Origin of the sequence: Streptomyces sp. (genome assembly GCF_035644915.1) — a bacterium.
Lineage (GTDB): Bacteria > Actinomycetota > Actinomycetes > Streptomycetales > Streptomycetaceae > Streptomyces.
Genome location: NZ_DASQNP010000206.1, coordinates 1 through 57671, shown reverse-complemented (window position 1 = coordinate 57671; position 57671 = coordinate 1). Strand labels below are relative to the sequence as shown.

Here is a 57671-nt window from a genome sequence, read left to right as displayed (position 1 = left end):
CACCGCGGCCACCGGGTGCACCGCGTGGGCGCGGCGCAGTTGGTCGGCGGTGACGTTGGACAGGCCCAGGTGCCCGACCAGTCCGGCCCCGACGAGTTCGGCGACGGCGCCGACGGTGTCCTCGATGGGCACCTGCGGGTCGGGGAAGTGCGGGTAGTACAGGTCGATGTGGTCGGTGCCGAGGTTGCGCAGGGACTGCTCGGCGTAGCCGCGCACGTGCTTCGGCTCGGCGTTCACGGCGAGCTCGCCGAAGGTGTAGGAGACGGGGAAGGTGTGCGCCTCGGCCCCTTCGGGGATCCGGAAGCCGAACTTGGTGGCGATGACCACCTGGTCGCGGCGGCCGCGCACGGCCCGCCCGATGAGGCGCTCGTTGTGGCCGTCCGAGCCGTAGCCGTCGGAGGTGTCGATCAGGGTGGCGCCCTCGTCGAGGGCGGTGCGCAGGGCGGTGACCGCGCGGTCGTCGTCGATCTCCCCGTACATGCCCGGGGAGAGGACCATGGCGCCGAAGCCGATGGCGGAGGAGGTCAGGGAGCCCAGGGTGCGGGCGGGAAGGACGGTTGCGGTCATGCGGGCAGCCTCCCACCGGGCGCCCGGCCGCGTCCAAGAGTTATTGCTATAACCGGTGGTTATGGACGTCCATCTGCGGGACCTGCGCTACTTCGTGGCGGTGGCGGAGGAGCTGCACTTCACGCGCGCGGCCGAGCGGCTGTACGTGTCCCAGCCCGCCCTGTCCAAGCAGGTCCGGGTGCTGGAGCGGCAACTGGGCTGCACGCTCTTCGAGCGGCGGGCCCGGACGGTGGCCCTCACCGCGCACGGCGAGGCGCTGCTGCCCAGGGCGCGGCAACTGGTCGCGGACTGGGACCGGGCGCTGCGGGCCGTCCGCGCCGCGGGACCGGTGGTGGCCCTCACCGTCGGGATGCAGACGGCCGTCGGCCGCGACCTGCAGCGCGTGGCGCTGCGCGGCTTCCGCGAGCGCGGCTGGCGGATCTCGCTGCGGCTGGTCAGCTGGGAGGACCCCACGGCCGGGCTGGCGGACGGCAGCTCGGACGCGGCGTTCCTGTGGCTGCCCGTGCGCAACGGCGGACTGCGGTGGCGGACGCTGGTGCGCGAGCCCCGCTGGGTGGTGCTGCCCGTCGGCCACCGGCTCGCGGCGGGGGCCGGGGAGGGCGGCGGGCCGGTGGACTTCGCCGAACTGCTCGGCGAGCCGTTCGTGGCCCTGCCCCGCTCGGCCGGCCCGCTGCGCGACTTCTGGCTGGCGGCGGACGAGCGGGGCGGGCGGGAGCCGGTGGTGGCCATGGAGGCCGCCGGCCCGGACGAGGTCTTCGAGGCGGTGGCGGCCGGTCTGGGCGTCGCGCTGGTCGCCGAGGGCAACGCGCGCCTGTACCCGCGGCCGGACGTGGTCTGCCGTCCCGTGCGCGGGCTGCGCCCGGCCCAGTTGGCGATCGTCTGGCGCGCGGACGACCCCCGCCCGGAGGTGGCGGAGTTCGTGCGGGCGTTCCCCGCGTCGCCCGCTCCGGGAGGGGGTTGAGGAGGAGTACCGGCGGGGACGGATGTCCGCCGGCCGCGGCTCAGCCCGCGGTGACCGTGGAGCGCACCGTCCCGTCGGGCCCGGCGAGCAGCACCGGGGTGGCCGGGCCGCCCAGGTCGTGGACGACGGCGAGGTCGGCGGAGGGCACGGCGGGCGCCTCGGAGACCACGGCCGCGGCCTCCAGGGAGGTGGCGCCGGAGGCCACCGCCATCGCGACCGCCGTCTGCAGGGCGCTCAGTTTGAGCGACTTCAGCGCCACGGTCCCGGCCACATAGGTGCGCCCGGTCTCGTCCCGTACGGCCGCCCCCTCGGGCACGGCGTTGCGGGCCCGCGCGCTGCGCGCGAGGGTGATGATCTTGCGGTCTTCGGGGTCCAGGTCGGCGGCTTCGCTCATACGGGTGAGCATATGCGGTCGCCGCGCGGGGGGTGGCCGGATCGCCGCGATCACGGCCGCCCGGCCGTCAGCCGCCGGCCCCCGCGGCGGGCTCGCCCTCCGGGGCCGGGGCGGGGGCGCGGACCGGTTCGACCAGGACCGTGACGATGCGGTTGCGGCGCCCCGCCGGGGACTCGGCGGTCAGCCGCAGGCCCTCCAGCGCGGGATCGGCGGGCCCCCCGGAGACGTCCACGACGGCCGTGGCGCCCGCGATGGGGACCCGGCCCAGCAGCTTGGCCAGCAGGCCGCCGACCGTCTCCACGTCCTCGTCCTCCAGGTCCAGGCCGTACAGCTCGCCCAGGTCGCCGAGGTCGAGCCGGGCCGTGACCCGGTAGCGGCCGTCGCCCAGTTCCTCCACCGGCGGCAGCTCCCGGTCGTACTCGTCGGTGATCTCGCCGACGATCTCCTCCAGGATGTCCTCGATGGTGACGATCCCGGCCGTGCCGCCGTACTCGTCGATGACGACCGCGACGTGGTTGCGGTCCCGCTGCATCTCGCGCAGCAGGTCGCCCGCGTTCTTGGTGTCGGGGACGAAGGCGGCGGGCCGCATGGCCGTGGTGACCAGCTCGTTCTCGGCCTCGCGGTTGATGTGGACCCGCCGGGCGAGGTCCTTGAGGTAGACGATGCCGACGACGTCGTCGTCGCTGTCCCCGGTCACCGGGATGCGGGAGAAGCCCGAGCGCAGCGCCAGGGTGAGCGCCTGCCGGATGGTCTTGAAGCGCTCGATGGAGACCAGCTCGGTGCGCGGCACCATCACCTCGCGCACCAGGGTGTCGCCCAGTTCGAAGACGGAGTGCACCATCCGGCGCTCCTCGTCCTCGATCAGCGCCTCGCGCCCGGCCAGGTCCACCATCGCCCGCAGTTCGGCCTCGGTGGCGAACGGGCCCTTGCGGAAGCCCTTGCCCGGGGTCAGCGCGTTGCCCAGGAGGATCAGCAGTTGCGGCAGCGGGCCCAGCACCCGGGCGAGCGGCAGCAGGACGTACGCGGCGGCCGTGGCGGTGTTCAGCGGGTGCTGGCGGCCGATGGTGCGCGGCGAGACGCCGACCGCGACGTAGGAGACGAGCACCATCACGCCGATGGCGGCGGCCAGCGCCTGCCAGGTCTCCTCGAAGGTGTGCAGGAAGCCGTAGGTGACCAGGACCCCGGCCGCCATCTCGCAGGCGACGCGCAGCAGCAGTGCCAGGTTGAGGTAGCGGGTGGGGTCGGCGGCGACGGCGGCCAGTCTGGCGCTGCCGCGCCGCCCGGACCGCACCGCCTCCTCGGCCCGGTAGCTGGTGGTGCTGGCCAGGCCCGCCTCGGCACAGGCCGCCAGCCAGGCGACGCCGACCAGCAGGACCGCCGCGACGACCAGTTGGGTGCTCACGTCGTGGTGGGGGCCGGTGAGGGCCCGGTCAGGCCGCGCTCGGCGCGCCAGCCGTCGACGATCGCCGCCTGGAGGCCGAACATCTCGGCCCGCTCGCTGGGCGTCTCGTGGTCGTAGCCGAGCAGGTGCAGCACCCCGTGGACGGTGAGGAGCTGCAGCTCCTCGTCCATCGAGTGCTTCGTCGGGGCCGCGGCGCCCTGCTGCTCGGCGACGTCCGGGCAGAGCACGATGTCGCCGAGCAGCCCCTGCGGCGGCTCGTCGTCGTCCTTGCCGGGCGGCCGCAGCTCGTCCATGGGGAAGGACATGACATCGGTCGGGCCGGGGAGGTCCATCCACTGCCGGTGGAGCTGTTCCATGGCGTCGGTGTCGACGGCGATCACCGACAGCTCCGAGAGGGGATGGATGCGCATCCGGGCGAGGGCGTAGCGGGCGATGTCGAGGATCGCGCGCTCGTCGATCTCCCGCCCGGACTCGTTGTTGACGTCGATCGACATGGAGGTGGGGGACGCTTTCCGTTTACTTCCGGTCGCTGCCGTTGGTCGTGCCGTTGCGGTCGTCGTAGCGGTCGTAGGCGTCGACGATACGGCCCACGAGCTTGTGGCGGACGACGTCGGTGCTGGTGAGGCGGGCGAAGTGGACGTCCTCGACGCCTTCGAGGATCTCCTGCACCTGGCGCAGACCGCTCTGCGTGCCGCCCGGCAGGTCCACCTGGGTGATGTCGCCGGTGATCACGATCTTGGAGTCGAACCCGAGCCGGGTGAGGAACATCTTCATCTGCTCGGGGTTCGTGTTCTGCGCCTCGTCCAGGATGATGAACGCGTCGTTGAGCGTCCGGCCGCGCATGTAGGCCAGCGGCGCGACCTCTATCGTCCCGGCGGCCATCAGGCGTGGGATCGAGTCCGGGTCGAGCATGTCGTGCAGCGCGTCGTACAGCGGCCGCAGGTACGGATCGATCTTCTCGTAGAGCGTCCCGGGCAGGAAGCCGAGCCGCTCCCCCGCCTCGACCGCGGGCCGGGTCAGGATGATGCGGTTGACCTGCTTGGACTGCAGGGCCTGCACCGCCTTGGCCATGGCCAGGTAGGTCTTGCCGGTGCCCGCCGGGCCGATGCCGAACACGATCGTGTGCTTGTCGATCGCGTCCACGTAGCGCTTCTGGTTGAGCGTCTTGGGGCGGATCGTGCGGCCGCGGTTGGACAGGATGTTCTGGGTGAGGACCTGGGCGGGCGTCTCGGCGTTCGCGCCGGTGCCCCCCTCGGCCTCGCGGAGCATGGCGATCGAGCGCTCCACCGCGTCCTCCGTCATCGGCTGGCCGGTGCGCAGCACCAGCATCATCTCGTCGAACAGGCGCTGGACGAGAGCGACCTCCGCGGGATCCCCGGTCGCGCTGATCTCGTTCCCGCGGACGTGGATGTCCGTCGCCGGGAAAGCCTTCTCGATCACGCGGAGGAGGGAGTCGCCGGAGCCGAGCACCGTCACCATCGGGTGCTTGGCCGGGACGGTGAAGCGGGCACTCGCGTGGTTGGACCGTGCCTGGTCTGTCTGTGTCTGAGTCATGGGCCGGCTCTGTGGCCTGCGCGTCCCTCTCTGTCACTGCCGTGCGCTTGGACATCCAGGGTACGACGTGACCGTGACAGGTCAGTAGGGATTTGTCGCCCCGGTCGCTCTCCCGGCCCTCCCGCCTCACCCCGGTGCGGGGCGGCCCCGTGCCGCGGACCGCGCCGGCGGCCGTCCCACCGGCCGCCCCACCAGTCGTTCCCGGCCCCTCACGAGCGCCGGAAACCGATGGTCGGCACCGCCCGGCGCAGCGGCCAGGGCCGGGAGATGCCGGGCAGCAGGGCGTCCAGGAAGGCGTAGCGGCGCAGGGCCGCCCGGTCCTGGTCGTCGAAGGAGCGGATGTGCTGCCACCAGGCGGCGATCTCGGCCCAGCCGGGCGCCGACAGCGACCCGCCGAACTCCTGCACCGACAGGGCGGCGGTCAGGCCCGCGAAGGCGAGCCGGTCGGCGAGCGGCCAGCCCGCCAGGGTCCCGGTGACGAAGCCCGCCATGAACACGTCCCCGGCGCCGGTGGGGTCCAGCGCCTCCACGGCGATGGCGGGCACCTCGGCGGTCTCGCCGCTGCCGCCGTCCACCGCGTAGGCGCCCTCCGGGCCGAGGGTGACCACCGCCAGCGGCACCAGCTCGGCGAGCTTGCGGGCGGCGGCGCGGGGGCAGTCGGTGCGGGTGTAGCGCATCGCCTCCTCCGCGTTGGGGAGGAACGCCTCGCAGTGCCGCAGATCGGCGAGGTCGGCCGGGTCCCAGCGGCCGCTCTCGTCCCAGCCGACGTCGGCGAAGATCCGGCTGCCGCGGCGGGCCGCCGCCGCGATCCACTCCTGGGGGGCGCCCGTCTGCAGGGAGGCGACGCAGGCGCGTGCCGGGGGCGGCACGTCGGGCGCGGGCTCCTCCGGCGGCGGGGCCTCGTGCCCGTGGGAGACCATCGTCCGCTCGCCCTCGTAGGCCATCGAGACGGTGACCGGCGAGTGCCAGCCGGGCACGGTGCGCGACAGCGACAGGTCGATGCCCTCGCCGTGCTCCAGCGCCTCCCAGCAGTACTCGCCGTACATGTCGTCCCCGAAGGCGGCGGCGAGGGACGTGCGCAGGCCGAGCCGGGCCAGGGCGGTGGCCATGTTGGCCACCCCGCCCGGACTCGATCCCATGCCCCGGGCCCAGGACTCGGTGCCGCGCACCGGCGCGGAGTCCAGGCCCGTGAAGATGATGTCCAGGAAGACGCTCCCGGTCAGGTACACGTCGCAGGGCGGGTCGTCGGGGGTGCGGAGCGCGGCGAGCGGGTCGAGCATGCGGCCAGTGTGCCCGAACGGGACGGGGCGCCGGGGGCGCTTCACCAGCGCGGCCCGGCGGGGACGGTCCAGGCGGGGTCGGCGCGGCGCATGGCGGCGGCGTCGTCCCGCTCGCGCAGGGAGCCGTCGTCGTCCAGCCAGCGGCGGTGGAGGGCGGCGAGCCGGCCGCGGTCGAGGGTGACGCCCAGGCCGGGGGCGTCGGGGACGGTGACGCACCCGCCGGAGAGGGGGACGCGCTCGGTGAGCACGTCCTCGGTCTGCCAGGGGTAGTGGGTGTCGCAGGCGTAGGTGAGGTTCGGGGTGGCGGCCGCGACATGGGTCATGGCCGCCAGGCTGATGCCCAGGTGGGTGTTGGAGTGCATGGACACCCCGACGCCGAAGGCGCGGCAGAGCGCGGCGAGCTGCTGGGTGGCGCGCAGCCCGCCCCAGTAGTGGTGGTCGCCGAGCAGCACCTGGACCGCGCCGGCGCCGAACGCCCCGGGGATCTCGGCGAGGGTGGTCACGCACATGTTGGTGGCCAGCGGCAGTCCGGCCCCGGCGGCGACCTCGGCCATCGCGGGCGTGCCGGTGGTCGGGTCCTCCAGGTACTCCAGGAGGCCGCGGAGCTCGGCCGCGACCCGCAGGGAGGTCTCCACCGACCAGGCGCCGTTGGGGTCCAGGCGCAGCGGCCGGCCGGGGAACGCCTCGGCGAGCGCCCGGATCGCGGCGATCTCCTCGTCGGGCGGGAAGACGCCGCCCTTGAGCTTGAAGGAGCCGAAGCCGTACGCGCGGACGAGGCGGCGGGCCTGGGCGACGATCCCGTCCGGGGTCAGGGCGGCGCCCCAGTCGTCCCGCTCGCCTCCCGCGCCGTCCGGGTGCTCGGCCCACCGGTAGAACAGGTAGGCGCTGTACTCCACCCGGTCGCGCACCTTCCCGCCGAGCAGGGCGTGCACCGGCAGTCCGAGCGCCTTGCCCAGGGCGTCCAGGCAGGCCACCTCGAAGCCGGAGACGACGGACAGCCGCAGCTTGTCGGCGGTCCGCACGCCCCGCAGTCCGCCCGCGTCCAGCGAGTCGTCCGTCCGGGAGCCGTCCACGGGGATCTGCTCGGCGAGGGCGGGCAGCCCGTTCAGATCGCTGACCCGGTGCCCCGGCAGGAGTTCGGCGAGGGACCGCGCCGGCTCCAGGTAGGAGGTGTCGCCGTAGGTCTCCCCGACCCCGGTGACGCCGTCCGCCGTGACCACCTCGACGATCAGCCGGGGGGTGTACGGCTGGTGGACGCCCTGGGTGTTGAGCAGCGGCGGATCGGCCACGAGGACCGGGGTCAGGCGCACCTCGGTGATGGTCAGGTCCTTCATCGGGCGGCTCCTGTCGGGTCGGGACCGGTGGCCGGCAGCGCCCGGGGACCGGCGGACCCCCGCCACCGCCTCGTTCTCCTACGTGAACGCCATCCACATCAGGAAACGGAGCGTAGGGAAGCGACCCGGAGGCGTCAAGGAGCGGCGAAAGGTTCCGGACGCCCGGAGGAAGGGCGGTGGGCGGGGACGGGAGGGGCCCGGCGGGCGGTCAGCGCCGCCGGGGCACCGGCACCCGCATCAGGTCCTCGGCCACCGTCAGCTCCCCGGCGTACCCCGCCGCCCGCGCCTGGCGGGCGAACTCCCCCGGATCGTCGTAGCGCTGCGAGAAGTGCGTGAGCACCAGGTGCCGTACGCCCGCCCGCGCCGCGACGGAGGCGGCCTGACCGGCGGTGAGGTGGCCGTACTCCTCGGCCAGCCCCGCGTCCTGGTCCAGGAAGGTGGACTCGATGACCAGCAGGTCGCACCCCTCGGCCAGCTCGTACACCCCCTCGCACAGCCGGGTGTCCATCACGAAGGCGAAGCGCTGCCCGGGCCTGGGCTCGCTCACCTGGTCCAGGGTGACGCCGCGCAGCTCCCCCTCCCGTTGCAGGCGGCCGATGTCCGCGCCGGTGATGCCGTGGGCGGCGAGCCTCTCGGGCAGCATCCGGCGCCCGTCGGGCTCGACCAGGCGGTAGCCGTAGGACTCCACCGGATGCGACAGCCGGCGGGCCTGGAGGGTGAACGCGGCGGTGGCGGCCAGCGTGCCGTCCCCGGTGATCGGCTCCTCGCGCAGCTCGGCCGTCTCGCGGTAGGCGGTGGCGTACCGCAGCCGGTCGAAGAAGCGCTGCCCGCTCGCCGGGTAGTGCGCCGTGACCGGGTGCGGCACCCGGTCGAGGTTGATGCGCTGGATGACCCCGGCCAGACCGAGGGAGTGGTCGCCGTGGAAGTGGGTGACGCACAGCCGGGTGAGGTCGTGGGCGGCCACGCCCGCGCGCAGCATCTGGCGCTGGGTGCCCTCGCCGGGGTCGAAGAGGAGGGCCTCGCCGTCCCAGCGCAGGACGTAGCCGTTGTGGTTGCGGTGCCGGGTGGGCACCTGGCTGGCGGTGCCCAGCACGACCAGTTCGCGTACGGACAACGGCTCCGGTCCTCCTCGTCCCTCCCCTTACGGATTCTCCGGACGGGCCTTATCCGGGCGGCCAGTTCAGGCCGCGACCGCCGAGCACGTGGGCGTGCGCGTGCCAGACCGTCTGCCCGGCGCCCGCCCCGGTGTTGAACACGATGCGGTAGCCGCTGCTCGGCACGCCCTCCACGGCGGCGATCTTCTCCTGGGCGGCGACCTCGCCCGCCTCGCGCAGCACGTCGGCGGCCAGCTCCGGGGCGGCGGCGGCCAGCGCCGCGGCGTCGGGGTAGTGCGCCTTGGGGATCACCAGGACGTGGGTGGGGGCCTGCGGATTGATGTCCCGGAAGGCGAGGGTCGTCTCCGACTCGCGGACGACGGTCGCCGGGACCTCCCCCGCGACGATCTTGCAGAACAGGCAGTCGGCCTGCGGTTCTCCCGCCACGGTGGCGCCTCCCGCTGTGGATGGGCTGGATCCGTCGGTACGCAGCGGATCGTACCCCGGGCCGGGAGCGGCGGTCCGGACCGGTCACCGTGCCCGGCCGCGGGGGCCGGGCGGACCGCCCGTACCGGCGGGTCGTACCGGCGGGCGTCAGGACCAGCGGCCGGTGCGCCCCAGCAGCAGCGCCGCCGCGGCCGTCCCGGCCGTGGAGGTGCGCAGCACGCTCGGGCCCAGCCGGTACGGCCGCGCGCCGGCCTCGGCGAAGGCGGCCAGCTCCTCCGGGGCGATCCCGCCCTCCGGGCCCACCACCAGCACCAGTTCGCCGTCCGCGGGCAGCTCGGCGCGGGCCAGCGGCTCGGCGCCCTCCTCGTGCAGGACGGCGGCGAAGTCGGCGGAGGCCAGCAGCGGGACGAGCTGCCGGGTGGTGACCGGCTCGGTCACCTCGGGGAAGCGCAGCCTGCGGGACTGCTTGCCCGCCTCGCGCGCCGTCGTGCGCCACTTGCGCAGCGCCTTCGCCCCGCGCTCGCCCCGCCACTGCGTGACGCAGCGCGCCGCCGACCAGGGCACGACGGCGTCCACCCCCGTCTCGGTCATCGTCTCCACGGCCAGCTCGCCGCGGTCGCCCTTGGGCAGGGCCTGGACGACGGTGATCCGCGGGCGCGGCTCCGGCTCGACGCGCACCTCCTCGACGGCCACCTCCAGCCGCTCCTTGCCCTCGACGGCCGCGACGGTGCCGAAGACCCCGGTGCCCTCGCCGTCGGTGAGGACGATCGCCTCGCCCACGCGCAGCCGCCGCACCGTGACGGCGTGCCGGCCCTCGGGCCCCTCCAGCGCCCAGGTGGCGCCGGGGGCCGCCCCGGCCAGGGAGTCGGTGACGAAGACGGGGGCGGTCACGCGGCCCTCCCCCGGACGAGCGCACGCCCGGCGGCCCGCGCCCCGGCGACCGAGGCAACGGTGACGGTGGCGGCGATGGTGGCGGCGGTGGTGGGGGTGCCCGCCGCGGCCGGGTCCGCCGGGACCCGGCGGTCCGGGCAGCCGGAGGTGCACGGCACCGGCGGCACGGGATCGTCCGGCAGGGCCGTCGGCTCGGCGTCGTACGCGTCGTCGCCGCCCTGCCCGGCGTCGCCCGCCTCGCCGGCGGCGGCGGTCGGCTCGGGCCGGGAGGCGCCCCCGGCCAGGGGGGCCTGGACGACGGGGTGCTCCAACCAGGACGTCGGGGTGGTCAGCGCGGAAGGCATGGCCGCATCCTGCCACGCCCCGCCGGGGCGGTCCGCACCGGTGCGGACCGGCCGCTCACCGCCCGTTGAAGGCGTCCTTCAGCCGCGAGAACAACCCCTGCTGCCCCGGCTGGAACTGGCCCATGGGCCGCTCCTCGCCCCGCAGCTTGGCCAGGCGGCGCAGCAGCTCCTCCTGCTCCGGGTCGAGCTTGGTCGGGGTCTGGACCTCGACGTGGACGATCAGGTCGCCGCGGCCGCCGCCGCGCAGGTGCGTCACGCCGCGCTGGTGGAGCGGGATCGACTGGCCGGACTGGGTGCCGGGCCGGATGTCGACCTCCTCCAGGCCGTCCAGCGTCTCCAGCGGGACCTTGGTGCCCAGCGCCGCCGCGGTCATGGGGATGGTGACCGTGCAGTGCAGGTCGTCGCCGCGGCGCTGGAAGACCGGGTGCGGGACCTCGTGGATCTCGACGTACAGGTCGCCCGCCGGGCCGCCGCCCGGGCCGACCTCGCCCTCGCCCGCGAGCTGGATGCGGGTGCCGTTGTCCACACCGGCCGGGATCTTCACCGTCAGGCTGCGCCGCGACCGCACGCGGCCGTCGCCGGCGCACTCCGGGCACGGGTTGGGCACGATGGTGCCGAAGCCCTGGCACTGCGGGCAGGGGCGCGAGGTCATGACCTGGCCCAGGAAGGACCGGGTGACCTGCGAGACCTCACCGCGGCCGCGGCACATGTCGCAGGTCTGCACCGACGTGCCCGGGGCCGCGCCCTCGCCGTTGCACGTGGTGCAGACGACGGCCGTGTCGACCTGGATGTCCTTCGTGGTGCCGAAGGCGGCCTCGTCCAGCTCGATGTCGAGCCGGATCATGGCGTCCTGGCCGCGCCGGGTGCGGGACCTCGGCCCGCGCTGGGAGGCGGTGCCGAAGAAGGCGTCCATGATGTCGGAGAAGTTCCCGAACCCCGCGCCGAAGCCGCTCGCCCGGCCGGCGCCGCCCATCGGGTCGCCGCCGAGGTCGTACATCTGCTTCTTCTGCGGGTCGGAGAGCACCTCGTAGGCGGTGTTGATCTCCTTGAACCGCTCCTGCGTCTTCGGGTCCGGGTTGACGTCCGGGTGCAGCTCGCGCGCGAGCCGCCGGAATGCCTTCTTGATCTCGTCCTGCGAGGCATCGCGCTGCACGCCCAGGATCGCGTAGTAGTCCGTCGCCACTTACGACTCCGCGAGGATCTGTCCGACGTAACGTGCCACTGCGCGTACCGCTCCCATCGTTCCGGGGTAGTCCATGCGGGTCGGTCCGACCACACCGAGCTTGGCGACCGCCTCGTCGCCCGAACCGTAACCGACCGAGACGACCGACGTGGAGGTCAGCCCCTCGTGAGCGTTCTCGTGGCCGATGCGCACCGTGACGCTCGAGTCCTTGGCCTCCCCCAGCAGCTTGAGCAGCACGACCTGCTCCTCCAGCGCCTCCAGCACCGGTCGGATGGTCAGGGGGAAGTCGTGCACGAAGCGGGTGAGATTGGCGGTGCCGCCGATCATCAGCCGCTCCTCGGGTTCCTCGACCAGGGTCTCCAGCAGGGTCGCGAGCACGGTCGAGACCGTGTTGCGGTCGTCCTGCTCGAAGGACTCCGGAAGGTCCTGCACCAGCTTGGGCACCTCGGAGAAGCGCTCGCCGACCACCCGGCTGTTGAGCCGGGCGCGCAGGTCCGCCAGCGATGCCTCGGTGATGGGCGCCGGGCACTCCACCACGCGCTGCTCCACCCGCCCGGTGTCCGTGATGAGCACCAGCATCAGGCGCGAGGGCGCGAGCAGCAGCAGCTCCACGTGCCGCACGGTCGAACGGGTCAGCGAGGGGTACTGCACGATGGCGACCTGGCGCGTGAGCTGGGCGAGCAGCCGCACCGTGCGGCTGATGACGTCGTCGAGGTCGACGGCGCCCTCCAGGAAGTTCTGGATCGCCCGCCGCTCGGGCTTGGACAGCGGCTTGACGCCCGCCAGCTTGTCGACGAACAGGCGGTACCCCTTGTCGGTCGGGATGCGGCCCGCACTGGTGTGCGGCTGCGCGATGTATCCCTCTTCCTCCAGGGCTGCCATGTCGTTGCGCACAGTGGCCGGGGAGACCTTGAGGTTGTGCCGCTCGGTCAGGGCCTTGGAGCCCACCGGCTCCTGCGTGCCGACGTAGTCCTGGACGATGGCGCGCAAGACCTCGAGTCTGCGTTCACTGAGCACTTCGGCGCACCTCCCGTCCGGCCGTGCTGTCCGGTTCTCTTCCCTGGCACTCTCGGCGAACGAGTGCCAGCTCTCCCTGAGCCAGTGTACGGCCGGTGACCACGGCCAGGGCAAGGGCGGCCGTGGACCGACGGTAACCCGCTCCCGCCGCCCGGCGGGCATCACCCGCGTGTTGGCGATAGCGTCGCCGTATGGAGGCCGGTTGGGAAGAGCTCGCGCCGGGAGTCGTACGTCACCGCATGCCCGGCTGGGACGAGACGGTGGGGGCCGTGGCGGGCAGCGCGGGAGTGCTGGTGGTCGACACGGGGGCGTCGCTGCGGGAGGGCGCGTGGCTCAGGCGGCAACTGGAGGGGATCTTCGGCCGTCCCGTCACCCACATGGCCCTCACCCATCCGCACTTCGACCACGTCCTGGGCGCGGCCGCCTTCGCCGGGGTGGAGGTCTACGGCGCGGTGGGGATCGACACGTGCCTGGCGCGCTCGCGGGACGAGCTGCGGGAGGACGCCGTGCGGCACGGCGCGGACCGCGAGGAGACGGCCCAGGCCGTCGACGTGCTCGTCCGCCCGCACCACCGGGTGGTCGGCGAGCTGACCGTCTCGCTGGGCGACCGGGAGGTGCTCCTGGCCAACGTCGGCCCCGCCCACACCGCCCACGACCTGGCCGTCCTGGTCCCCGCCGGCTCCGGCGGGCGGGACGTCGTCTTCTGCGGCGACCTGGTGGAGGAGTCCGGCGAGCCGCAGGCGGGCCCGGACGCCCACCCCCTCCACTGGCCCGCCGCCCTGGACCGCCTCCTCGCCCTGGGCGGCGAGGACGCGGTGTACGTCCCGGGCCACGGCGCGGTGGTGGACGCCGCCTTCGTCCGCGCCCAGCGCGACGCCCTGGCACGGCGCTTCGGCGTTTCACCGCGGGAGCCGCGTACAGAATGAGCGCATGCGCAGCAGACGGTACGACCCCGACCTGACCCCGCCGTGGAAGAGGAGCAGGCCCGCGCCCGAGGTGCCGGCCGAGCCGGGCCTGGTGGTGGAGGAGGTCGCGACCGGCTTCTGCGGGGCCGTGGTGCGCTGTGAGAAGACGGCGCAGGGGCCGACCGTCACCCTGGAGGACCGGTTCGGCCGGCACCGCGTCTTCCCCCTGGAGCCGCGGGGCTTCCTGCTGGAGGGGAAGGCGGTCACCCTGGTGCGCCCGCGGGCGGTCGCGCCGCCCGCGCCGGCGGCGCCCCGGCGCACCGCCTCGGGGTCGATCGCCCTGCCGGGCGCCCGGGCGCGGGTGGCGCGGGCGGGGCGGATCTACGTCGAGGGGCGCCACGACGCGGAGCTGGTGGAGCGGGTCTGGGGCGACGACCTGCGGATCGAGGGCGTCGTCGTGGAGTACCTGGAGGGCATCGACGACCTCCCGGCGGTCGTGGAGGCCTTCGGCCCCGCCCCGGACGCCCGGCTGGGGGTGCTGGTGGACCACCTGGTGCCCGGCTCGAAGGAGTACCGGATCGCCGAGCGGGTCACCGACGAGAACGTGCTGGTGGTCGGGCACCCGTACGTCGACGTCTGGGAGGCGGTGAAGCCGTCCGCGGTGGGCATCGACGCCTGGCCCCGCGTCCCGCGCGGCCAGGACTGGAAGACGGGGGTGTGCCGGGCGCTGGGCTGGCCGGAGGACACCGGAGCGGCGTGGCGGCGGATCCTGGCGAGCGTGCGGAGCTACACGGACCTGGAGCCGGACCTGCTCGGGCCGGTCGAGCGGCTGATCGACCACGTCACGGTGGGCGGCCCCACCGGTCCCTGAGCGGTTCCCGGGCGGTTCCCGGGCGGGCCGCGCGCCCGGCCCGCCCGGCACCGGCGGCCGATGCCGGACAATGGACCCCATGCCTTCCGCACTGCCCGACGGCGAGCCCGTCCCCGCCGACGGCGCGCTGCCCGCGCACGCCCTGGCGGGCGCCGCACAGCGCCCGCTCGGCTTCTACCTGCACGTGCCGTACTGCGCGACGCGCTGCGGCTACTGCGACTTCAACACCTACACCGCGAGCGAGCTGCGCGGTTCGGGCGGTGTGCTCGCCTCGCGGGAGAACTACGCGGGGACCCTGGTCGAGGAGGTGCGGCTGGCCCGCAAGGTGCTCGGCGACGATCCGCGGCCGGTGGAGACGGTCTTCGTCGGCGGCGGCACCCCGACCCTACTGCCCGCCGACGACCTGGGGCGGATGCTCACCGCGATCCGCGAGGAGTTCGGGCTGGCGGACGGCGCGGAGGTCACCACGGAGGCCAACCCGGAGTCCGTCGACCCGGCGTACCTGGCCCGCCTGCGCGAGGCGGGCTTCAACCGGATCTCCTTCGGCATGCAGAGCGCCCGGCGGCACGTGCTGGCCGTCCTGGACCGCACCCACACCCCCGGCCGCCCGGAGGCGTGCGTGGCCGAGGCCCGCGCGGCGGGCTTCGAGCACGTCAACCTGGACCTGATCTACGGCACCCCGGGCGAGAGCGACGACGACTGGCGGGCCTCGCTGGACGCCGCGATCGGTGCCGGGCCCGACCACGTCTCGGCGTACGCGCTGATCGTCGAGGAGGGCACGCGGCTGGCCCGCCGCATCCGGCGCGGCGAGATCCCGATGACCGACGACGACGTGCACGCCGACCGCTACCTGATCGCCGAGGAGAAGCTGTCCGCGGCGGGCTTCGGCTGGTACGAGGTGTCCAACTGGGCGGCCTCCCCGGCCGCCCGCTGCCGCCACAACGAGCTGTACTGGACCGGCGCCGACTGGTGGGGCGCGGGCCCGGGGGCGCACAGCCACATCGGCGGGGTGCGCTGGTGGAACGTCAAGCACCCCGGCGCGTACGCCCAGGCCCTCGCCGAGGGGCGTTCGCCGGGGGCCGGCCGTGAGGTGCTGGACGACGAGGACCGCCGCGTGGAGCGCGTCCTGCTGGAGCTACGGCTGGTGGACGGGGTGCCGCTGGACGTGCTCGCCCCGGCGGGGGCGCGGGCCGCGAAGCGGGCGCTGGCGGACGGGCTGCTGCGCCCGGAGGCGTACGACCGCGGGCGCGCGGCACTCACCCTGCGCGGCCGGCTGCTGGCCGACGCGGTCGTCCGCGACCTGGTGGACTAGGCCGGACGGACCGGGACGCGGCGGGCCGGGAGTCCTCCGGGCACGGACGCCCGGGACGGCGCCGGGCCTCAACCCGCCTGCCCGGCGGGGCGGTTGGACTACGGTGGCCACGACCGCCGGACCGCCGGCCCGACGCGCCGCAGGAGGCCTTCCGTGAGTGACGCACCGCCCCCTCCCGGGCGGCAGGAACCGCCCGCGATCGACACCACGGTGTCGCACGTGGCCCGGATCTGGAACTACTGGCTGGGCGGGAAGGACAACTACGAGGTCGACCGCGAGGTGGGCGACCGGATCACGGCGATCCTCCCGGACGTGCCCCGCCTGGCCCGCGCCTCCCGCGCCCTCCTCGGCCGCGCCGTGCGGTACCTGGTGGCCGAGGCGGGCATCCGGCAGTTCCTGGACGTCGGCACCGGGCTGCCCACCGTGGACAACACCCACGAGATCGCCCAGCGGCTGGCCCCCGAGTCGCGCATCGTCTACGTCGACCACGACCCCCTGGTCCTGGCGCACGCCCGCGCCCTGCTCACCTCCACCCCCGAGGGCGCCACCGCCTACGTCCACGCCGACCTGCGCGAGCCCGAGGCGATCCTGCGGGGCGCCGCCGGGACCCTGGACCTCGACCGGCCCGTCGCCCTGCTGCTGATGGGGATCATGGAGTTCATCACCGACGACGAGGAGGCGTACGGCATCGTGCGCCGGCTGATGGACGCCCTGCCCTCCGGCAGCCACCTGGTGCTGTACGACGGCACCAACGTCATCCACGGCGAGCGGTCGGACAGGATCGCGGAGGTGTGGAACGCCTCCGGCAACGCCCCGCTCGTCCTGCGCAGCCCCGAGCGGATCGCCGCCTTCTTCGACGGTCTGGAGCTGGTGGAGCCCGGCGTGGTGGCGTGCAACCGGTGGCGGCCCGACCCCGCTCCGCCCGGCGGGACCGGGAGGGAGACCGGGGAAGCCGGAGAAGCCGGAGAAGCCGGAGAGGAAGAGGAAGTGGACGCCTTCTGCGGCGTGGGGCGCAAGCCCTGAGGCCCGGCGGGCCCGGCTCCGGCGGAAGCGGAAGCGGAGGCAAAAGCAGAAGCAGAAGCAGAGGGGGCAGGCGCCGGCACCCGCCCCCTCCGCCTCCGCCGGGCCTCCGCCTCACTCCTCGCGGGTGCCCGCGTACATCTCCTCGATGAGGTGGCCGAACTCCTTCTCCACCACGGGCCGCTTGAGCTTCAGGCTCGGGGTGAGGTCGCCGTGCTCGACGTCCAGGTCGCGCGGCAGGATGCGGAACTTCTTGATCGTCTGCCAGCGCTGGAGGCCGGCGTTGAGCCGCTGGACGTAGCCGTCGATCAGCTCGCGCACCTCGTCGGAGGCGACGACCTCCGCGTAGCTCCTCCCGCCGAGTCCGTGCTCCTCGGCCCAGCCCATGATGGCCGCCTCGTCGAGCGCGACGAGCGCGGTGCAGTAGTTGCGGGCGGCGCCGTGCACCAGGACGTTGGAGACGTAGGGGCAGACGGCCTTGAACTGGCCCTCCACCTCCGCCGGGGCGACGTACTTGCCGCCGGAGGTCTTGATCAGGTCCTTCTTGCGGTCGGTGATCCGCAGGTAGCCGTCGTCGGACAGCTCGCCGATGTCGCCGGTGTGCAGCCAGCCGTCGGGCTCCAGCACCTCCGCGGTCTTCTCCGGCAGCCCGTGGTAGCCCTGCATGATGCCGGGGCCGCGCAGCAGGACCTCGCCGTCGTCGGCGATCCGCACCTCGGTGCCCGGCAGCGGCTTGCCGACCGTGCCGGTGCGGTAGGCCTCGCCGGGGTTGACGAAGCTGGCGGCGCTGGACTCGGTGAGGCCGTAGCCCTCCAGGATGTGGACGCCCGCGCCGGAGAAGAAGTAGCCGATGTCCGGGGCGAGCGCCGCCGAGCCGGAGACGCAGGCGCGCAGCCTGCCGCCGAAGGCCTCGCGCAGCTTGGCGTAGACGAGCTTGTCGGCGATCGCGTGCTTGACCCTCAGCCCGGCGGGCGCGGAGGCGGTGCCGGTGCGGCGGAAGTTGTCCTGGGTGGTCCTGGCGTACTCGCGGGCCACCTCGGCCGCCCACTTGAAGATCCGGTACTTGGCGGCGCCACCCGCCCGCGCCTTGGCTGCGACCCCGTTGTAGACCTTCTCGAAGATCCGGGGCACGGCGGCCATGTAGGTGGGCTTCACGACCGGCAAGTTCTCGATGATCTTGTCGACCCGGCCGTCCACGGCGCTGACGTGGCCGACCTCGATCTGGCCCGCGGTGAGCACCTTGCCGAAGACGTGCGCCAGCGGCAGCCACAGGTACTGCACGTCGTCGGTCCGGACCAGCCCGGTCGCGGCGATGGCCTTGGCCATGTACGACCAGGCGTCATGCGGCAGTCGGACGCCCTTGGGCCGGCCGGTGGTGCCGGAGGTGTAGATCAGCGTGGCGAGCTGGTCGGAGCGCAGGGAGGCGACGGCCTCCTTGACGGCCTCGGGATGCCGCTGGAGGTACGCCTCGCCGCGCCGCACCAGCTCGTCCAGCGAGAGCACCCAGCCCTCCGGCTCGTCCTCGGCGGCCACCGCGTCGGCGGACTCGATGACGACCACGTGGGCGAGGTCCGGCAGGTCGGCGCGGCGCTCGCGCGCCTTGGCGAGCTGTGCGGCGTCCTCGGCGATCAGCACCCGGCTGCCGGAGTCGCCCAGGATGTAGGCGGTCTCCTCGGCGTTGGTGCTGGGGTAGACGGTGGTGGTGGCCGCTCCGGCGCACAGGACGCCGAGGTCGCACAGGATCCAGTCGACCCGGGTGCCGGAGGCGATGGCGACCCGCTCCTCGGGCCGTACCCCCAGGTCCATCAGCCCCGCGGCGATCGAGAAGACCCGCCGCGCCGCCTCGCCCCAGGTGTAGGAGCGCCACTCGTCGGGCCCCCGGCCGGAGGCGGGGGGCACGGGATAGCGGTACGCCTCGCCGTCCGGCGTGGCCTCGACGCGCTCCAGGAAGAGGTTCGCCACCGAGGGCGGACGGTTCTCGAACAGGGTCTGGGGGTCGCTCACAACATCTCCTCCGGGGCCCGCGACGGTGCAGGGATGGCTCCAGGACGTCGGTGTACCGGGAGCAGTGGGGGTGAGGGGGTGTTCGGGTCCGTTTCGTGTGTACCGGTCTGTGCGTGCTGGGTGACTCGCGGGTAACAATCAGGCGGGGGTCAGACTAGGCCGGAAGCCCCGGCCGTGAAAGGGCTTGCGCGTCGCCTCCTCGAAGCCGTGACCACTGCGATACATACCCGGCGTACCCAGCGGTCCGCCCGGTCTCCCGCCCTCCGGGGCACAAGGGTGAGGGCGCCCACCGGTCGGTGGGCGCCCTCACCGGCGCGACGGGCGCGCCGACCGCCGGCCGGGAGCGGGGGCGGACATCCCCGCTCCCGGCCGGCCCCGTCTCACTTCTTGCCCTTGGCTTCGCCGCCGCCGTCGGAGTCGGAGGACAGCGCGGCGATGAACGCCTCCTGGGGGACCTCCACCCGGCCCACCATCTTCATGCGCTTCTTGCCCTCCTTCTGCTTCTCCAGCAGCTTCCGCTTGCGGGAGATGTCACCGCCGTAGCACTTGGCGAGCACGTCCTTGCGGATGGCCCGCACGGTCTCGCGGGCGATGACGCGCGAGCCGATGGCGGCCTGGATGGGCACCTCGAACTGCTGCCGCGGGATCAGCTCGCGCAGCTTGGAGGCCATCCGGACGCCGTAGCTGTACGCCTTGTCCTTGTGGACGATGGCGGAGAAGGCGTCCACCTTGTCGCCGTGCAGCAGGATGTCGACCTTGACCAGGTCGGCGCTCTGCTCGCCGGTGGGCTCGTAGTCCAGCGAGGCGTAGCCGCGGGTCTTGGACTTCAGGGCGTCGAAGAAGTCGAAGACGATCTCCGCGAGCGGCAGGGTGTAGCGCAGCTCGACGCGGTCCTCGGACAGGTAGTCCATGCCCTGGAGGTTGCCGCGCCGGGACTGGCACAGCTCCATGACCGCGCCGACGAACTCGTTGGGGGTCAGGACGGTGGCGCGCACCACCGGCTCGTACACCCGGGCCACCTTGCCGGTCGGGTACTCGCTGGGGTTGGTGACGACGTGCTCGCTGCCGTCCTCCATCTCCACGCGGTAGACCACGTTGGGCGCGGTGGCGATCAGGTCGAGCCCGAACTCGCGCTCCAGGCGCTCGCGGATCACCTCCAGGTGCAGCAGGCCGAGGAAGCCGACGCGGAAGCCGAAGCCCAGGGCGGCGGAGGTCTCCGGCTCGTAGACCAGCGCGGCGTCGTTGAGCTGGAGCTTGTCCAGGGCGTCGCGCAGCTCGGGGTAGTCCGAGCCGTCCAGCGGGTACAGCCCGGAGAACACCATGGGCTTGGGGTCCTTGTAGCCGCCCAGCGGCTCGGTGGCGCCCTTGGTGAACTGGGTGATGGTGTCGCCGACCTTGGACTGGCGGACGTCCTTCACCCCGGTGATCAGGTAGCCGACCTCGCCGACGCCCAGGCCGTCGGAGGGCAGCATCTCCGGGCTGTTGGTGCCGATCTCCAGCAGCTCGTGGGCGGCGCCGGTGGACATCATCTTGATGCGCTCGCGCTTGGAGAGCTTGCCGTCGACGACCTTCACGTACGTCACCACGCCGCGGTACGGGTCGTAGACCGAGTCGAAGATCATCGCGCGGGCGGGGGCGTCGGCCTCTCCGACCGGGGCCGGAACCTGCCGTACGACCTCGTTCAGCAGCGCCTCGACGCCCTCGCCGGTCTTGGCGGAGACCTTCAGGACCTCCGAGGGGTCGCAGCCGATGAGGTGGGCCAGTTCGGAGGCGAACTTCTCCGGCTGGGCGGCCGGCAGGTCGATCTTGTTGAGGACCGGGATGATCGTGAGGTCGTGCTCCATCGCCAGGTAGAGGTTGGCGAGGGTCTGGGCCTCGATGCCCTGGGCGGCGTCGACCAGGAGGATGCACCCCTCACAGGCGGCGAGGGAGCGCGAGACCTCGTAGGTGAAGTCGACGTGACCCGGGGTGTCGATCATGTTGAGGATGTGGGTCGTCCCCTTGGCCTCGCCCTCGGTGGGCGCCCACGGGAGGCGCACCGCCTGGGACTTGATCGTGATGCCGCGCTCGCGCTCGATGTCCATGCGGTCGAGGTACTGCGCGCGCATCTGGCGCTGCTCGACGACGCCGGTGAGCTGGAGCATCCGGTCGGCGAGGGTCGACTTGCCGTGGTCGATGTGCGCGATGATGCAGAAGTTGCGGATCAGCGCCGGGTCGGTACGGCTCGGCTCCGGCACGTTCGAAGGGGTCGCGGGCACGCAGGGTCCTGTCAGGTCATGGCTCGGGTTCGATACGTCACCCCCCATCGTCCCATGAGTGGCGCTCCTGGTCCGGTTTGGGAGGCCATCGGGCCTGCTGGTAACCTGACCGACTGTGTCTCATGCCCTCACGCGCATGCCCTGACGCGAAGGAAAGCGGAAGGGGGCCGGGGCTCATGGAGGCACCCGAACACACCTCATCACACCTGAGAAGGCTCTTTCGTGGCGAACATCAAGTCCCAGATCAAGCGGATCAAGACCAACGAGAAGGCCCGCCTGCGCAACAAGGCGGTCAAGTCCGAGCTGAAGACCGCGATCCGCCGCACCCGCGAGGCGATCGCCGCCGGTGACGTGGAGAAGGCCGCCGAGGCCGCGCGCCTGGCGAGCAAGAAGCTCGACAAGGCCGTCAGCAAGGGCGTCATCCACAAGAACCAGGCCGCCAACAAGAAGTCGGCGCTCGCTCAGAAGGTCGCCGCTCTCAAGGGCTGATCCCCCTCGGGTCGTCCTGGCGGCGACCCGCCCCGGTGCCGAAGCGGACCACAGCGGACCCTCTCACCGCTCCGTACCGGCACCACGGCGCCGCACGCGGCCTGCGTTCGCCACGCGGGTGCGGCGCACCGAGAAGCACCCGGGCCGAAGAGCCTGAACGACTGCCCGCCGTGATCCCCCACGGCGGGCAGTACGCGTTTCACGGGCCCCGTCCGCGGACGCCGTTCCCGGGTGCCGCTTCCGGGCCCGGGAGATCTTCCGCGCCCGCCGGTCACACTCCCGCGTCCCGCTCCGTCAGTGAGATGGCGGAGGACATCCGCGCCGACGCGCCTCGCGACGGCACGCAGGAACCCACCCGAGGAGAACACCGGTGCAGGCAGGCAGGGAGAACCCGGCCGTGATCGCTCCCGAGGCCGGGGAGGCCGCCGGCGCCGGCGTGGAGGGCGACGCCGGCGTGGAGGGAGGCGTGCGCGGCGCCGGGGAGGCGGGCGTGGGCGGCGGTCGTCCCGATGACCGGCACGACCGGCCTCTCCGGCCGCCTCGACGTCGTCATCCGGCAGGTGGCCGGCCGGCGGCCCCGGGAGCGGAAGTGACCCCGGACGCCGCGCGGCACGGACGGAACACCGGCCGCAGGACGGAATCCCCGGTGGACGAGGACGAGTTCCTGGCGCGGCGCTTCGAGGCCCACCGCGCCCACCTGCGGGCGGTGGCCTACCGGATGCTCGGGTCGCTGGGCGAGGCGGACGACGCCGTCCAGGAGGCCTGGCTCCGGCTCGGCCGCGCCGAGCCGGACGGCATCGAGAACCTGGGCGGCTGGCTGACGACGGTGGTCGGCCGGGTGTGCCTGGACATGCTGCGTTCGCGCACCGCGCGGCGCGAGGAGCCGATGGGCGTGCGCATGCCCGACCCCGTCGTCAGCGGCGTGGACGGCACCGGCCCCGAACACGAGGCGCTGCTGGCCGACTCGGTCGGTCTCGCGCTGCTCGTGGTGCTCGAAACGCTGTCCCCCGCCGAGCGGCTCGCCTTCGTCCTGCACGACCTGTTCGCCGTGCCCTTCGACGAGGTCGCCCCCATCGTCGGACGCACGCCGGCCGCGGCCCGGCAGCTCGCCAGCCGCGCCCGGCGCCGCGTGCGCCAGGAGGCCCCGGCGCCCGACACCGACCTCGTCCGCCAGCGCGAGGTCGTCGACGCCTTCCTCGCCGCCGCGCGCGGCGGCGACCTGGAGGCGCTGCTCGCGGTCCTCGATCCGGACGTCGTGGTGCGCTCCGACAGGGGCGCCCCGCACGCCGGAGGGGCGGTGCGCGGCGCGGCGGCCGTGGCCCGCCAGGCGCTCGCCTTCGCCGGAATCGCCCAGATCGCGCGGCCGGCGCTGGTCAACGGGGTCGCGGGGGTCGTCTCCGCCTCCGGGGGACGGCCGTTCTCGGTCATGGCGTTCACGGTCACGCGCGGGAGGATCGCCGCGATCGACATCCTCACCGATCCCGAACGCCTCCGCCGCCTCGACCTGGAGGTGCCCGGCGAGTGACGGCCTCCCGCCGGGCGGACCGCCCGGCGGGGGCCGGGGCCCCGGGCGGCCCCTCAGCGGGAGCGGGCCGCGCGGGCCACGGCCATGACCGCCTTCTCCAGGGCGTACTCCGGGTCGTCGCCACCGCCCTTGACCGCCGCGTCGGCCTCCGCCACCGCACGCAGCGCCGCCGCCACCCCGTCCGCCGACCAGCCGCGCATCTGCTGGCGGACCCGGTCGATCTTCCACGGCGGCATGCCGAGTTCACGGGCCAGGTCGCCGGGGCGCATGCCGCGCGGGGCCGACATGAGTTTGCCGATGCCCCGCACCCCCTGCGCCAGGGCACTGGTGACCAGCACCGGGGCGACCCCCGTGGACAGGGACCAGCGCAGCGCCTCCAGCGCCTCGGGCAGCCGGCCCTCCACGGCCCGGTCGGCGATGGTGAAGCTGGAGGCCTCGGCGCGGCCGCTGTAGTAGCGGGCGACGACGGCCTCGTCGATGGTGCCCTCGACGTCGGCCATGAGCTGCGAGCAGGCACTCGCCAACTCCCGCAGGTCGCTGCCGAGGATCTCGACCAGGGCCTGGCACGCCTCGGGGGTGGCGGAGCGTCCCGCGGCGCGGAACTCGCCCCGGACGAACGCCTGCCGGTCGGCGGGCTTGGTCATCTTCGGGCAGGCCACCTCGCGGGCGCCCGCCTTGCGGGCGGCGTCCAGCAGCCCCTTGCCCTTGGCCCCGCCCGCGTGCACCAGTACCAGGGTGATCTCCTCGGCCGGGGCCTTCAGGTACTCCTTGACGTCCTTGACCGTGTCCGCGGACAGGTCCTGCGCGTCCCGGACGACCACGACCTTCCGCTCGGCGAACAGGGACGGGCTGGTCAACTCGGCGAGCGTGCCGGGCCGCAGCGCGTCGGGGCCCAGCTCGCGCACGTCGGTGTCCGCGTCGGCGGCCCGGGCGGCGTCGATCACCTGGCGCACCGCGCGGTCGAGCAGCAGCTCCTCCTGGCCCACCGCGAGCGTGACGGGGGCGAGCGGATCGTCGGTCGGGGACTTCCTGGTTCTACCTGCCATCGTGGAACAGCATCCCACGAGTCGCCGACACCGGCCGGTCCCGGACCGGCCCGGGGCCTGTCGCAGAATGGCCCGGTGACCGACGTACGCATACGACACATCCTGGTGCTCCCCGACCGTGACGCCGCCGAGGAGGTGGCCGAGGAGGTCGCCGAACGCCTCGACCTGCCGGAGGAACCGCGGCCGATCCGCGAGGCGCTGGCGGGCGAGGACGACGCGGAGGACGCCCAGTGGCTGGTCGTGGTCGACGACCCGGAGGGCGCGTACGACCCGGCCGTGCTGGACGCACTCGCCGCGGAGTACGACGGCTGGCTGGAGACAGAGTAGGGAGCACGCCCCGAACGGGCCGGCACGCCGCGGCGGCGACCGGACTCCCCGGCTCGGGAGTCGCCGGACGCGTCGCCGTCCGCCCAGGACCCGCTCCCGCGTCGGCGTGCCGCGCTCGGCCGGCCACGCGGGAGGTTCACTCGGCCCCCGGTGCTCGCCGGATGTGGTGACGGGATGCGCCTGGCCTCCTTCCTGTCCGCCGCACCAGCCGGTTCCGGCGGGCGGGGGACGGGAAGCGGGGACCGCCACGGAGCAGCACCACGGAGACGGCGCGGAGACGGGCACGGAGACGGGAGCGGCCCCGGCGACGGGGCCGCCGGCCGCCCCTCGCCGGCCGGGCGACCGTTTACTCCGAACCGACCACCGTGCCGTCCGGGGTGACCGCCAGCGAGCCGTGGAGGTCGGTGCGCAGGACAGTCGCACCGGTGGCGCGCAGGGCCTCGACGGTGCGCGGCGAGGGGTGTCCGTAGGGGTTGTCCCCGGATGAGATGAGGGCGACGCGGGGACGCAACCGCTCCAGCAGCACCGGATCCTGGTAGGCCGAGCCGTGGTGGGCGACCTTGAGGACGTCCACCGGCGGCAGGCCGGGGTAGGTGTCCAGCAGCCGCCGCTGGGCCGGGGGTTCGAGGTCGCCGGGGAGGAAGACCGTCAGGCCGCCGGCGCGGGCGAGCAGGGTGACGCTGGCGTCGTTCGCCTCCTCCCCCGACGGGGAGGGCGGCCCGGGCGGCGGAGGTGCGTGGGGCCACAGCACCTCCCAGGACAGATCGCCCACCCGGCGCCGCTCCCCCGGCCCCGCCGGGACCACCGGCACGCCCGCCCGGGCCGCGGCACGCCGTACGGCCGCCGCCTGTCCGGACGGCTCGGCCAGGGTGGTGGTCTGGATCGCCCCGACGCCCCGGCCGCGCAGGACTCCGGCCAGCCCGGCCACGTGGTCGGCGTGGAAGTGGGTGAGCACCAGCAGCGGGACGGCGGTGACGCCGAGGGCGCGCAGACAGCGGTCCACCGCCTCCGGCTCGGGACCGGTGTCGATGACGACGGCCCTGCCCTCTCCGGCCGCCAGTGCCAGCGCGTCCCCCTGACCCACGTCGCAGACCGCCAGCCGCCAGCCCGGCGGCGGCCAGCCGGTGAACGGGCGGACCAGCGGGACGGGCCGCAGGACCGCCAGCACCAGCAACACGGCGCAGGCGGCGCAGAGCCAGGGGTGCCGCAACAGCCGCCGGGCGCACAGGACCACCACCGCGGTGAGCACGGCCAGCGCCAGGGCGCCGGTCCAGGTGCCGGGCCAGTCGATCTCCGCGCCGGGCAGGGCCGCGCCCGCGCGGGCGATGGCGGCGATGCCGCCGGCGGGCCAGCCGGCCAGCCACGCCAGCGCCTCGGCCAGGGGCGGGGCGAGCGGCGCCGCCGCCAGGGCGGCGAAGCCGAGCACGGTGGCGGGCGCCACCAGGAACTCGGCCAGCAGGTTGCACGGGACCGCCACCAGGCTGACGTGGGCGGCCAGGACCGCGACCACGGGCGCGCACACCGCCTGTGCCGCGGCGGCCGCGGCCAGGGCCTCGGCGAGCCGTCCCGGCACCCGCCGGCGGCGCAGGGCCGCGCTCCAGCGGGGGGCGACGGTGAGCAGGGAGCCGGTGGCCAGCACCGAGAGCAGGAAGCCGAAGTCGCGCGCCAGCCAGGGGTCGTACAGCACGAGCAGCAGTACGGCGGCGGCCAGCGCGGGCAGCAGGGACCGCCGCCGCCCGGTGCCGATCGCCGCGATGGTGATCAGCCCGCAGGCCGCCGCCCGCAGCACGCTGGGCTCCGGACGGCAGACCACCACGAAGGCGAGGGTCAGCAGCGCGCCGGTGACCGCGGTGGTGCGCAGCGACATCCCCAACCGGGGCGCGGCTCCGCGGCGTTCGGCGCGGGAGGCCGTGCCCGGCGGTCCGATGAGCAGCACCAGCAGGATCGCCAGGTTCGCCCCGCTCACCGCCAGCAGGTGGAGCATGTCCGCCGCGCGGAAGGCCGCGTCGAGGTCGGCCGGGATGCGCGAGGTGTCACCGACCACCAGTCCGGGCAGCAGCGCCCGCGCGTCGGGGCGCAGCCCGTCACTGGCCCTCCGCAACCCCGAGCGCAGCTCCCCGGCGGTGCGCTGGGCCGTGGTCGGCGCGCCGGTCACCGTGGGCGGCCCCCCGTCGCGCACCCGCAGCACGGCGGCGACGTCGCGGCCGCCCGGCCCGTCCTGCGCCGGAACGACCCGGGCCCGCACCCGCAGCCGGGTGGTGGGCAGCAGTTCGAGCCACGCCGTCGGTGGCCGGGCCTCCCGCCCGGCCCGTCCGTCGTTCCCGCCGTTCCCCGCCGCGTCCATGCCGCGCGGCCGCACCAGGAGGAGCACCGGCGACCGGGTGGCGCTCACCGTGCCGTCCGCGGCGGTGACGCGTACGGCCTTAGCCCGCAGCGCCACCGCCCCCGGTAACTGCTCGGACCCGTGGATGCGGGGCCGGACCATGCGCGGATCGGCCGTGACGGTCACCTCGGCGGTGACCTGGGCGTACCGCCGGGCCAGCTCCGGCAGCGGGCCGCGGTGCAGGTCGGCGGCGTGCGCCGCGGCCACCCCGCCGCCCGCGGCGGCGCACACCAGCGTCATGGCGACGGCCGTGCGTCCGCCGCCCCGGCCCCGGGCGAGGAGGATCAGCACCACCGCCGTCAGGCAGCACACGGCCACGCCCACGACGGCCGTACGGCCCGGTACGCCCAGCGCCAGGGCCGCCGCGCCCCACGCGGCCAGCGCGGGCGGGACCAGCCGGAGGTCCGCGGGGCCCTCCTGCCGCGGATCGGCCGCCCCCAGACGGTGTCCGGCCGCGGCGTGCACCGCCGCCCGGACGGCCACCCGGGCGGTGCCTCCCCGGGAGCCCCGGCCGGTCACGGCACGACCAGCGGCTGCAGTTCGGCGAAGCGCCGCTCGCCGATGCCGTTGACCTCGCGCAATTGCTCGACGGAGGAGAACCCGCCCTGTCGGGTGCGGTAGTCGACGATGTGCTGGGCCAGGACGGGGCCGATGCCGGGGAGGGCGTCGAGTTGGTCGACCGTGGCGGAGTTGAGGCTGACCGGGCCGGCCGGCGGGCCGCCGCCCGCCGCGGTGCCGGGTGCGGCGGGTGCGGCAGCCGCCGCGGGGTGCCCTCCGACGACGATCTGTTCGCCGTCGGTCACCAGCCGGGCGCGGTTGAGGCCGTCGAGGTCCGTGCCCGGCCGGACGCCGCCCGCGGCCCGCAGCGCGTCGGCGACGCGGGCGCCGTCCGGCAGCCGGTGGACCCCCGGCCTGCGGACCTCGCCCGTCACGTCCACCAGCAGGGACCTCCCGCCGGGCGCCGACGCGGAGGACGGCACGGACGGTCCCGCGGCCGGCGGGGCGGACGACAGGGCCGCCCGCGACCGGGCCGCCGACTCCACCGGCGGCGCCTGCACCGTCTGCGGACGACCGGTCCAGAAGTGGTACGCGGCGAAGCCGAGCGCCACGGCCAGCACCAGGAGGAGCGCGGCCAACGCGCGCGGCTCCACACCGCACCGCGTCCGCACCCACGGCGGAAGCCGGTCCCGTACGGCCTCCGACAGCCGTGCGCGCCGGGACACTCCCGCTTCCGGCCCGGGCCCGTCATCCGCCCCGGCCCCGGGCTCCGGCGCGGGCCGCTCCGGCGCTCCGCTCACCCCGCGCACCGGTCCGCGCACCGGCGCTCCGTGCGGTGGACGCTCCCCCGCCAGGCGCCGGGCGCGCGCCTCCCGCACCGCCTCGCGGGCGGCGGCCACGGCGTCCGCCCGCGACAGCGGCGCCCGGTCTCCGGGAACGGATGCGGGAGCAGGAGCAGGAGCGACGGAGGACACAGAGGTGGAGGAAGGAAACACAGAAGCAGGGGAAGGCGCGGGAGCGGCCCCGGGAACGGGAGCGGGAACAGGGACAGGGACCGGCCCCGCCGGCCCGCGCGGCGCCGCCCCGTCCGCGGGTGCCCCGTCCACAGGTGCCCCGTCCGTGAGCAACGCGCTCGCGCGCTCCCGCAGGGGTGCCGCGGCGGCGGCCCTGCGGCGCGCCCGGCGGCCCGGGCCTCCCGGGCCGCGGTGGCGGCCGGGACCGGATGCCCGGGGACGGGCCGGATCGGGCCGCGGCCGGAGCCGTGGCCCGGATGCCGGCAGGGAACGTGACCGAGGACGGGCCCGAAGACGCGACCGGGTGCTCATGCGGCTGTTCATGACGGTCGACGGTAGGCCGGGCGGGGCTCCTCGGCCGATCACGGCCCTTTTCCGTGGACTACCCGGCGGTTGTGGACAACTCCGTCACCTATCGGGGTGATACCACCACGGCCAGCAGCCCCGGTCCCGTGTGCGCCCCGATGACCGCGCCCACCTCGCTGACGTGCAGTTCTCCGAGTCCCGGCACACGGGCGCGCAGCCGCTCGGCGAGTTGTTCGGCGCGGTCCGCCGCCGACAGGTGGTGCACGGCGATGTCCACGGCGGCGCTGCCCGCCCGCTCCACCGCGATCTCCTCCAGGCGGGCGATGGCCCGGGAGGCGGTGCGGACCTTCTCCAGCAGGCCGATGCGGCCGTCCGCCAGCTCCAGCAGGGGCTTGACCGCCAGCGCCGATCCCAGCAGCGCCTGGGCCGCGCCGATGCGGCCGCCGCGCCGCAGGTAGTCCAGGGTGTCCACGTAGAAGTGGGCGGAGGTCCCCTCGGCGCGCTTCTGCGCGGCGGCGACCGTCTCGTCCAGCGTGCCGCCCGCCGCCGCGGTCTCGGCCGCGGCCAGGGCGCAGAAGCCCAGCGCCATCGCCACCATGCCGGTGTCCACCACCCGTACCGGTACGGGCGCCTCCCGGGCGGCGAGCACGGCCGCGTCGTAGGTGCCGGAGAACTCGGCCGACAGGTGGAGGGAGACGATGCCCTCCACACCCGTCCCGGCGATGGCGCGGTAGGTGTCGGCGAAGACCTGCGGGCCGGGGCGGGAGGTGGTCACGGACCGCCGTTTCCTGAGCGCCTCGGCCAGCGACCGGGCGGAGATCTCGGTGCCCTCCTCCAGTGCCCGGTCGCCCAGGACCACGGTCAGCGGCACCGAGGTGATGCGGTGCCGTTGCAGCGCCGCCGGCGGCAGGTAGGCCGTGGAATCAGTGACGATCGCGACATGGCGGGACATGGGGCGGAGATTACCGGGCCCTTCCCGGCGAAGGCGACGTCAGCCGGTCGGCGTGGTCCACGGCGCGACGGCCCCGGCCCCGGCGGTGCGGCACCCGGCGGTACGCGACGGAGTGCGTGACGGGGTGTGCGGCGGGGCGGTATGCGGTGCGGCGGTTCACGACGCGCTCTGCGGGCGGCCCTTGCCGAGGTCCGGACCGATGCCCGGACCGAAGTTCTTGCCGAGGTCCTTCGCTCCCTGCTGCGCGCCCCCGGACCCGGTGCGCCGCCCCTCGATGCCGGGGGTCCCGGCCTCCGGGGCGATCCAGTGCCGCAGCGCACCCGCCTCCAGCTCGATCTGTTCGCTCAGCGCCGCCAGTTCGTCCTCGCCGTGCCGCCGGGCCCGGTCCTGGGCGGCGAAGCGCAGCGAGTCCGCGGAGGCCCTGATGCGGTCGGCCCGCTCGCGCGCCTCGGGCAGCCGGGCGGCGACCCGGTCCCGGTCCGGCTCGCGCTCCATCAACAACCGCAGTTCGCCGTCGAGTTGGCGGGCGTGCTCCTGGAGCCGGTCGAACAGGCCGACGGCCTCGCTCAGCGAGGGATCGCGCTGGACCCCGGCCTCCAGGGCGCGGCGCGTGCCGTCGATGGACGCCCGCAGTTCCAGCCGCACCCGGGCCAGTTCCCCGACGGGGCCGGGCTGGGCGCTGCGGGCCCGCAGCGCGGTCTCCTCCACGCCGCGGCGCACTTGGTCACCGGCCCGCTCCACACCGCGCTTGACCGCCCGCGCGGTCTTCACCGCGGCGATCGCACCGAGGGTCACGAAGAGCACGAAGAGCAGGGCCAGCAGGCCGATGACGAACTCCACAGTCGCTCCCTCGTCCGTCGGGGCCGTCGTGTTCTCCCCAGGGTAAACGGGAGGGGGGCGGTCCGGAGTTCCTCAGACCCCGGACCGCCCCCACCCGTGTCCCTAGGGGACGCCCGTTCCGTCACGGCCCGCCACACACCGTGACGGCCCGCCGCGTGCCCGCCGCACGGCCCGTCCGGCCACCCGTCCGGGGCCCTGCGAGGCCTTGCGGGGCCTCACGGGCGTCCGCTCAGGCCGGGACGATGTTCACCAGCTTCGGCGCCCGGACGATGACCTTGCGGACGTCCGCGCCGCCCAGCGCGTTCACGATCGCCGGCTCGGCCAGCGCCCGGGCCTCCAGGTCCGCCTCCGAGATGCCCGGCGAGACCTCCAGGCGGGCCTTGACCTTGCCCCTGACCTGGACGACGCAGGTCACCGTCTCGTCCACCACGTACCGCGGGTCGGCGACGGGGAAGTCCTCGTACACCACGCTGGTGTCGTGGCCCAGCCGGTGCCACAGCTCCTCGGCGATGTGCGGGGCCAGCGGCGCGATCAGCAGCACCAGGCGCTCGGCCACCGAGCGCGGCACCTCGCGCAGCCGGGTGACGTGGTTGTTCAGCTCGGTGATCTTGGCGATGGCGGTGTTGAAGCGCAGGCCCTCCATGTCCTGCCGCACGCCGTCGATGGCCTTGTGCAGCGCGCGCAGGGTCTCCTCGTCCGGCTCGGCGTCCACGACCGTGACCTCGCCCGTCGTCTCGTCGACGACGTTGCGCCACAGCCGCTGCAGCAGCCGGTACTGGCCGACGACCGCACGGGTGTCCCACGGCCGCGAGACGTCCAGCGGACCCATCGCCATCTCGTACAGCCGCAGCGTGTCCGCGCCGTACTCCGCGCAGATCTCGTCCGGGGTGACGGCGTTCTTCAGGGACTTGCCCATCTTGCCCAGCGCCCGGCTGACCTTCTCGCCCCGGTACCAGTACGCGCCGTCGCGCTCCTCGACCTCGGCGGCGGGGACGGCGATGCCGCGGCTGTCGCGGTAGACGTACGCCTGGATCATCCCCTGGTTGAACAGCTTGTGGAACGGCTCGGACGAGGAGATGTGCCCCAGGTCGTACAGCACCTTGGACCAGAAGCGGGCGTACAGCAGGTGCAGCACGGCGTGCTCGGCGCCGCCGACGTACAGGTCCACGCCGCCGGTCGGCTTCCCCTCGCGCGGTCCCATCCAGTACCGCTCGATCTCCGGGTCGACCAGCTTCTCGCCGTTGCGCGGGTCCAGGTAGCGCAGCTCGTACCAGCACGAACCCGCCCAGTTGGGCATGGTGTTGGTCTCGCGGCGGTACCGCTTGGGGCCGTCGCCCAGGTCCAGGGTGACGTTGACCCACTCCTCGTTCCGCGACAGCGGGGTCTCCGGCTCGGTGTCGGCGTCGTCGGGGTCGAAGGTGCGCGGGGAGTAGTCCTCGACCTCGGGCAGCTCCAGCGGCAGCATCGACTCCGGCAGCGCGTGGGCGACGCCGTTCTCGTCGTAGACGATCGGGAAGGGCTCGCCCCAGTAGCGCTGGCGGCTGAACAGCCAGTCGCGCAGCCGGTAGTTGACGGTGCCCTCGCCGATGCCGCGGTCGGCCAGCCACTCGGTGATCCGGGTCTTGGCCTCGGTCACGCTCAGGCCGTCCAGCGTCACGTCCTCGCCGGCGGAGTTGACGATGCGCGCGTCGTACGAGGCGAAGGCGTCGTCCCAGGCCGCCGGGTCGGTGCCGCGGCCGTCGGTCGGCTCGACCACGCAGCGCATCGGCAGCTCGAAGGCGCGCGCGAAGGCGAAGTCACGGGTGTCGTGCGCGGGGACGGCCATGATCGCGCCGGTGCCGTAGCCCATCAGCACGTAGTCGGCGATGAACACGGGGATCCGCTCGCCGCTGGCCGGGTTGATCGCGTACGCGCCGGTGAAGACGCCGGTCTTCTCCTTCGCCTCGGCCTGCCGCTCGACGTCCGACTTGGCCGCCGCCTGCTTGCGGTACTCCGAGACCGCCTCGGCCGGGGTGGGGTGGCCGCCGGTCCACGCCTCGCGGGTGCCCTCGGGCCAGGCTCCGGGGACGATCCTGTCCACCAGGTCGTGTTCGGGCGCCAGCACCATGTACGTGGCGCCGAACAGGGTGTCCTGGCGGGTGGTGAAGACGGTGATCCGGTCCTCGCCGGCCTCGCCGTCCTCCCCCGCGACGGGGAACTCGATGCGGGCGCCCTCGCTGCGTCCGATCCAGTTGCGCTGCTGCAGCTTGATGGCCTCGGGCCAGTCCAGCGTGTCCAGGTCCTCCAGCAGCCGCTCGGCGTACGCGGTGATGCGCATGTTCCACTGGCGCAGCTTGGCCTTGAAGACGGGGAAGTTGCCGCGCTCGGAGCGGCCCTCGGCGGTGACCTCCTCGTTGGCCAGGACGGTGCCCAGGCCGGGGCACCAGTTGACCGGCGCGTCCGAGGCGTACGCCAGGCGGTACTCACCCAGCACGTCGGCCCGCTCGACCTCGCTCAGCTCGCTCCACGGCCGCCCGTCCGGCGTGGGGCGCGCCCCGCTCTCGAACTGCTCGACCAGCTCGGAGATCGGCCGGGCCCTGCGCGCCTCCTCGTCGTACCAGGAGTTGAAGATCTGCAGGAAGATCCACTGGGTCCAGCGGTAGTAGTCCGGATCGATCGTGGCGAAGGACCGGCGCTGGTCGTGGCCCAGGCCCAGCCGCCGGAGCTGGGCCTTCATGTTCTCGATGTTGGCCTCGGTCGACACGCGCGGGTGGGTGCCGGTCTGCACGGCGTACTGCTCGGCGGGCAGGCCGAAGGCGTCGAAGCCCAGGGTGTGCAGGACGTTGTGGCCGGTCATGCGCAGGTAGCGCGCGGTGACGTCCGTGGCGATGTAGCCCAGCGGGTGTCCGACGTGCAGGCCCGCGCCCGAGGGGTACGGGAACATGTCCATGATGAACCGCTCGGGCCGGGCCACCTGCTCCGGATCCCCGGCCAGGTCGCCCTTGGGGTTGGGGGCCTCGTACGTGCCGTGCTCGTCCCAGAAGTCCTGCCAGCGCGCCTCGATCTCGGCGGCCAGCGCGGCCGTGTAGCGATGGGGGGCCGCGGTCTCCGCGGCGGCGGTGGTCTCGCTCATCGTCCTCTAAGCTCCATCGGTCGTCATCTGCCTGCGGGAACCCTGTGGGAACACCACGGCCCGGAAAACAAAAGACCCCTCGCACAGGAGGGGACGCCGCGCTGATTCCGGCCCCACCGGAGTCGAACCGGAGGGTCGGCGGTCACTCAGCGCGGCCCGCTAAGCAGAAGGCGTACGGCACGCATGGCGCCAGGGTACCGCAAGGCCCCCTCGCCCCCGCCATCCGTCCGCCGGCCGGACGGGCCCGGAACGCGCGGAAGCGGGTCGCCCGTACGGGCGACCCGCTTCCTTCACCGTGGAGCTAAGGAGAATTGAACTCCTGACCTCTTGCATGCCATGCAAGCGCTCTACCAACTGAGCTATAGCCCCGAGTGTGGTTTGCCTCTGCGGTTTCCCGCGGCGGCGACGCCTACTGTACACGGCTCCCACCGTCCTTCGCCAAATCCCATAACGGGTAGGTCACGGCGGTGCGGGTACTGTCGGTCAGCGCGTCCGTCCCGGGCCCGTTCCCGTCCGGACGCCGTCCCCGTCACCCGAAGCCCGGAGCCGCCCGTGAGCACGCTGCAGCCGATCGCCGACCGCCGGATCCCGCTGGCGAGGGCGTATCTGCCGAGGCGGCCCACGTGGATCGCCGCCGCGTTCTGCCTGCTGTCCTTCGCCGCCTTCCTGACGGCGCAGCGCGCGGCCGACGTCTCCATGATCGACCTGATGGTCTACCGGACCGAGGGCTGGACGGCCCGCACCGGCGGCGACCTGTACGCGATGCGCGCCACGCACGCCGAACTGCCGATGACCTACCCGCCGTTCGCCGCGCTGCTGTTCATCCCGCTCACCCTGGTCGGCGTGCCGGAGATGCGGATGCTGGCCACCGCCGTGAACCTCGCCCTGCTGGTCGTCCTGATCCACCTGTCCCTGCGGCTCGTCGGACGCCCGCTGCGCGTCCCGCGCCCGGCCGCCGCCCTGGCGCTGGCGGCGGTCGCCGTCTGGTGCGAGCCGGTGTGGACGACGCTGCGGTACGGGCAGATCAACCTGCTGCTCGCCGCGCTGGTCCTGTGGGACCTCTCCCGGCGCTGCGACCACCGCTGGGCCGGGGTGGGCATCGGGATCGCGGCCGGGATCAAGCTGACCCCCGCGCTGTTCGCGGTGTTCCTGGCCCTGTGCGGCCTGGTGCGGGCCTGGCAGCGGCTGCGGACCACCGGCCGGCTCGACGGCGCCTGGAACCACTGGCTGCGCCGGGCGGCCGTGGCCACCGGGGCGTTCACCGGGACGGTCCTGCTGGCGGCCCTGGTGCTGCCGCACGACTCCCGGCGCTTCTGGACCGGGACGATCTTCGCGGCCGAGCGGGCGGGCCGGGTGGAGGACACCGCCAACCAGTCGCTGCGCGGCGTCCTGGCCCGGCTGCTGCACACCGCCGACCCCGGCTCCGGCTGGCTGCTGCTCGCGGTCGCGGTGGCCGCGGCGGGGCTCGCCACCGCGGTGGCCGCCGCGCTCGCCGGTCCGCGCCGGCTGCCCTCCGCGCCCGCCTGGGCCACCGTCGCCTGCGCCTCGACCGCGCTGCTGGTCAGCCCCGTCTCCTGGTCGCACCACTGGGTGTGGTGCGTGCCGACCGTGCTGCTGCTCGGCGCGGAGGCGCTGCGCCGGGGCAGCGCCCTGTGGTGGTCGGCAACGGGCCTGGCGGCGCTGCTGTTCTGCTCGTACGCCCTGTGGTGGGTGCCGCACGGCCCGTCGGGGCGGTTCGAACTGCGGCAGAGCGGTGTGGAGATGGCGCTGTCGGCGGTCTATCCGGCGGCGGGCACGGCCGTCCTGCTGCTCACGGCGGTGCTGTCGGTGCGGGCGCTGCGCCGGCCCGCACCGCGTCCGTCCGCCGCCCCGCGGCAGTCAGCCCGGGTCGTCGCCGCGGCCGGGACCGCCGGGGAGGAGCACCGGTCGGTCAGGCCGCCACGAACGAGTAGAAGCGTTTGAGGGTGCAGTGCTCGTCGAGCAGCCGGCCGTAGATCGGCTCGCCCTCCAGCTCACGGTAGATCTCGATCGGGTCGCCCTTGATGATCAGCGCCCGCGCGCACTCGACGCACCAGTACTGGTAGGCCGTGTTGACCGGCTCCATGTCGCGGACGATCGGGGTGCCGCTGCCGCACCAGTCGCACTTCCTGCTGTGTGCACCCATGCCCGTCAGTCAACTCCCGCCGTGGCCGCCGACGTGCGCGTGTGGAAAGCCCCTCCGCCGTCTCCCGTGTGTCCGAACGGTCCGGCGACTTCTCCCGATCCACGGACCGAAAACCGTGGAGTCGTGGAACCCCTCGGCATTGCAGAGTCCTTTCCTCGGCCCCTCCCCCACCGGCCGGTGGGGCTGCCGCCTTGTCCAGCGGTCCGATTCTGCCATGTCCCGGTCGTCCAGCGGCAGAAGTGCGGCGGGAGCGCTCACCTCCCGTTCCGGCCCCGCGCGCCCCGTGGAACCGCACCGTCCAGGCCATCGTTCCGGCCACCGCGCCGCGGAGGACGCCGGCGCCCCCGGCGGGCGGAGGCGCCGCGCGGCCGGCAGGCCCGGAAAAGCAAGGATCCCGCCTCTGACGAGACGGGATCCTCTTGCGCTGCTGTGGAGCTAAGGAGAATCGAACTCCTGACCTCTTGCATGCCATGCAAGCGCTCTACCAACTGAGCTATAGCCCCGAGCTCCCGGCTCCGCCGTTCTCACCGCGGCGCCGTGAACGAGAAGAATCTTAACCGGTGACCTGCCCGGAAGCGAAATCCGCTCCCGGGCTCCCGGTCGGACGCCCGGTCAGACGTCGTCGCCGAGGACCGGTTCGGGGAGCGTCCCGGCGTTGTGCTCCAGCAGCCGCCAGCCGCGGGCGCCCTCGCCCAGGACGGACCAGCAGCAGTTGGTCAGCCCGCCCAGCGCCTCCCAGGAGCGCGGGTCCAGGCCGAGGAGGCGGCCGATGGTGGTGCGGATGGTGCCGCCGTGGCTGACCACGACCAGGACCCCGCCGTCGGGCAGCTTGTCGGCGCTGCGTTCCACGACCGGCGCCGCGCGGTCGGCGACCTCGGTCTCCAGTTCGCCGCCGCCGCGCCGCACGGGCTCGCCGCGCTTCCACGCGGCGTACTCCTCGCCGTAGCGCTCGATGATCTCCTCGTGCGTCAGGCCCTGCCAGACGCCCGCGTACGTCTCGCGCAGGCCCTGGTCGTGGACGACCTCCAGGCCGGTGACCGCCGCCAGCTCGGCGGCGGTGTCGGCGGCCCGCTTCAGGTCGGAGGAGACGATCGCGTCCGGCCCCAGCGCCGCGAGCAGCCGGGCCGCGCGCCGCGCCTGGGCGACGCCCGCCTCGGTCAGCTCGATGTCCATCGTGCCCTGGAAGCGGCGTTCGAGGTTCCACGCGGTCTGCCCGTGCCGCCACAGCACGATCCGGCGGCCGCGGCCCGCCACGCGCCCGTTCAGCTCAGCTCACCGCCCTCCTGCGCGGCGGCCTCCCCCTTGCCCCGGGTGGCCTCGGCGTCCTCCGGCAGCTCGATCTGCGGGCAGTCCTTCCACAGTCGCTCCAGCGCGTAGAAGACCCGCTCCTCGCTGTGCTGGACGTGCACCACGATGTCGACGAAGTCCAGCAGCACCCAGCGGCCCTCGCGCTCGCCCTCGCGGCGCGCGGGCTTGACGCCGTGCTCCTTGAGGAGTCGCTCCTCGATCTCGTCGACGATCGACTTGACCTGGCGGTCGTTGGGCGCGGAGGCCAGCAGGAAGGCGTCGGTGATGGAGAGCACATCGCTGACGTCGTACGCGACGATGTCGTGGGCGAGCTTGTCGGCAGCCGCCTGGGCGGCTGCGTTGATCAGCTCGATGGAGCGGTCCGTGGCGGTCACAGGCAATGCTTTCGGTCGGTGGTCGATAACCCCTCCAGGGTCTCACGATCCGCCGCGGACCGGCTCCGTCGGGCCCCTGCCGTCAGCTTCCGCCCCCCTGGGGCCGGTAGTCCTCGCCCAGCACCACCGTGACGTCGGCGTTCGCCGCGCCCTTGCCCCGGGCGACGGTCTCCTCGGACAGCCCGAGCGTCCTGGCGACCTCCTCGGCCTTCTCCCGGTCCGCCTCGTCGGCGTACGTCACGCGACTGGTGGCCTGCGCGGCGCCGGCGCTGCCGCCGCCGACCACGGTGTAGCCGCCGTTCACCAGCGTCACCCGGGCGGTGGTCGCGGCGTCCTCGTCGCCGGTGGCGTTCTTCAGGCCCACGCGCGGGGTGGCGTTGGGGTCGGTGTTCTTCACCGTGCCGCCGAGCACGTCCTTCACCAGGCCCTCGCTGGTCCGGTCGCTCAGCGTGCCGTCCGCCTCCACGGGCAGCAGTTCGGTGGCGTAGTCGCCCTTCTTGGCGTATCCGGCCAGGGGGGCGAGGCTGGCGCCGAGCTGCGCCTCCGTCATGGAGGGGTCGGGGATCTGGGCCAGCGACCTGACCGTCTCGGTGGCGATCTCCGGGTCGCTGGACATCTTGGCGAGCGCGGCCTGCACGACCTGCCCGAAGCGGGCGAGCTGCCTGGTCTGCGGCTCCCCGGCGGCCCGGTGGGTGGCGTAGGCGACGGCGGCCCGTCCGTCCAGCTCGCGCTCCGCGCCCTGCTCCACCAGCGGGTCGTCGCCCTCCTTGGCGCCGGGCACGGTCGTGTCGGCGTCGACGGTGATGCCGCCGATCAGCTCGACCCAGTTCTCCAGGTACGGGGTGTCCAGCCGCCAGGTGCCCTTGATCTCGGTGCCCAGCAGCAGGCCCAGCGCGTCCCGCGTGGCGGCGGCGCCCTCGGCCTGGAACGCCTTGCCCAGCGTGGTGGCCGTGCCCGCCCCGCCGGAGGAGACGGTGAGGGAGTTGGGCAGCAGGACGGTGGTGCCCTTGTGCGCGGTCTCGTTGTTGACCAGCAGCGCCGTGGAGGTCTCGCCGCCGTCGACCTCGCGCAGGTGGACGACGATCACCTTGCGCTTCTGGCCGCCGCCCGCCGCCTCGTCCGCGCCGTCGGAACCGGAGAACGCGCCCGAGAACCACAGCCAGCCGACGCCGCCCGCCAGCACCACGGCGAGCGCGACGACCAGCGCCACGGTGCGGTTGCGGCCCCGCCGCTTGGCCTCCTCGCGGCGCTCGGTGCGGCTCTCGGAGAACTTCAGCCAGTCGATGACGTCCTCGGACTCCTCGTTCTCCTCCTCGATGAAGGAGAACTCCTCGGTCCGGTAGTCGCCCGCCGGGCCGCCGGGGCCGTCCGGCCCGTCGGCGGCGTCCGGCGCCGAGGGGGCGCCGGGCTCCGGGGACGGCCCGGAGAGGTCGGCCGAGGGGTCGGCGGAGGGATCGGCGTGGCCCGCTCCGTGCCCGTCCTGCCGGCCCTGGCCCTCCTCGTACCAGGCGCCCTGGGACTGCTGCGGGATCCAGACGTCCGCCACCGGCGGCTGCGGGCCGGTGGCGGAGGTGTCCCAGGAGGCGTACGCGTCCTGCCCGGTCCCCGCCGGTCCGGGCGCGTAGGTGCCCGGCGCGTAGGTCTCCTGCGGGTAGGGGCCCGGCGCGTACGCGTCGGGGGTGTGGCCGGGGGTGTAGGTGCCCTGGGGGTAGGCCTCCGGCGCGTAGCCGCCGTGGCCGTACGAGCCGTACGGGTCGTACGCGGGCTGCTGTCCCGTCCCCGGGTCCGGGGCGTACGGGGCGTCATGGCCCTGCTGTACGTCCTGCTGCATGCCCTGCTGTGACGGTCCGGCGTGGGCGCCCCCCTCCTGCGGATGGTGGACCGGCCGACCGTACTCGTCGTAACCGTAGATGTAACCGCTGGTCTGTGGCGGGTCCCCCAGCCCGTACGGATCCTGCCGGTCGTTCACGACTGCCGCCCCTCTAGCCCTTCTGCGCCTGACCGTCCCGGTACAGCTGGCGTTTGTTGATGTAGCGCACCACCCCGTCCGGCACCAGGTACCAGACGGGATCCCCCTGTGCCACGCGCGCGCGGCAGTCCGTCGAGGAGATCGCCAGCGCCGGAACCTCGATCAGCGACACCCCGCCGTCCGGCAGGCCCGGATCGGCCAGCGCGTGCCCCGGACGGGTCACCCCGATGAAGTGGGCGAGCGAGAACAGCTCGTCGGCGTTCCGCCAGGTGAGGATCTGGGCGAGCGCGTCCGCGCCGGTGATGAAGAACAGGTCGGCGTCGGGGTGCAGCGCCCGCAGGTCCCTCAGCGTGTCGATGGTGTACGTCCGGCCGCCGCGGTCGATGTCGATGCGGCTGACCGAGAACTGCGGGTTGGAGGCGGTGGCGATGACCGTCATCAGGTAGCGGTCCTCCGCCGGCGACACCCGCTGGTGGCTCTTCTGCCACGGCTGTCCGGTCGGCACGAAGATCACCTCGTCGAGGTGGAACCGCGCCGCCACCTCGCTCGCCGCGACCAGGTGACCGTGGTGGATCGGGTCGAACGTCCCACCCATCACGCCCAGTCGCCGCTTAACGGTACCGGGCACTATGTGCTCTCCCATGCGTGCCGACCTTAGCCGTCCGACGTCGTCCACGCCGCCGAGGGGCGTTCGGACCTCAGCGGTCCCGGTTGAACCGGGTGGTGACCCACAGCAGCAGGAGCAGCACCAGCAGGGCGCCGCCACCGGTGAGGTACGGGTTGACGGCCGCGTCGCCGTGCTGGCCGTTCCCGGCACCGGAGGCACCGGAGGCGAGCAGGGTGAGGGTGTGCACGGTGTCGGTCATGGTCATCGTCGGCAGACCTATCCGGTAGGGATGGAAACTTGAGGCACATCGTAAGCGGGGTGGGAGGCTGCGGCTCGTGGCACCCACCACCTAGGGTGGGGTGCGACACGGGGGACGGGCCCAGCCGAGACCCGCAGGGGGCAGACGAATGACCGAGGCCAACGGCAGCACCGAACACCTTCCCGGCCGCAGCAGGCGGCGCTTCCCGGGCATCTCGTCGCGGACGTACGAGCACCCCGCGGACCGTTCGGCGCTGGTGGCGCTGCGCAAGCTGAGCGGATTCGACACGGTTTTCAAGGCGCTGAGCGGACTGCTGCCCGAGCGCAGCCTGCGCCTGCTGTTCCTGTCCGACTCGGTACGGGTCGACGACGAGCAGTTCGCCCACCTGTACGCCATGCTGCGGGACGCCTGCTACATCCTGGACCTGGAGAAGGTCCCGCCGATGTACGTCACCCAGGACCCGAAGCCCAACGCCATGTGCATCGGCCTGGACGAGCCGATCATCGTGGTGACGACCGGGCTGATCGAGCTGCTGGACGAGGAGGAGATGCGGGCGGTGATCGGCCACGAGGTCGGTCACGCCCTGTCCGGGCACGCGGTCTACCGCACCATCCTGCTGTTCCTGACGGGCCTGGCCGTCAAGGTGGCGTGGATCCCGCTGGGCAACGTGGCGATCATGGCGATCGTGACGGCGCTGCGCGAGTGGTTCCGCAAGTCGGAGCTGTCGGCGGACCGGGCCGGACTGCTGGTCGGCCAGGACCTCCAGGCGTCGATGCGCGGCCTGATGAAGATAGCGGGCGGCAACCACCTGCACGAGATGAACGTGGACGCGTTCTTGAAGCAGGCGGACGAGTACGAGTCCAGCGGGGACCTGCGCGACTCCGTGCTCAAGATCCTCAACGTGCTGCCGCGCAGCCACCCCTTCACCACGGTGCGCGCCGCGGAGCTGCGCACGTGGGCGGCGAGCCGCGACTACCAGCGCATCATGGACGGGCACTACGACCGGCGCGAGGACGACAAGGACACCTCGGTCTACGAGTCGTTCCGGCAGTCCGCGAACCACTACTCCGAGACCGTGCGCACCAGCAAGGACCCGCTCATGGGCCTGATCCGCGACCTCACCGAGGGCGCCGGGGACCTGGGCGGCAAGCTGCGCGACCGCTTCGCCGGGCGCCCGGCCGGCGGGAACGGCGGCTCCACGGGCGGCTCCACCGACGGTTCCACCGGCTCTACGGGCTCGGCTGGGAGCTAGGGTCCAGCGTCCCGCACAGCGGCGTGTCCCCGCCGCGCCGGTCGTACGGGTCGGCGGGGGCCGGGCGGTCGCCCTGCGCGGACTGCCCGGCCAGCAGGGGCCGCAGCACGTCGTGGGAGCGGACGGCACAGGACATCGGCCCGGCCCGCGTGGTGGTCTGCTCCACCGTGAGCTGCTGGTCGCGCAGGTCGTCGCGGTCGAAGTGCAGCCGCAGCTCGCGCCGCACCGTGAACAGCGAGGCGGCGTCCCCGGCCGTCCCGCCGCCGCGGGCCTCCTCGCCGCTCCCGCCCCCGGCGGGGCGGACGGCGTAGACGAAGACGTGGTCGGCGAGGACCTCCAGCTCGTCGGAGTCCACCTCCCGGGCCTCCAGCGTGCCGCGCACCCGCACGCCGCCGCCGACCAGTCCGGTGCGCTCGGGGTCGAAGCGCACCAGCCAGCCGGTCGCCGCGTGGCGGCCGTCGGCGGCGGGCCGCTCCATGCTGCGGTCGAACTGCGGGTGCTGGGCCGGATCGATCAGCAGCCGCACCGGGCGCGCGGTGGTCCCGGTGAGCACCTCCGGGTTGAGGGAACTCTCGACCACGTACTCCTTGGCGACGGTCAGCGCGGTGAGCACCTGGCTCTCGGCGAAGTGGGCGGTGCTGCGGACCGGGGGCAGCGAGATCCCTGCGGCGCCGGCGTAGAAATCCGCAGCCGGGCTGCGCTCGAACAGCCGCTCGGGCTCCCCGCCGGGCACCTCGCCGCTCGGCGCGAGCGGGATCACCGTGCTGCGCAGCGTCTCCTGGCGCGACGGCTCCGGGGACGGGCGGGGGGCGCGTACGCCCATGTAGACCACCGTGGCGAAGGCGAGCACGAGCAGGAACACCAGGACGAGGCCCTGCCACGGCACCCCGCGCAGCGGCCGGGGCGGCAGGGGGCGCACCGGGTGCTCGTGGTCGGCCAGCCGCTCCCGCGCGGAGAACTCCTGGAGACGGGCAGCCCGGATGAAGGACTCGTCGAAGACCGTGGAACGGTACTCGTCATCGCCACCACCCGGGACACCCTCGGGCGGTAGGTCTCCAGGCCCGGCCATACCACCAGAGTAGGTCGGCGGGAGGTCCGTCAAACGCCCCGATGGGCCATAAGTCAGAAAACCGCGGGAGGAGTCCGCCGGGCGGCCTAGCGCACCTCGGCCGACGGCGCCCGCGACACGCCGAGTCCGAGGGACGACGTGCTGTAACGGGTGGACAGCGACGGCAGGGCGCCGGACTGCCCGACCGACGGGACCTCCACCCCGGTGGTCGCGGGCGGGGGCGTGGGCGTGGGGTTCTGCTGCCGCTGGCCGGAGGCCCCGCGGTAGACGGCGGCGAAGGCGAGGGCGACGATGCCGACGCCCATCACCACGGCGAGCACCCAGGCGACCGGCCGCTGCCAGCGGATGTGGCCGCGGTAGGGGCGGAAGGCGTGGCCGCGGGGGTCGTCGTCCCCGGCCTCCGTCTCCTCGGTGTAACCGGCGTAGCCGGCGTCCTCCGGGTACTCGCTGTCCTCGACGTACTCGACGTAGTCGACGCGGTCCACGAACTCCACGCGGCCGTACCGGTACCGGCCGTACCGGTCGTCGTCCTCGTCCGGGTCGGAGTCGTACTCGACGCCCTCCGGGTCCTGCCGCCGTCCGTAGCCGTACTGCTCGTCGTGCGCGAGCGCCGCCTCGGTCTCGGACGGGGACTGGGCGGCGGCGAGTATGCGCTCGGCGGCGCTGGGCTCGTGGATCAGGGCGGCCCGGACGAAGGACTCGTCGAAGACCACGGAGGCGAACGCGTCGTCCGCCGCCGCTCGGTCGCGGTCGTCGGGCTCCTCGCCGTTGCGGTACGGCTGGCCCCCCACATCCTCCGGCACGCATCCAGCGTAGACCGATCGGAGCAGTTTGGGCAGGGATAACGACGATTCGCCTGGGCGTCCGCCCGCCTCCCGTCCGGCGCCGCCGGAAGCCGGGGGCGGCTCAGCCGCGCACGTGCCCGTCGCCGGTGACGACGTACTTCGTCGAGGTCAGCTCGGGCAGGCCCATGGGGCCGCGGGCGTGCAGTTTCTGCGTGGAGATGCCGATCTCCGCGCCGAAGCCGAACTGGCCGCCGTCCGTGAAGCGGGTGGAGGCGTTGACCATGACCGCGGTGGAGTCCACCAGCGACACGAAGCGGCGGGCCGCGGCGGTGTCGGTGGTGACGATGGCCTCGGTGTGGCCGGAGGTCCAGCGGCGGATGTGCTCCACGGCGGCGTCCAGGGAGGGCACGACGGCGGCGGCGATGTCGTACGAGAGGTACTCGGTCTCCCAGTCCTCCTCCGTGGCGGGCACCACCTTCACGCCCTCGGCCGCGCCCGCCTTCTGCCACGCCTCGTCGCCGTGCACGGTCACGCCGGCCTTCCCCAGGGCGGCCAGGGCGCGCGGCAGGAAGGCGTCGGCGATGCCCTCGTGCACCAGCACGGTCTCGGCGGCGTTGCAGACGCTCGGCCGCTGCGCCTTGGAGTTGACCAGGATGTCCACGGCCATGTCGAGGTCGGCGCGCTCGTCGATGTAGACGTGGCAGTTGCCGGTGCCGGTCTCGATGACCGGGACGGTGGACTCCTCCACCACGGCCTTGATCAGGGAGGCGCCGCCGCGCGGGATCAGCACGTCGACCAGGCCGCGGGCGCGCATCAGCTCCTTGACGCTCTCGCGGCTCTCGCCGGGCACGAGCTGCACGGCGTCGGCCGGGAGCCCGGCGGCGGCCACCGCGTCGCGCACCACGGCGACCAGCGCGGTGTTGGAGGCGTACGCCGAGGAGGAGCCGCGCAGCAGCACCGCGTTGCCGGACTTCAGGCACAGGGCGGCGGCGTCCACGGTCACGTTGGGCCGGGCCTCGTAGACGATCCCGACCACGCCGAGCGGCACCCGCACCTGGCGCAGTTCCAGGCCGTTGGGGAGCGTGGAGCCGCGCACCACCTCGCCGACCGGGTCGGGCAGGGCCACCACGTCGCGCACGTCGGAGGCGATCGCGGCGATCCGCTCGGGGGTGAGGGTGAGCCGGTCGATGATCGCGTCCGGGGTGCCGGCGGCACGGGCCTTCGCCACGTCCCCGGCGTTGGCCGCGACGATCTCCTCCGTACGGGCCACGAGCGCGTCGGCGATCGCGAGCAGCGCGCCGTCCCGCGCGGTGCGCGGCAGCGGGGCGAGCACGGTGGCCGCCTCCTTCGCACGGCGGGCGGTGTCGATCACGGGCGAGGTCTGCGGTGCGCTGCTCATGCCGCAAGCCTAGCCAGGACGCGGAGGGCGTCCACCGGAAAGTCCGCAGTGCGAGACGGGTGCGACACGGGCGGGGGACGCGCCCGGGGGGGGCGGGGCGCCGCGTGCGCCCCACCCCCTCGGAGACGGTCAGAACGGGTGTACGCCCACCGGGACGGCCGGGTGCGGGCCGTACCCCTCCGCCACCCGCTGGTGGTACGTCTCGCGGCCGATGACCTCCAGGCCGACGATCTCCCACGGCGGCAGCTTCGCCGACGCCCGGTGCTCGCCCCACAGCCGCAGCGCCACGGCCGCCGCGTCGTGCAGGTCGCGGGCCTCCTCCCAGTAGCGGATCTCGGCGTGGTCGTTCGCGTAGCGGCCGGTCAGCAGGAAGGGGTGGTCGTGGGCGAGCTGCTCCAGCGCCCGTCTGACCTCCTTCAGGGGCGCCTCGGCCCCGGAGACGCTGAGGGTGACGTGCCACAGCCGGGCGGTCCCGCCGTGCGGGGCGTCCTCCCCGCCGGGCCCGGCCCACGGGTCCTTCTCCCCGCTCCGCAGGGGGTGTCCCGTTCCCCCGGTCCCCTCGCCTCGCTGGGGAGTCCCCATGTCGACGCTGGTCAGTCGTCTCACCGGCGGCCTCCCGTGTGGTGCCGAACTCATGTGCCTGCGCCACGGGCCGCTGTCCCGGCGCGGCCCTCCACCACAAAGTTGACCAGTCTCCGGGCCCGCGCGGGGCGGTTTTCGGGAAGGTGTCCGTTGAAAGGCTGGTCTTGTGCCGATCCCGCACGGGTGTGACGGCCGCGGTCACCGGACCGTGCCGGGCGCCCGCCCGCCGCCCGGCCGCTCACGGACGCAGCAGCACCAGGTCGTCGCGGTGGACGACCTCGCGCTCGTAGGCCGGCCCGAGTTCGCGGGCGAGCTCGCGGGTGGAGCGGCCGATCAGCCGCGGGATCTCGCGCGCGTCGAAGTTGACCAGCCCGCGGGCGACGGCGTGCCCGGCGGCGTCCCGCAGCTCGACCGGGTCGCCCGCGGAGAAGTCGCCCTCCACCCCGGCCAGCCCGGCGGGCAGCAGCGAGGTGCGCCGCTCGACCACGGCCCGTACCGCGCCGTCGTCCAGGACCAGCGCGCCGCGCGGCGTGGAGGCGTGGGCCAGCCACAGCAGCCGGCCGGCGGAGCGGCGGCCGGTGGGGTGGAAGTACGTGCCGACGGGCCGTCCGGCGAGGGCGTCGGCGGCCCGGCTGGCGGAGGTGAGGACCACGGGGATGCCGGCCGCGGCGGCGATCCGGGCGGCCTCGACCTTGGTGACCATGCCGCCGGTGCCGACCCCGGCCCTGCCGGCGCTGCCGATCTCGACCCCCTCCAGGTCCCGCGGCCCCCGCACCTCCGCGATGAGGGAGGTGCCCGGGGTGGCCGGGTTCCCGTCGTAGAGGCCGTCCACGTCGGAGAGCAGGACGAGCAGCTCGGCGCGGACGAGGTGGGCGACGAGCGCGGCCAGCCGGTCGTTGTCGCCGAAGCGGATCTCGTCCGTGGCGACGGTGTCGTTCTCGTTGACGACCGGCACCGCGCCCATGGCCAGGAGCTGGTCCAGGGTGCGGTAGGCGTTGCGGTAGTGCGCGCGGCGGCTGGTGTCGTCCGAGGTCAGCAGCACCTGGCCGACGCGCCGCCCGTAGCGGGCGAAGGAGGCGGTGTAGCGGGCCACCAGCAGGCCCTGGCCGACGCTGGCGGCGGCCTGCTGGCGGGCGAGGTCGCGGGGGCGCCGGTCCAGGCCCAGCGGTGCCAGTCCGGCGGCGATGGCCCCGGAGGAGACGAGGACGATCTCCTTGCCCTCCCCGGCCGCCCTGGACGCCGGCTCCCCCGGCGCCTCGCCGGCCTCCGCGGGGGCGAGGTGCCGGGCGAGCACGTCCACCAGCGCGTCCACCCGGTCCGCGTCCAGCCCGCCCGCGGCCGTGGTGAGCGAGGAGGACCCGACCTTCACCACGATCCTGCGCGCGTCCCGCACGCTCCCCCGAAGACCCTGCTCTGCCCCTGTCACCTGCGCGTCCTTCGTCCGTGATCCCTCGTCCCGGAACGCAATCTACGCGAAGCCCGCGCCCGCCCGCGCATCCGTTCCGCCCGCCGGACAGCGGCCGGACGTGCGGACCCGGGTGGCACCCGGGCGACCCGCCCCGCCCGCCTCCCCGCCCCGTCCCCGCCGCCGTGGCAGCCTGGGGAGAGCAGAGCGCCCGGCCGGACCACGGCCCGGTGGCCCCGGTCGGCGCGGCCGAGCGGCACGGGCCGGAGGGGGGAGAGCACACCGACCGCTTCCCCGCCCCCCAGGAGCGTGACCCGCATGAAGTCTCCTTCGTTCACAGCGGTGAGGTTCTTTCGCACCACGTCCCGGCGGAGAGGAGCCGCTGTGTCACCGCGCTCCGGCCGGCGCCTCCCGTTCCCGCGGCGGACGCCTCCGGCCGTCCCCTCCCAGCGCCGGGCGCTGTCGGTACCGGTCCTGCTGCTCGCGGCGTTCCTCGCCCAGCTCGCCGGCGCCCTGCTCCCGGTGCTTCCCCTGTTCGTCGCCGGCTCCGCGGCGGGCCTCGTCCTCGACCTGTACCTGGTGCGGCGGCAGCCGCGCCTGGCGTCCTGGCTGGCCCGGGTCCGGTTCGACGTCACCGCCCGCCAGTTGCTGCGCGACATGCTGATCGTGGTCGGCCTGGTCCGGATTCCGGGCGTCGGCCCGGCGGCGGAACAGGCGCTCGCCCTCGCGCTGCTGGGCGGCTACTTCCTGCACTTCTGCTGCCAGGCGGTCGCCCTGCTGGTCCGGCGCACCCGGACCCTCCCGGTGGTCACCCGCAACATCGACGCGTCGGCCCTGCGGCTGTGCCCGGCCCCGCCGCGCCTGCTGGCCCGCCAGCCCAGCCGCCGCCTGCTGCACTTCTCCGTGCCCGCGACGGCCGGCCTGCTGGCCACGGCCGCGTCCGCCGACGCGCTGTGGGGCCTGGCCGGGCTGGGCGCCATGCTGGTGGTCTCCCTGGCCGGCACGGTCTGGCTCGCCACCTGGCTGCTGCCGGGGAGGCGCCCGGCGAACGAGCAGCAGGCGCTGGAGTGGCTGGACGGGTGGCTGGCGGAGTACCGGCCGACGGTGGCGATGTACTTCTCCGGCGGCACCGCCTCCGCGTACCAGGCGAACATGTGGCTGACCACGCTCGCCGCGCTGGACGGCAGGCCGCTGATCGTGCTGCGCGAGCGGTTCATGGTGCAGCGGATCGACGCGACCGACGTGCCCGTGGTGTGCGTCCCGAAGGTCGCCCACCTGATGCACCTGGAGCGCTCGTCGCTGAAGGTGATGCTCCACCCGGCGAACTCCGGCAAGACCTCGCAGGTGCTGCGCATCCCCTCGATCAAGCACGCCTTCATCAACCACGGGGAGAGCGACAAGCTCTCCAGTTGCAACCCCTACGCCAAGGCGTACGACGAGGTGTGGGTCGCCGGTCCGGCCGCCCGGGAGCGCTACCAGCTCGCGGACATCGGCGTGGACGACCGCGACGTGGTCGAGGTCGGCCGCCCGCAGCTCGCGCCGATCCGGCCGTACGCCGGGCCGCCCGCGGCGGGCGGCCCCACCACCGTCCTGTACGCCCCCACCTGGGAGGGCTGGACCGACGACCCGGGCAACACCTCGATCATCCTGGCCGGTGAGAACATCGTCCGCGCGCTGCTCGCGGACCCCGGGGTGCGGCTGCTCTACAAGCCGCACCCGATGACCGGTTCGGTGGATCCGCGCGCCGCCGCCGCCGACGAGCGGATCCGGCGGCTGATCGCCGAGGCCAACGCGCGGCGCTCCGCGGCCCCCGGGCCGCGCCCGGGCCCGGAGGCCGCGGCCGAGCTGGCCCGCCGCACCGCCGAGCTGGACGAGCTGACCACCACGGCGTTCCGGGCGAGCGCGGACGAGATGGAGCGGATGCTGCTCCAGTCCGCCCCCGAGGGGGGCCGGGCCGCGGCGGTGGCCGCCGCGACGGCCGCCTGGGAGGAGGCGTACTGGGCGGCCTTCCCCGCGTGGGAGCACCTGGTGATCACCGGTCCGCGGCCCGCGCTCTACGCCTGCTTCAACCGGGCGGACCTGCTGATCAGCGACGTGTCGAGCGTGGTCTCGGACTGGCTGAGCAGCGAGAAGCCGTACGCGGTCACCAACACCACCGGCCTGCCGGAGGAGGAGTTCAGGGCCGGCTACCCCACCGTGCGGGCGGCCGTGATCCTCACGCCCGACGCCGCGGGCGTCCCCGGTCTGCTGGAGTCGGTCCGCGACCCGGGCGGGGACGGCCTGGCCGCGGCCCGCGCCGAGCTGAAGGCGCACCTGCTGGGACCGGCCGAGCCGCCGTCGATCGTCCGCTTCGACCGGGCGGTCCTGGCGCTGTGCGCCGAGGCGGACGCGCGCCGCGCGCGGATGGAGGCGGCGGCGGTCCGGGAGACCCGGGAGGAGCAGACCGACCGCGTCCTGGCGGAGGAGCGGGGCCGGGAGCGGACGCCGGAGGCCGACGGCTCGGAGGACGCGGTGACCGCCTGACCCGTCCCGGCCCGCGTCCGGCGGCCTCCCGCACCACCGGGCCCATACGGGCCGGGGGCGGGAGGCCGCCGCCGTGCGGGGCCGTACGGCCCGCCCGCCCTACGGGTGGCGGAGCCGCCAGCCCGCCCAGGCGGACTCGATCATCTCCTCGACGCCGTACCGGGCCGACCAGCCGAGCTCCGCGCGGATCCGGTCGGCCGCCGCGACCACCCGCGCCGGGTCGCCGGGGCGGCGGTCCAGGACCTCCGGGCGCACCTGCTCGTGGCCGGTCGCCTTGCAGATCCGCTCCACCATCTCCCGGACCGAGACGCCCTCGCCCCGGCCGATGTTGAGGACGAGGGACAGCGGGGAGGCTCCGTCGGTCTCCTCGGCCAGCCGGCGGGCGGCCGCGAGGTGGGCGGAGGCGATGTCCGCCACGTGGATGAAGTCCCGTACGCAGGTGCCGTCCGGGGTCTCGTAGTCGTCCCCGAAGATCCGGGGCGGCTCGCCCGCCTCCAGCCGCTCGAAGACCATGGGGATGAGGTTGAACACGCCCGCGTCCCCGAGTTCGGGGGAGGCGGCGCCGGCCACGTTGAAGTAACGCAGCGACACGCTGCTGATGCCGTGCGCCGCTCCGGCGGCCTTCACCATCCACTCCCCGACCAGCTTGGTCTCCCCGTAGGGGTTGACCGGGGCGCAGGGGGTGTCCTCCGTGACGAGGTCGACGTCCGGCATGCCGTAGACGGCGGCCGAGGAGGAGAAGACGAAGCGGCGCACGCCCGCGTCCGCCGCGGCCTCCAGCAGGGTCTGCAGGCCGGTCACGTTCTCCCGGTAGTAGTGCAGGGGCCGTGCCACGGACTCCGGCACCTGCTTCTTGGCCGCGATGTGGACCACGCCCGTCACGCCGTGGTCGCGGATGGCCGCGTCGAGCGCCTCCCGGTCCAGGACGCTGCCGACCACCAGGGGGACGCCCTCGGGCACCCGGGCGGCCTCACCGGTCGACAGGTCGTCGAACACCACGACCGGCTGCCCGTCCTCCGTCATCGCCCGGACGACGTGAGCCCCGATGTAGCCGGCCCCGCCTGTCACCATCCACGTCATATCCGCATCTTTCTGGTCCTTCCGCCCGCGACTCCCGCCGGGAGCGCCGGTGCACGGCCCTGGGCGGCCGGCCGTGCGGTCCGCTGTACGGCACCGGGGCGGCGCCCGGGGCAGCGGCCCGGCGGGTGAGTGGCGAGATATCATGTCACGCCGCGTTCCGGGAGGTCGAAACGCTCCGACCGGCCAGCTCCGCACGTCACAATGGAATAACACGCGACAACTGTTCACCGGCAGGTGTCGTCTGTGTTAGGCGACAGTTCACCGATCGCGCCCTCCCAGGGCGTAATTCCGCTCAAAAGGGGAAGTTTTGCCGCGCTTCACGCTCGTCGTGCCCGCTTTCAAGGTGCAGGGCTACCTGCGGGCATGTCTGGACTCGGTCCTGGAGCAGGACTTCGGTGACTTCGAGGTCGTGGCGGTCGACGACTGCTCCCCGGACGCCTCCGGGGCCATCCTCGACGAGTACGCTGCCCAGGACGACCGGGTCCGCGTTCTGCACCTGCCGCAGAACGTCGGGCTGGGACGCGCCCGCAACGCGGGACTGAAGCAGGCCCGGGGCGACTACGTGCTGTTCCTGGACAGCGACGACACCCTGACGCCCGGCTCCCTGTCCGCCATCGCCGAGCGCCTGGACGCCACGGACGACCCCGACATCCTGATCTACGACTACGCGCGCACCTACTGGGACGGCCGCGTCCTGCGCAACCAGCGCGAGGACCTGCTGCGGGAGCGCGAGCCCGCGACCTTCTCCCTGGAACAGCGGCCCGAACTGCTGGACCTGCTGCAGATCGTCTGGAACAAGGCGTACCGCCGGGACTTCATCGAGGAGCACGGCTTCGAGTTCCCGCCCGGCTACTACGAGGACGCGCCCTGGACGTTCTGCTCGCTGATCACGGCCAAGCGCATAGCGGTGCTGGACCGAATATGCGTGCACTACCGGCAGCGGCGGCAGGGCGGCAACATCCTGCGCACCGTCAGCCGCAAGCACTTCGACGTCTTCGACCAGTACGACCGGATCTTCCAGTACGTGGCGGAGCACCCGGACCTCGACCACTGGCGGCCGGAGCTGTTCCGGAAGATGGTCGACCACTACCTGACCGTGCTGGACCGCCCCGGCCGACTGCCCCAGTCCGCCCGGGCGGAGTTCTTCCGCAAGGCCGCGGCGGACTACCGCCGCCGCAAACCGGACAACTTCGTCCGGCCGGGCGGCGTACGGGGCCAGAAGTACCGTCTGCTCGCCCTGGGCAGCTACCCGGCGCTGGCCGGCCTCAAGGCCGTCAACCGGACCCGCCACACCCTCAGCAAGAGCGGCCGGCGGCGGATCCAGGGCGCCAAGCGCCAGGTGATGAACGCGCACTACCGCACCCAGTTGCGGCTGCCGCTGGACGAGAACCTGGCCGTCTTCTCGGCCTACTGGAGCCGCTCCTACGCCTGCAACCCCGCGGCGATCGACGCCGAACTGGCCCGCCGCGCACCCCACATACGCCGGGTGTGGGCGGTCCGGGCCGGAGACGTCCACAAGATCCCCGAGGGCGTGGACGTGGTCCGGGTGGGCTCGCGCGAGTACTGGACGGCCATGGCCCGCGCCAAGTACCTGGTGAACAACGTCAACTTCGGCGACTCCGTGGTGAAGCGCGAGGGCTCGGTCCACATACAGACGCACCACGGCACACCGCTGAAGTCGATGGGCCTGGACCAGCGCGACTACCCCGGCTCCGCCCACGGGATGGACTTCGAGAAGCTGCTGGCCCGCTGCGACCGCTGGGACTACAGCCTCTCCTCCAACCGCCACTCCACGGCCGTCTGGGAGCGCGTCTACCCCTGCTCCTACGTCTCCCTGGAGACCGGCTACCCGCGCAACGACGTCCTGCTCAACGCCACGGCCGAGGACGTGCTGGCCGCCCGCCGCGAGCTGGGCATCGCCGACGGCACCACCGCCATCCTCTACGCCCCCACCCACCGCGAGTACGAACCCGGCTTCGTGCCGCGCCTGGACCTGGTGCGGTTCGCCGAGCAGTTGGGGCCGGACACCACCCTGCTGATCCGCGGTCACTACTTCTACGACGCCTCCCCGGAACTGGCCGCGCTCCGGGCCGGCGGCCGGATCGTCGACGTCTCGTCCCACCCCACGGTGGAGCGGCTCTACCTCGCCGCGGACGCCCTGGTGACCGACTACTCCTCGGCGATGTTCGACTACGCCAACCTGGACCGCCCGATCGTGATCTACGCGGACGACTGGGAGATCTACTCCGCGGTCCGCGGCACCTACTTCGACCTGCTCCAGGAGCCGCCCGGCGCGGTGGCCACCACCCAGGACGAGCTGGCCGAGATCCTGAACTCGGGAGCCTGGAACGACGGGGCCTCCGCGAAGCTCCGGGCGGCCTTCCGCGAACGCTTCTGCGACTTCGACGACGGCCGCGCGGCGGAACGAGTGGTCCGTCACATCTTCCTGGGTGAGGACGCCGCCGACCTGCCCCCTATCGTTCCTCTGAGCGAGCGTCGCCCGGCACCCACCCCCACCCAGGCCGTCGCTTCGGTCGAAACGGTCTGAACCGAAAGGAAACACCGCGCACCATGGCTCCGCGGCTCAGCGTCATCGTCCCCATCTACAACGTGGAGGAGTACCTTCCGGCCTGCCTCGACTCGCTGGCGGAACAGACCCTGAAGGACATCGAGGTCGTGATGGTGGACGACGGTTCACCCGACGGCTCGGCCGCCATCGCGGCGAAGTACGCAGAGCGCGACACACGCTTCCGGCTCATCCGCAAGGAGAACGCCGGTCTGGGAGCCGCCCGCAACACCGGGATCGAGAACATATCCCCGGAGTCCGAGTTCCTGACCTTCGTCGACAGCGACGACCTGATCCCGCCGGACGCCTACCGGCTGATGGTGACGAGCCTGGACGAGACCGGGTCCGACTTCGCCACCGGCAACGTCTTCCACATCAGGGGCGAGAAGACCTGGCAGGTGCCGCTGCTGAAGATGCTCGCCGGACAGGCGCGCAAGCGCACCCACATCTCGAAGTACCCCAAGCTGGTCGCCGACCGCATCGCCTGCAACAAGGTCTTCCGCCGCTCCTTCTGGGAGAAGCACGCCTTCTCCTTCCCCGAGGGCATCCTCCACGAGGACATCCCCGTCGTCCTCCCGGCCCACTACCTGGCCGAGGCCGTCGACGTCATCGGCGAGCCCGTCTACTACTGGCGGCAGCGCGAGGGCCGGGCGGCCCCGTCGATCACCCAGCGGCGCAAGGAGGTCCAGGCCATCCGCGACCGCGTCACCGCGGTCACCTCCGTCAGCAGGTTCCTGGCCGGGCAGGACGGCCCCGAGTTCGCCCGGTACAAGAAGGAGTACGACCGCCGGGTCCTCAGCGACGACCTGCGGCTCTTCCTCAACGTCCTGCCGGACGCCGACGAGGAGTTCCGCGCCGCCTTCCTGGACGCGACCAACGGCTACCTCGACACCGTCGGCCCCGAGATCGTGATGACGCTGCCGGTGCACCTGCGGGTGCAGTGGCTGCTGGTGCGCAAGCGGGCCATGTCCGAGCTGATCGACCTGCTGGCGGCCCAGCGCCGCCGCGAGCCCATCGAGGTCAGCGGTCTCATCCGCAAGTACGCCGGCTTCCGGGCGCTGGAGGCCAGCGGCCTGAAGCTGCCGAAGAAGGCGCTGCGCATCGACCCCGACCTCAACCTGCGGGCCCCGCTGCGGGAGGTCTCCTGGCAGGACGGCAAGCTCGTCCTCCTCGGCGACGCCTACATCGAGAAGATCGACCTCCCCACCCGCCGCAGCTCGGTGAAGTTCATCCAGCTCAAGAAGGACGGGTCGCGGCGGCGCCTGGTGTTCCCGGCGAAGAACGTCTACCGGCCGGAGTGCACCACCGACTCCAACCAGAAGCTCCACAACTACGACTGGGCCGGCTGGACCTTCACCCTCGACCCCGCCAAGCTCCGCAGGGGCGGCCAGTGGGACGAGGGCATCTGGCACGTCGGCATCCGCGTCATCAGCTCCGGCCTGATGCGCAAGCGCGCCGTCCAGGGCGGCGGCGGCTCGGCGGCCAACTACCCGCCGTACCACTGGCTCGACGACGACTACCGGCTGGTGCCGTTCGTCGAGCGCGCCGCCCTGAAGCTGCGCGTCGAGAAGGTGCGCGCCCTGATCACCGACCGCCGCGTGGTCGACGAGTCGATCGAGGTCGGCGGTGAGATCCGCGAGCCGCTCGCCGAGGGCGAGACCGTCCGGCTGCGGGTGACCAACCGCAAGAGCGGCGAGGTGCTGGAGTACCCCGTCACGCTGGAGACCGCGGCCGGCGGCCGGACCCCCTTCCGGGTCCGCGTGCCGATCGGCGACATCGCCCTGGTCACCAGCGAGGCCGTGGACGAGAACGCCCAGCCGGAACGGCGCGACTGGAGCACCGTCCTGGTCGCCGCCGCGCCCGGCGGCCGGGAGCGCCGCTTCAGCACGGTGATCCGGGACGGCCTGGCCGACGCCCACTTCCCGCTGCCCCCGTCGCTGGGCGGGCAGGCGCGGGAGCACGAGATCGCCGTCCTCGCCGGGAACAACGGCTACCTGAAGTTCTCCGGCCGCGCCACCCGCGCGGTCATCACCGACGTGGCGCTGCGGGACGGCCGGATCGCCGTCACCGGGCACACCGATCCCCGGCTGACCGGGTCGGTGTTCGTGCTCAAGGCCCGCAACCGGTACGAGGAGCGGACCGTCCCCGTGCGCTGGCTGGCGGACGGCGCGTTCGAGTTCGACTTCGACCCGTCCACCATGGGCAACCCGGCGGGCACGGTGCCGCTGAAGGCCGGACGCTGGAACCTCTTCCTCCGTCCCCAGGACGGCGAGGGCGACGACATCCGCTTCGCCATCGACCGGCTCGCCGTCGGCCGCTTCCCGCTCAAGGCGGAGCTGAACGGCCGGAACTACTGGTTCGAGGCCCGCTGGGGCGACTTCCCGCAGCTCAACTGCCGCTCGGGGCTGAGCGACCTGGAGCGCGGCCCGTACCGGCAGCTCCAGCTCCGGCGCGAGGTGTACGAGCCGGGCCGCCGCAAGCCGCTGCGCGACGCCGTGTTCTACCTCAGCTACAACGGCAAGCAGTTCTCCGACAGCCCCCGCGCCATGTACGAGGAACTGGTCAGGCGCGGCCTCGACCTCGAACACCTCTGGGCCGTCCGCGACGACCAGGTCGTGCTCCCGCCGGAGCTCAAGCCGGTGCGGATGTGGGGCACCGAGTGGTTCGAGGCGCTGGCGACCTGCCGCTACATCGTCACCAACGCCCACCTCCCGGAGTGGGTGGAGCGGCGGCCCGGCCAGGTGATCGTGCAGACCTGGCACGGCACCATGCTGAAGAAGATCGGCCACGACATCGAGACCCTGCACTTCGACCGCGAGTACCAGAACCGGATCGCCCTGGAGGCGAAGAACTGGAGCCTGGTCGTCTCGTCCAACCGCTTCAGCACGCCGATCCTGAAGCGGGCGTTCTCCTTCGACGGGGAGATCCTCGAGGCCGGCTACCCGCGCAACGACTACCTCTACTCGCCCGACCGGGACGAGATCGCCCGGCGGACGAAGGAGAAGCTGGGGCTGCCCGAGGGCAAGAAGGTCATCCTGTACGCCCCCACCTGGCGCGACGACCTGTCCCACAGCGCCGGGCAGTACAAGTTCGACCTGCGCGTGGACCTGGAGGACGCCCGGCGGCGGCTCGGCGACGACCACGTGCTGCTCATCCGGCGCCACTCCAACGTGGTGGACGCCGTTCCGGGGGCCGGCAACGGGTTCGTGTGGGACGTCTCGGAGTACCCGGACATCGCCGACCTGTACCTGGCGGCCGACCTCATGATCACCGACTACTCCTCGGTGATGTTCGACTACGCCCACCTGAAGCGTCCCATGCTCTTCTTCACCTACGACCTGGAGCACTACCGGGACACCCTGCGCGGGTTCTACTTCGACTTCGAGAAGGACTCGCCCGGCCCGCTGATCCGCACCTCGGAGGAGCTGGTCACCGCCATCCGGAACATCGACCGGGTCATGGAGGAGTACAAGGAGCGGTACGACCGCTTCCAGCACCTCTTCTGCGACCTGGACGACGGCCACGCCTCGGAGCGCGTGGTGGACCGGATGCTGGAGATGGCCAGGGAAGGGCACTGACCGCCGGGCCGTCCCGGGCCGCACCGCCGCGGTGCGGCCCGGGACGGCGGCGAGTGCGGCAACGGTGAGGGCGGCCGCGCCGGATGGCGCGGCCGCCCTCGTCCGTATCGTTCCGCTCGTTCCGCCGCCGTGCGCGCGGAACCGCGGCCCCGCGCGCACGGCCGTCACGCCGTCACGCCGTCACGCGAAGGGGTCGAACTCCTGGTACTCCCGCACGACCTCGTCGCGCTCCGCCTCGCGGTCGCGGCGGCGCTGGGCGGCCGGACGGAGGGTCTCCAGGCGGTGGTCCTCCCCGCGGCGGCCGAGCATCTCCGCGCCCGCGGACACCGAGGGCTCCCAGTCGAAGACGACCGCGTCGTCCTCGGGGCCGATGGCCACGCCGTCGCCCTCGCGGGCGCCCGCCTTCATCAGCTCCTCCTCGACACCGAGGCGGTTCAGCCGGTCGGCGAGGTAACCCACGGCCTCGTCGTTGCTGAAGTCGGTCTGGCGGACCCAGCGCTCCGGCTTCTCGCCGCGCACCCGGAAGAAGCCCTCGCCCTCCTTGGTGACGGTGAAGCCCGCGTCGTCCACGGCCTTGGGGCGGATGACGATCCGGGTCGACTCCTCCTTCGGCTTCGCCGCGCGCGCCTCGTCCACGATCCTCGCCAGGGCGTAGGAGAGCTCCTTCAGGCCCTGGCGGCTCACGGCCGAGACCTCGAAGACCGGATAGCCGCGGGCCTCCAGGTCGGGGCGGATGATGTCGGCGAGGTCCTGCCCGTCGGGGATGTCCACCTTGTTGAGCACCACGACCCGCGGACGGTCGTCCAGGCCGCCGTACTCCGCCAGTTCGGCCTCGATGACGTCGAGGTCCGTCACCGGGTCGCGGTCGGACTCCAGCGTCGCGCAGTCCAGCACGTGCACCAGGACGGCGCAGCGCTCGACGTGGCGCAGGAACTCCAGGCCCAGCCCCTTGCCCTGGCTGGCGCCGGGGATCAGCCCGGGGACGTCGGCGATGGTGTAGACGGTCGAACCGGCCGTCACCACGCCCAGGTTGGGCACCAGCGTGGTGAAGGGGTAGTCGGCGATCTTCGGCTTGGCGGCGGAGAGCACGGAGATCAGGGACGACTTGCCCGCCGACGGGTAGCCCACGAGCGCCACGTCCGCCACCGTCTTCAGTTCCAGGACGATGTCGCGGGTCTCCCCCGGCTCGCCCAGCAGCGCGAAGCCGGGCGCCTTGCGGCGGGGCGAGGCGAGCGCGGCGTTGCCCAGGCCGCCCCGGCCGCCGCGCCCGGCGACGAAGGTGGTGCCGTGGCCGACCAGGTCGGCCAGGACGTTGCCCTGCTTGTCCAGGACGACCGTGCCGTCCGGAACGGGCAGCACCAGGTCCTTCCCGTCGGCGCCCGAGCGGTGGCCGCCCTCGCCGGGCCTGCCGTTGCCGGCCCT

The 57671-nt window shown here is 73.7% G+C and carries 47 protein-coding genes and 2 tRNA genes (1 of these 49 running past the window's edge); 13 read left to right on the top strand and 36 right to left on the bottom strand.

What is annotated here, in order from left to right:
* A protein-coding gene (locus VE546_RS23035; protein ID WP_324925414.1) for an aldo/keto reductase crosses the window boundary here: on the bottom strand, positions 1-567 show its 5' portion. The gene continues 444 nt to the left of window position 1, outside the view; 567 of the gene's 1011 nt are visible here — the first part of the coding sequence; it begins with the start codon at positions 565-567; its stop codon lies off the left edge, out of view.
* A 61-nt stretch (positions 568-628) separates the two neighbouring features.
* Here VE546_RS23035 and VE546_RS23030 point away from each other — a divergent pair, with 61 nt between their 5' ends.
* Positions 629-1528 carry a LysR family transcriptional regulator gene (locus VE546_RS23030; protein WP_324925412.1) on the top strand — a complete coding sequence of 300 codons (900 nt, stop codon included), beginning with the start codon at positions 629-631 and terminating at the stop codon, positions 1526-1528.
* 40 nt (positions 1529-1568) lie between these two features.
* Here the strand turns inward: VE546_RS23030 and VE546_RS23025 are convergent, their stop codons facing one another.
* The 12 genes from VE546_RS23025 to hrcA all read right to left on the bottom strand — a co-directional run bounded on the left by VE546_RS23025 (position 1569) and on the right by hrcA (position 12468).
* On the bottom strand, positions 1569-1922 hold the full coding sequence (locus VE546_RS23025; protein WP_324925410.1) for a cytidine deaminase: 354 nt from the start codon (positions 1920-1922) through the stop codon (positions 1569-1571).
* A 67-nt stretch (positions 1923-1989) separates the two neighbouring features.
* On the bottom strand, positions 1990-3324 hold the full coding sequence (locus VE546_RS23020; RefSeq protein WP_324925408.1) for a hemolysin family protein: 1335 nt from the start codon (positions 3322-3324) through the stop codon (positions 1990-1992).
* Positions 3321-3818: an rRNA maturation RNase YbeY gene (gene ybeY / locus VE546_RS23015; protein ID WP_324925406.1), complete on the bottom strand. Its 498-nt coding sequence runs from the start codon at positions 3816-3818 to the stop codon at positions 3321-3323. The genes VE546_RS23020 and ybeY overlap by 4 nt, the downstream gene beginning before the upstream one ends.
* 22 nt (positions 3819-3840) lie before the next feature.
* The gene (locus VE546_RS23010; RefSeq protein WP_324925404.1) at positions 3841-4878 is read right to left on the bottom strand and encodes a PhoH family protein; all 1038 of its coding nucleotides are present in this window, start codon (positions 4876-4878) and stop codon (positions 3841-3843) included.
* Positions 4879-5087: 209 nt separating this feature from the next.
* Positions 5088-6158, bottom strand: coding sequence for a carbohydrate kinase family protein (locus VE546_RS23005; RefSeq protein WP_324925402.1), 1071 nt, complete (start codon positions 6156-6158; stop codon positions 5088-5090).
* Between the two features lie 41 nt (positions 6159-6199).
* Complete coding sequence (locus tag VE546_RS23000; protein ID WP_324925400.1) at positions 6200-7492, bottom strand: glucarate dehydratase family protein; 1293 nt, start codon at positions 7490-7492, stop codon at positions 6200-6202.
* 208 nt (positions 7493-7700) lie between these two features.
* Positions 7701-8606, bottom strand: coding sequence for a ribonuclease Z (locus VE546_RS22995; protein ID WP_324925398.1), 906 nt, complete (start codon positions 8604-8606; stop codon positions 7701-7703).
* 49 nt (positions 8607-8655) lie between these two features.
* Positions 8656-9033, bottom strand: a complete 378-nt coding sequence (locus tag VE546_RS22990) for a histidine triad nucleotide-binding protein (RefSeq protein WP_324925396.1) — start codon at positions 9031-9033, stop codon at positions 8656-8658.
* Between the two features lie 147 nt (positions 9034-9180).
* Positions 9181-9924 (bottom strand): 16S rRNA (uracil(1498)-N(3))-methyltransferase, encoded by a 744-nt coding sequence (locus tag VE546_RS22985; RefSeq protein WP_324925394.1) that lies wholly within the window; start codon positions 9922-9924, stop codon positions 9181-9183.
* On the bottom strand, positions 9921-10268 hold the full coding sequence (locus VE546_RS22980; RefSeq protein WP_324925392.1) for a hypothetical protein: 348 nt from the start codon (positions 10266-10268) through the stop codon (positions 9921-9923). Before VE546_RS22980 ends, VE546_RS22985 begins: the two co-directional genes overlap by 4 nt.
* A gap of 55 nt (positions 10269-10323) precedes the next feature.
* Positions 10324-11451, bottom strand: a complete 1128-nt coding sequence (gene dnaJ, locus VE546_RS22975; RefSeq protein ID WP_324925390.1) for a molecular chaperone DnaJ — start codon at positions 11449-11451, stop codon at positions 10324-10326.
* Entirely contained in the window at positions 11452-12468 is a 1017-nt protein-coding gene (gene hrcA, locus VE546_RS22970) for a heat-inducible transcriptional repressor HrcA (protein ID WP_324925388.1), read from the bottom strand.
* Positions 12469-12659: 191 nt separating this feature from the next.
* On the opposite strand from hrcA, the gene VE546_RS22965 reads away from it, so the two are divergent.
* The 4 genes from VE546_RS22965 (at position 12660) to VE546_RS22950 (ending at position 16579) form a co-directional block, all read left to right on the top strand.
* Positions 12660-13394 carry an MBL fold metallo-hydrolase gene (locus VE546_RS22965; RefSeq protein WP_324925386.1) on the top strand — a complete coding sequence of 245 codons (735 nt, stop codon included), beginning with the start codon at positions 12660-12662 and terminating at the stop codon, positions 13392-13394.
* 4 nt (positions 13395-13398) lie between these two features.
* Positions 13399-14244, top strand: a complete 846-nt coding sequence (locus VE546_RS22960; protein WP_324925384.1) for a DUF3097 domain-containing protein — start codon at positions 13399-13401, stop codon at positions 14242-14244.
* A 79-nt stretch (positions 14245-14323) separates the two neighbouring features.
* Positions 14324-15556, top strand: coding sequence for a radical SAM family heme chaperone HemW (hemW, locus tag VE546_RS22955; RefSeq protein ID WP_324925382.1), 1233 nt, complete (start codon positions 14324-14326; stop codon positions 15554-15556).
* Between the two features lie 153 nt (positions 15557-15709).
* A complete protein-coding gene (locus VE546_RS22950) occupies positions 15710-16579 on the top strand; it encodes an SAM-dependent methyltransferase (RefSeq protein WP_324925380.1) in 870 nt (289 codons plus the stop codon).
* Between the two features lie 111 nt (positions 16580-16690).
* Here VE546_RS22950 and VE546_RS22945 read toward each other — a convergent pair whose 3' ends face one another.
* Both VE546_RS22945 and lepA read right to left on the bottom strand, forming a co-directional pair.
* Positions 16691-18580 (bottom strand): AMP-dependent synthetase/ligase, encoded by a 1890-nt coding sequence (locus tag VE546_RS22945; RefSeq protein WP_324925378.1) that lies wholly within the window; start codon positions 18578-18580, stop codon positions 16691-16693.
* Positions 18581-18960: 380 nt separating this feature from the next.
* Positions 18961-20838: a translation elongation factor 4 gene (lepA, locus tag VE546_RS22940; RefSeq protein ID WP_324925376.1), complete on the bottom strand. Its 1878-nt coding sequence runs from the start codon at positions 20836-20838 to the stop codon at positions 18961-18963.
* A 222-nt stretch (positions 20839-21060) separates the two neighbouring features.
* Between lepA and rpsT the strand changes: the two genes are divergently transcribed.
* Entirely contained in the window at positions 21061-21327 is a 267-nt protein-coding gene (gene rpsT / locus VE546_RS22935) for a 30S ribosomal protein S20 (RefSeq protein ID WP_324925374.1), read from the top strand.
* Between the two features lie 646 nt (positions 21328-21973).
* Positions 21974-22852 carry an RNA polymerase sigma factor SigJ gene (gene sigJ, locus VE546_RS22930; protein ID WP_324925372.1) on the top strand — a complete coding sequence of 293 codons (879 nt, stop codon included), beginning with the start codon at positions 21974-21976 and terminating at the stop codon, positions 22850-22852.
* Between the two features lie 53 nt (positions 22853-22905).
* Here the strand turns inward: sigJ and holA are convergent, their stop codons facing one another.
* A complete protein-coding gene (gene holA, locus VE546_RS22925) occupies positions 22906-23898 on the bottom strand; it encodes a DNA polymerase III subunit delta (RefSeq protein ID WP_324925370.1) in 993 nt (330 codons plus the stop codon).
* 75 nt (positions 23899-23973) lie between these two features.
* Between holA and VE546_RS22920 the strand changes: the two genes are divergently transcribed.
* Entirely contained in the window at positions 23974-24225 is a 252-nt protein-coding gene (locus VE546_RS22920; RefSeq protein WP_324925369.1) for a hypothetical protein, read from the top strand.
* 346 nt (positions 24226-24571) lie between these two features.
* Here the strand turns inward: VE546_RS22920 and VE546_RS22915 are convergent, their stop codons facing one another.
* The 6 genes from VE546_RS22915 to VE546_RS22890 form a co-directional block, all read right to left on the bottom strand.
* A complete protein-coding gene (locus VE546_RS22915; RefSeq protein WP_324925367.1) occupies positions 24572-27091 on the bottom strand; it encodes a ComEC/Rec2 family competence protein in 2520 nt (839 codons plus the stop codon).
* A gap of 32 nt (positions 27092-27123) precedes the next feature.
* Complete coding sequence (locus tag VE546_RS22910; RefSeq protein ID WP_324925365.1) at positions 27124-27744, bottom strand: ComEA family DNA-binding protein; 621 nt, start codon at positions 27742-27744, stop codon at positions 27124-27126.
* Between the two features lie 787 nt (positions 27745-28531).
* Positions 28532-29377, bottom strand: a complete 846-nt coding sequence (locus tag VE546_RS22905; protein ID WP_324925364.1) for a DegV family protein — start codon at positions 29375-29377, stop codon at positions 28532-28534.
* A 156-nt stretch (positions 29378-29533) separates the two neighbouring features.
* The gene (locus VE546_RS22900; protein ID WP_324925362.1) at positions 29534-30217 is read right to left on the bottom strand and encodes a hypothetical protein; all 684 of its coding nucleotides are present in this window, start codon (positions 30215-30217) and stop codon (positions 29534-29536) included.
* Between the two features lie 229 nt (positions 30218-30446).
* The gene (gene leuS / locus VE546_RS22895; protein WP_324925360.1) at positions 30447-33329 is read right to left on the bottom strand and encodes a leucine--tRNA ligase; all 2883 of its coding nucleotides are present in this window, start codon (positions 33327-33329) and stop codon (positions 30447-30449) included.
* A gap of 296 nt (positions 33330-33625) precedes the next feature.
* Positions 33626-33698, bottom strand: a tRNA-Ala gene (locus VE546_RS22890).
* Positions 33699-33881: 183 nt separating this feature from the next.
* Here VE546_RS22890 and VE546_RS22885 point away from each other — a divergent pair.
* A complete protein-coding gene (locus tag VE546_RS22885) occupies positions 33882-35291 on the top strand; it encodes a glycosyltransferase 87 family protein (RefSeq protein ID WP_324925358.1) in 1410 nt (469 codons plus the stop codon).
* Here the strand turns inward: VE546_RS22885 and VE546_RS22880 are convergent.
* From VE546_RS22880 to VE546_RS22850, 7 genes are all read right to left on the bottom strand, one after another.
* Positions 35260-35493 carry a hypothetical protein gene (locus tag VE546_RS22880; RefSeq protein WP_324925356.1) on the bottom strand — a complete coding sequence of 78 codons (234 nt, stop codon included), beginning with the start codon at positions 35491-35493 and terminating at the stop codon, positions 35260-35262. The genes VE546_RS22885 and VE546_RS22880 overlap by 32 nt on opposite strands.
* A 430-nt stretch (positions 35494-35923) precedes the next feature.
* A tRNA-Ala gene (locus tag VE546_RS22875) sits at positions 35924-35996 on the bottom strand.
* A gap of 109 nt (positions 35997-36105) precedes the next feature.
* The gene (locus tag VE546_RS22870; protein WP_324925436.1) at positions 36106-36759 is read right to left on the bottom strand and encodes a histidine phosphatase family protein; all 654 of its coding nucleotides are present in this window, start codon (positions 36757-36759) and stop codon (positions 36106-36108) included.
* A complete protein-coding gene (gene rsfS, locus VE546_RS22865) occupies positions 36756-37175 on the bottom strand; it encodes a ribosome silencing factor (protein WP_324925354.1) in 420 nt (139 codons plus the stop codon). Before rsfS ends, VE546_RS22870 begins: the two co-directional genes overlap by 4 nt.
* Before the next feature lie 82 nt (positions 37176-37257).
* Entirely contained in the window at positions 37258-39144 is a 1887-nt protein-coding gene (locus VE546_RS22860) for a LytR C-terminal domain-containing protein (protein WP_324925353.1), read from the bottom strand.
* A 13-nt stretch (positions 39145-39157) separates the two neighbouring features.
* Complete coding sequence (gene nadD, locus VE546_RS22855; protein ID WP_324925351.1) at positions 39158-39787, bottom strand: nicotinate-nucleotide adenylyltransferase; 630 nt, start codon at positions 39785-39787, stop codon at positions 39158-39160.
* Between the two features lie 55 nt (positions 39788-39842).
* Positions 39843-40016: a hypothetical protein gene (locus VE546_RS22850; RefSeq protein ID WP_324925350.1), complete on the bottom strand. Its 174-nt coding sequence runs from the start codon at positions 40014-40016 to the stop codon at positions 39843-39845.
* Positions 40017-40158: 142 nt separating this feature from the next.
* Between VE546_RS22850 and VE546_RS22845 the strand changes: the two genes are divergently transcribed.
* The gene (locus VE546_RS22845) at positions 40159-41262 is read left to right on the top strand and encodes a M48 family metallopeptidase (RefSeq protein WP_324925348.1); all 1104 of its coding nucleotides are present in this window, start codon (positions 40159-40161) and stop codon (positions 41260-41262) included.
* Here the strand turns inward: VE546_RS22845 and VE546_RS22840 are convergent.
* The 5 genes from VE546_RS22840 to proB form a co-directional block, all read right to left on the bottom strand.
* Entirely contained in the window at positions 41240-42331 is a 1092-nt protein-coding gene (locus VE546_RS22840; protein ID WP_324925346.1) for a hypothetical protein, read from the bottom strand. The genes VE546_RS22845 and VE546_RS22840 overlap by 23 nt on opposite strands.
* Before the next feature lie 86 nt (positions 42332-42417).
* Positions 42418-43134 carry a hypothetical protein gene (locus tag VE546_RS22835; protein WP_324925344.1) on the bottom strand — a complete coding sequence of 239 codons (717 nt, stop codon included), beginning with the start codon at positions 43132-43134 and terminating at the stop codon, positions 42418-42420.
* A gap of 103 nt (positions 43135-43237) precedes the next feature.
* A complete protein-coding gene (locus VE546_RS22830) occupies positions 43238-44515 on the bottom strand; it encodes a glutamate-5-semialdehyde dehydrogenase (protein WP_324925342.1) in 1278 nt (425 codons plus the stop codon).
* A gap of 129 nt (positions 44516-44644) precedes the next feature.
* Positions 44645-45097, bottom strand: coding sequence for a hypothetical protein (locus VE546_RS22825; protein WP_414720554.1), 453 nt, complete (start codon positions 45095-45097; stop codon positions 44645-44647).
* A gap of 238 nt (positions 45098-45335) precedes the next feature.
* On the bottom strand, positions 45336-46490 hold the full coding sequence (gene proB / locus VE546_RS22820; RefSeq protein WP_324925434.1) for a glutamate 5-kinase: 1155 nt from the start codon (positions 46488-46490) through the stop codon (positions 45336-45338).
* A gap of 330 nt (positions 46491-46820) precedes the next feature.
* On the opposite strand from proB, the gene VE546_RS22815 reads away from it, so the two are divergent.
* Positions 46821-49025 (top strand): hypothetical protein, encoded by a 2205-nt coding sequence (locus tag VE546_RS22815; protein WP_414720553.1) that lies wholly within the window; start codon positions 46821-46823, stop codon positions 49023-49025.
* A 99-nt stretch (positions 49026-49124) separates the two neighbouring features.
* Here the strand turns inward: VE546_RS22815 and galE are convergent, their stop codons facing one another.
* On the bottom strand, positions 49125-50105 hold the full coding sequence (gene galE, locus VE546_RS22810; protein WP_324925338.1) for a UDP-glucose 4-epimerase GalE: 981 nt from the start codon (positions 50103-50105) through the stop codon (positions 49125-49127).
* A gap of 307 nt (positions 50106-50412) precedes the next feature.
* Here galE and VE546_RS22805 point away from each other — a divergent pair, with 307 nt between their 5' ends.
* A complete protein-coding gene (locus tag VE546_RS22805; RefSeq protein WP_324925336.1) occupies positions 50413-52653 on the top strand; it encodes a bifunctional glycosyltransferase family 2 protein/CDP-glycerol:glycerophosphate glycerophosphotransferase in 2241 nt (746 codons plus the stop codon).
* A gap of 23 nt (positions 52654-52676) precedes the next feature.
* Positions 52677-56249 (top strand): bifunctional glycosyltransferase/CDP-glycerol:glycerophosphate glycerophosphotransferase, encoded by a 3573-nt coding sequence (locus VE546_RS22800; protein ID WP_324925334.1) that lies wholly within the window; start codon positions 52677-52679, stop codon positions 56247-56249.
* A gap of 180 nt (positions 56250-56429) precedes the next feature.
* Here VE546_RS22800 and obgE read toward each other — a convergent pair.
* Positions 56430-57671: GTPase ObgE (gene obgE, locus VE546_RS22795; protein ID WP_324925333.1), on the bottom strand; the 1242-nt coding region annotated here is incomplete at its 5' end.

Bases quoted from the DNA above. Each gene is read 5' to 3' on its own strand.
- VE546_RS23030 (WP_324925412.1), top strand. From the start codon at position 629: ATGGACGTCCATCTGCGGGACCTGCGCTACTTCGTGGCGGTGGCGGAG.
- VE546_RS23025 (WP_324925410.1), bottom strand. From the start codon at position 1,922: ATGAGCGAAGCCGCCGACCTGGACCCCGAAGACCGCAAGATCATCACC.
- ybeY (WP_324925406.1), bottom strand. From the start codon at position 3,818: ATGTCGATCGACGTCAACAACGAGTCCGGGCGGGAGATCGACGAGCGC.
- VE546_RS23010 (WP_324925404.1), bottom strand. From the start codon at position 4,878: ATGACTCAGACACAGACAGACCAGGCACGGTCCAACCACGCGAGTGCC.
- VE546_RS23005 (WP_324925402.1), bottom strand. From the start codon at position 6,158: ATGCTCGACCCGCTCGCCGCGCTCCGCACCCCCGACGACCCGCCCTGC.
- VE546_RS23000 (WP_324925400.1), bottom strand. From the start codon at position 7,492: ATGAAGGACCTGACCATCACCGAGGTGCGCCTGACCCCGGTCCTCGTG.
- VE546_RS22980 (WP_324925392.1), bottom strand. From the start codon at position 10,268: ATGCCTTCCGCGCTGACCACCCCGACGTCCTGGTTGGAGCACCCCGTC.
- VE546_RS22965 (WP_324925386.1), top strand. From the start codon at position 12,660: ATGGAGGCCGGTTGGGAAGAGCTCGCGCCGGGAGTCGTACGTCACCGC.
- VE546_RS22960 (WP_324925384.1), top strand. From the start codon at position 13,399: ATGCGCAGCAGACGGTACGACCCCGACCTGACCCCGCCGTGGAAGAGG.
- hemW (WP_324925382.1), top strand. From the start codon at position 14,324: ATGCCTTCCGCACTGCCCGACGGCGAGCCCGTCCCCGCCGACGGCGCG.
- holA (WP_324925370.1), bottom strand. From the start codon at position 23,898: ATGGCAGGTAGAACCAGGAAGTCCCCGACCGACGATCCGCTCGCCCCC.
- VE546_RS22905 (WP_324925364.1), bottom strand. From the start codon at position 29,377: ATGTCCCGCCATGTCGCGATCGTCACTGATTCCACGGCCTACCTGCCG.
- leuS (WP_324925360.1), bottom strand. From the start codon at position 33,329: ATGAGCGAGACCACCGCCGCCGCGGAGACCGCGGCCCCCCATCGCTAC.
- VE546_RS22880 (WP_324925356.1), bottom strand. From the start codon at position 35,493: ATGGGTGCACACAGCAGGAAGTGCGACTGGTGCGGCAGCGGCACCCCG.
- nadD (WP_324925351.1), bottom strand. From the start codon at position 39,787: ATGGGAGAGCACATAGTGCCCGGTACCGTTAAGCGGCGACTGGGCGTG.
- VE546_RS22850 (WP_324925350.1), bottom strand. From the start codon at position 40,016: ATGACCATGACCGACACCGTGCACACCCTCACCCTGCTCGCCTCCGGT.
- VE546_RS22845 (WP_324925348.1), top strand. From the start codon at position 40,159: ATGACCGAGGCCAACGGCAGCACCGAACACCTTCCCGGCCGCAGCAGG.
- VE546_RS22840 (WP_324925346.1), bottom strand. From the start codon at position 42,331: ATGGCCGGGCCTGGAGACCTACCGCCCGAGGGTGTCCCGGGTGGTGGC.
- VE546_RS22830 (WP_324925342.1), bottom strand. From the start codon at position 44,515: ATGAGCAGCGCACCGCAGACCTCGCCCGTGATCGACACCGCCCGCCGT.
- VE546_RS22825 (WP_414720554.1), bottom strand. From the start codon at position 45,097: ATGGGGACTCCCCAGCGAGGCGAGGGGACCGGGGGAACGGGACACCCC.
- VE546_RS22815 (WP_414720553.1), top strand. From the start codon at position 46,821: ATGAAGTCTCCTTCGTTCACAGCGGTGAGGTTCTTTCGCACCACGTCC.
- galE (WP_324925338.1), bottom strand. From the start codon at position 50,105: ATGACGTGGATGGTGACAGGCGGGGCCGGCTACATCGGGGCTCACGTC.
- VE546_RS22800 (WP_324925334.1), top strand. From the start codon at position 52,677: ATGGCTCCGCGGCTCAGCGTCATCGTCCCCATCTACAACGTGGAGGAG.